55 protein-coding genes (1 of these 55 only partly in view) are annotated in these 57,671 nt (G+C 50.2%); 12 read left to right on the plus strand and 43 right to left on the minus strand.

The features are described 5' to 3' along the window. The 9 genes from KG631_RS02625 to nudE all read right to left on the minus strand — a co-directional run. Positions 1–616: the 5' portion of a hypothetical protein gene (locus tag KG631_RS02625; RefSeq protein ID WP_213995083.1), read on the minus strand. It extends 521 nt beyond the left edge of the window; the window shows 616 of its 1,137 coding nt (coding positions 1–616); it begins with the start codon at positions 614–616; the stop codon falls past the left edge of the window. 124 nt (positions 617–740) lie between these two features. Further along, entirely contained in the window at positions 741–2,486 is a 1,746-nt protein-coding gene (locus tag KG631_RS02630) for a flotillin family protein (RefSeq protein WP_213995084.1), read from the minus strand. A gap of 35 nt (positions 2,487–2,521) precedes the next feature. Beyond that, entirely contained in the window at positions 2,522–3,205 is a 684-nt protein-coding gene (locus KG631_RS02635; protein ID WP_213995085.1) for a YqiJ family protein, read from the minus strand. Then, positions 3,205–3,873 carry a PspA/IM30 family protein gene (locus KG631_RS02640; RefSeq protein ID WP_213995086.1) on the minus strand — a complete coding sequence of 223 codons (669 nt, stop codon included), beginning with the start codon at positions 3,871–3,873 and terminating at the stop codon, positions 3,205–3,207. Before KG631_RS02640 ends, KG631_RS02635 begins: the two co-directional genes overlap by 1 nt. Continuing rightward, on the minus strand, positions 3,873–4,379 hold the full coding sequence (locus KG631_RS02645; protein ID WP_213995087.1) for a hypothetical protein: 507 nt from the start codon (positions 4,377–4,379) through the stop codon (positions 3,873–3,875). The genes KG631_RS02640 and KG631_RS02645 overlap by 1 nt, the downstream gene beginning before the upstream one ends. Before the next feature lie 340 nt (positions 4,380–4,719). After that, on the minus strand, positions 4,720–6,339 hold the full coding sequence (locus KG631_RS02650; RefSeq protein WP_213995088.1) for a methyl-accepting chemotaxis protein: 1,620 nt from the start codon (positions 6,337–6,339) through the stop codon (positions 4,720–4,722). A 214-nt stretch (positions 6,340–6,553) separates the two neighbouring features. Beyond that, positions 6,554–8,152 carry a phosphoenolpyruvate carboxykinase (ATP) gene (gene pckA, locus KG631_RS02655; protein WP_213995089.1) on the minus strand — a complete coding sequence of 533 codons (1,599 nt, stop codon included), beginning with the start codon at positions 8,150–8,152 and terminating at the stop codon, positions 6,554–6,556. 214 nt (positions 8,153–8,366) lie between these two features. Then, positions 8,367–9,197: a 3'(2'),5'-bisphosphate nucleotidase CysQ gene (cysQ, locus tag KG631_RS02660; RefSeq protein ID WP_213995090.1), complete on the minus strand. Its 831-nt coding sequence runs from the start codon at positions 9,195–9,197 to the stop codon at positions 8,367–8,369. Next, positions 9,175–9,762: an ADP compounds hydrolase NudE gene (nudE, locus tag KG631_RS02665; protein ID WP_213995091.1), complete on the minus strand. Its 588-nt coding sequence runs from the start codon at positions 9,760–9,762 to the stop codon at positions 9,175–9,177. Before nudE ends, cysQ begins: the two co-directional genes overlap by 23 nt. 59 nt (positions 9,763–9,821) lie before the next feature. Between nudE and yrfG the strand changes: the two genes are divergently transcribed. Further along, complete coding sequence (gene yrfG / locus KG631_RS02670) at positions 9,822–10,511, plus strand: GMP/IMP nucleotidase (protein WP_213995092.1); 690 nt, start codon at positions 9,822–9,824, stop codon at positions 10,509–10,511. Between the two features lie 22 nt (positions 10,512–10,533). Here yrfG and KG631_RS02675 read toward each other — a convergent pair whose 3' ends face one another. Genes KG631_RS02675 through gspC form a run of 13 tightly spaced genes read right to left on the minus strand, consistent with a single transcriptional unit; the run spans position 10,534 to position 21,846 of the window. Beyond that, positions 10,534–11,277 (minus strand): type II secretion system protein N, encoded by a 744-nt coding sequence (locus KG631_RS02675; RefSeq protein WP_213995093.1) that lies wholly within the window; start codon positions 11,275–11,277, stop codon positions 10,534–10,536. 1 nt (position 11,278) lies between these two features. Next, positions 11,279–11,749 carry a type II secretion system protein M gene (locus KG631_RS02680; RefSeq protein WP_213995094.1) on the minus strand — a complete coding sequence of 157 codons (471 nt, stop codon included), beginning with the start codon at positions 11,747–11,749 and terminating at the stop codon, positions 11,279–11,281. Beyond that, complete coding sequence (gene gspL / locus KG631_RS18695; RefSeq protein WP_301003550.1) at positions 11,746–12,336, minus strand: type II secretion system protein GspL; 591 nt, start codon at positions 12,334–12,336, stop codon at positions 11,746–11,748. The genes KG631_RS02680 and gspL (KG631_RS18695) overlap by 4 nt, the downstream gene beginning before the upstream one ends. Before the next feature lie 13 nt (positions 12,337–12,349). After that, positions 12,350–12,937 (minus strand): type II secretion system protein GspL, encoded by a 588-nt coding sequence (gspL, locus tag KG631_RS18700; protein ID WP_365868082.1) that lies wholly within the window; start codon positions 12,935–12,937, stop codon positions 12,350–12,352. After that, complete coding sequence (gene gspK, locus KG631_RS02690; RefSeq protein ID WP_213995095.1) at positions 12,934–13,920, minus strand: type II secretion system minor pseudopilin GspK; 987 nt, start codon at positions 13,918–13,920, stop codon at positions 12,934–12,936. The genes gspL (KG631_RS18700) and gspK overlap by 4 nt, the downstream gene beginning before the upstream one ends. Further along, entirely contained in the window at positions 13,920–14,639 is a 720-nt protein-coding gene (gene gspJ / locus KG631_RS02695; protein ID WP_213995096.1) for a type II secretion system minor pseudopilin GspJ, read from the minus strand. The genes gspK and gspJ overlap by 1 nt, the downstream gene beginning before the upstream one ends. Beyond that, entirely contained in the window at positions 14,632–15,000 is a 369-nt protein-coding gene (gene gspI / locus KG631_RS02700; RefSeq protein ID WP_213995097.1) for a type II secretion system minor pseudopilin GspI, read from the minus strand. Before gspI ends, gspJ begins: the two co-directional genes overlap by 8 nt. Further along, positions 15,000–15,587, minus strand: coding sequence for a type II secretion system minor pseudopilin GspH (gene gspH, locus KG631_RS02705; RefSeq protein ID WP_213995098.1), 588 nt, complete (start codon positions 15,585–15,587; stop codon positions 15,000–15,002). Before gspH ends, gspI begins: the two co-directional genes overlap by 1 nt. Beyond that, a complete protein-coding gene (gspG, locus tag KG631_RS02710; RefSeq protein ID WP_213995099.1) occupies positions 15,587–16,030 on the minus strand; it encodes a type II secretion system major pseudopilin GspG in 444 nt (147 codons plus the stop codon). The genes gspH and gspG overlap by 1 nt, the downstream gene beginning before the upstream one ends. Position 16,031: 1 nt before the next feature. Continuing rightward, on the minus strand, positions 16,032–17,252 hold the full coding sequence (gene gspF, locus KG631_RS02715) for a type II secretion system inner membrane protein GspF (protein WP_213995100.1): 1,221 nt from the start codon (positions 17,250–17,252) through the stop codon (positions 16,032–16,034). Further along, positions 17,252–18,763, minus strand: a complete 1,512-nt coding sequence (gene gspE, locus KG631_RS02720; protein ID WP_213995101.1) for a type II secretion system ATPase GspE — start codon at positions 18,761–18,763, stop codon at positions 17,252–17,254. The genes gspF and gspE overlap by 1 nt, the downstream gene beginning before the upstream one ends. Then, on the minus strand, positions 18,763–20,880 hold the full coding sequence (gene gspD / locus KG631_RS02725) for a type II secretion system secretin GspD (RefSeq protein ID WP_213995102.1): 2,118 nt from the start codon (positions 20,878–20,880) through the stop codon (positions 18,763–18,765). The genes gspE and gspD overlap by 1 nt, the downstream gene beginning before the upstream one ends. A 30-nt stretch (positions 20,881–20,910) precedes the next feature. Beyond that, complete coding sequence (gene gspC / locus KG631_RS02730) at positions 20,911–21,846, minus strand: type II secretion system protein GspC (RefSeq protein ID WP_301003551.1); 936 nt, start codon at positions 21,844–21,846, stop codon at positions 20,911–20,913. Between the two features lie 168 nt (positions 21,847–22,014). Between gspC and hslR the strand changes: the two genes are divergently transcribed. Further along, positions 22,015–22,425, plus strand: a complete 411-nt coding sequence (hslR, locus tag KG631_RS02735; protein WP_213995103.1) for a ribosome-associated heat shock protein Hsp15 — start codon at positions 22,015–22,017, stop codon at positions 22,423–22,425. Between the two features lie 10 nt (positions 22,426–22,435). Beyond that, positions 22,436–23,281, plus strand: coding sequence for an Hsp33 family molecular chaperone HslO (hslO, locus tag KG631_RS02740; RefSeq protein ID WP_213995104.1), 846 nt, complete (start codon positions 22,436–22,438; stop codon positions 23,279–23,281). A 60-nt stretch (positions 23,282–23,341) separates the two neighbouring features. Here hslO and KG631_RS02745 read toward each other — a convergent pair whose 3' ends face one another. From KG631_RS02745 to greB, 5 genes are all read right to left on the minus strand, one after another. After that, the gene (locus KG631_RS02745; RefSeq protein ID WP_213995105.1) at positions 23,342–27,082 is read right to left on the minus strand and encodes a S8 family serine peptidase; all 3,741 of its coding nucleotides are present in this window, start codon (positions 27,080–27,082) and stop codon (positions 23,342–23,344) included. 356 nt (positions 27,083–27,438) lie between these two features. Further along, on the minus strand, positions 27,439–28,752 hold the full coding sequence (envZ, locus tag KG631_RS02750; RefSeq protein ID WP_213995106.1) for a two-component system sensor histidine kinase EnvZ: 1,314 nt from the start codon (positions 28,750–28,752) through the stop codon (positions 27,439–27,441). Beyond that, entirely contained in the window at positions 28,752–29,477 is a 726-nt protein-coding gene (ompR, locus tag KG631_RS02755; protein ID WP_141397766.1) for a two-component system response regulator OmpR, read from the minus strand. Before ompR ends, envZ begins: the two co-directional genes overlap by 1 nt. A gap of 88 nt (positions 29,478–29,565) precedes the next feature. Next, positions 29,566–29,775 (minus strand): hypothetical protein, encoded by a 210-nt coding sequence (locus KG631_RS02760; protein WP_213995107.1) that lies wholly within the window; start codon positions 29,773–29,775, stop codon positions 29,566–29,568. Between the two features lie 62 nt (positions 29,776–29,837). Further along, positions 29,838–30,344: a transcription elongation factor GreB gene (gene greB / locus KG631_RS02765; RefSeq protein ID WP_365868087.1), complete on the minus strand. Its 507-nt coding sequence runs from the start codon at positions 30,342–30,344 to the stop codon at positions 29,838–29,840. A 73-nt stretch (positions 30,345–30,417) separates the two neighbouring features. Here greB and KG631_RS02770 point away from each other — a divergent pair, with 73 nt between their 5' ends. Continuing rightward, the gene (locus tag KG631_RS02770) at positions 30,418–32,739 is read left to right on the plus strand and encodes a Tex family protein (protein WP_213995108.1); all 2,322 of its coding nucleotides are present in this window, start codon (positions 30,418–30,420) and stop codon (positions 32,737–32,739) included. Positions 32,740–32,765: 26 nt separating this feature from the next. Here KG631_RS02770 and KG631_RS02775 read toward each other — a convergent pair whose 3' ends face one another. The 3 genes from KG631_RS02775 to bioH all read right to left on the minus strand — a co-directional run bounded on the left by KG631_RS02775 (position 32,766) and on the right by bioH (position 34,805). Next, the gene (locus KG631_RS02775) at positions 32,766–33,653 is read right to left on the minus strand and encodes a putative metalloprotease CJM1_0395 family protein (RefSeq protein WP_213995109.1); all 888 of its coding nucleotides are present in this window, start codon (positions 33,651–33,653) and stop codon (positions 32,766–32,768) included. Positions 33,654–33,658: 5 nt separating this feature from the next. Further along, on the minus strand, positions 33,659–33,964 hold the full coding sequence (locus KG631_RS02780) for an excinuclease ATPase subunit (protein ID WP_213995110.1): 306 nt from the start codon (positions 33,962–33,964) through the stop codon (positions 33,659–33,661). Positions 33,965–34,028: 64 nt separating this feature from the next. Next, complete coding sequence (gene bioH, locus KG631_RS02785) at positions 34,029–34,805, minus strand: pimeloyl-ACP methyl ester esterase BioH (RefSeq protein ID WP_213995111.1); 777 nt, start codon at positions 34,803–34,805, stop codon at positions 34,029–34,031. 94 nt (positions 34,806–34,899) lie between these two features. On the opposite strand from bioH, the gene KG631_RS02790 reads away from it, so the two are divergent. Further along, entirely contained in the window at positions 34,900–35,562 is a 663-nt protein-coding gene (locus KG631_RS02790) for a ComF family protein (RefSeq protein ID WP_301003552.1), read from the plus strand. Here KG631_RS02790 and KG631_RS02795 read toward each other — a convergent pair. After that, the gene (locus KG631_RS02795) at positions 35,550–38,090 is read right to left on the minus strand and encodes a M14 family zinc carboxypeptidase (protein WP_301003553.1); all 2,541 of its coding nucleotides are present in this window, start codon (positions 38,088–38,090) and stop codon (positions 35,550–35,552) included. The genes KG631_RS02790 and KG631_RS02795 overlap by 13 nt on opposite strands. Before the next feature lie 129 nt (positions 38,091–38,219). Between KG631_RS02795 and nfuA the strand changes: the two genes are divergently transcribed. The 3 genes from nfuA to KG631_RS02810 are packed head-to-tail and all read left to right on the plus strand — an operon-like array spanning position 38,220 to position 42,170. Continuing rightward, a complete protein-coding gene (nfuA, locus tag KG631_RS02800) occupies positions 38,220–38,798 on the plus strand; it encodes a Fe-S biogenesis protein NfuA (RefSeq protein WP_213995114.1) in 579 nt (192 codons plus the stop codon). A gap of 57 nt (positions 38,799–38,855) precedes the next feature. Beyond that, positions 38,856–39,881: a polysaccharide deacetylase family protein gene (locus tag KG631_RS02805; RefSeq protein ID WP_213995115.1), complete on the plus strand. Its 1,026-nt coding sequence runs from the start codon at positions 38,856–38,858 to the stop codon at positions 39,879–39,881. 57 nt (positions 39,882–39,938) lie between these two features. Continuing rightward, positions 39,939–42,170 carry a DUF3857 domain-containing protein gene (locus tag KG631_RS02810; RefSeq protein WP_213995116.1) on the plus strand — a complete coding sequence of 744 codons (2,232 nt, stop codon included), beginning with the start codon at positions 39,939–39,941 and terminating at the stop codon, positions 42,168–42,170. On the opposite strand, the gene KG631_RS02815 is transcribed toward KG631_RS02810, so the two are convergent. Genes KG631_RS02815 through KG631_RS02835 form a run of 5 tightly spaced genes read right to left on the minus strand, consistent with a single transcriptional unit; the run spans position 42,167 to position 45,935 of the window. After that, on the minus strand, positions 42,167–42,808 hold the full coding sequence (locus KG631_RS02815; protein WP_213995117.1) for an SCO family protein: 642 nt from the start codon (positions 42,806–42,808) through the stop codon (positions 42,167–42,169). The genes KG631_RS02810 and KG631_RS02815 overlap by 4 nt on opposite strands. After that, a complete protein-coding gene (cyoE, locus tag KG631_RS02820) occupies positions 42,798–43,709 on the minus strand; it encodes a heme o synthase (protein ID WP_213995118.1) in 912 nt (303 codons plus the stop codon). Before cyoE ends, KG631_RS02815 begins: the two co-directional genes overlap by 11 nt. Next, entirely contained in the window at positions 43,710–44,705 is a 996-nt protein-coding gene (locus KG631_RS02825; protein ID WP_213995119.1) for a COX15/CtaA family protein, read from the minus strand. It abuts the gene before it with no gap. Further along, positions 44,702–45,217, minus strand: coding sequence for a hypothetical protein (locus tag KG631_RS02830; RefSeq protein WP_213995120.1), 516 nt, complete (start codon positions 45,215–45,217; stop codon positions 44,702–44,704). Before KG631_RS02830 ends, KG631_RS02825 begins: the two co-directional genes overlap by 4 nt. Then, positions 45,210–45,935 (minus strand): SURF1 family protein, encoded by a 726-nt coding sequence (locus KG631_RS02835; protein ID WP_213995121.1) that lies wholly within the window; start codon positions 45,933–45,935, stop codon positions 45,210–45,212. Before KG631_RS02835 ends, KG631_RS02830 begins: the two co-directional genes overlap by 8 nt. A gap of 26 nt (positions 45,936–45,961) precedes the next feature. Between KG631_RS02835 and KG631_RS02840 the strand changes: the two genes are divergently transcribed. Continuing rightward, positions 45,962–46,171 carry a DUF2909 domain-containing protein gene (locus KG631_RS02840; RefSeq protein WP_213995122.1) on the plus strand — a complete coding sequence of 70 codons (210 nt, stop codon included), beginning with the start codon at positions 45,962–45,964 and terminating at the stop codon, positions 46,169–46,171. A 9-nt stretch (positions 46,172–46,180) separates the two neighbouring features. Here KG631_RS02840 and KG631_RS02845 read toward each other — a convergent pair whose 3' ends face one another. The 5 genes from KG631_RS02845 to lexA form a co-directional block, all read right to left on the minus strand. Continuing rightward, positions 46,181–47,062 carry a cytochrome c oxidase subunit 3 gene (locus KG631_RS02845; protein WP_213995123.1) on the minus strand — a complete coding sequence of 294 codons (882 nt, stop codon included), beginning with the start codon at positions 47,060–47,062 and terminating at the stop codon, positions 46,181–46,183. A gap of 1 nt (position 47,063) precedes the next feature. After that, complete coding sequence (locus tag KG631_RS02850) at positions 47,064–47,621, minus strand: cytochrome c oxidase assembly protein (protein WP_213995124.1); 558 nt, start codon at positions 47,619–47,621, stop codon at positions 47,064–47,066. A gap of 10 nt (positions 47,622–47,631) precedes the next feature. Then, a complete protein-coding gene (gene ctaD / locus KG631_RS02855; RefSeq protein WP_213995125.1) occupies positions 47,632–49,239 on the minus strand; it encodes a cytochrome c oxidase subunit I in 1,608 nt (535 codons plus the stop codon). A 2-nt stretch (positions 49,240–49,241) separates the two neighbouring features. Further along, a complete protein-coding gene (gene coxB / locus KG631_RS02860; protein ID WP_365868093.1) occupies positions 49,242–50,384 on the minus strand; it encodes a cytochrome c oxidase subunit II in 1,143 nt (380 codons plus the stop codon). Positions 50,385–50,709: 325 nt separating this feature from the next. Beyond that, positions 50,710–51,330 carry a transcriptional repressor LexA gene (lexA, locus tag KG631_RS02865; protein WP_213995126.1) on the minus strand — a complete coding sequence of 207 codons (621 nt, stop codon included), beginning with the start codon at positions 51,328–51,330 and terminating at the stop codon, positions 50,710–50,712. A gap of 140 nt (positions 51,331–51,470) precedes the next feature. Between lexA and plsB the strand changes: the two genes are divergently transcribed. Then, entirely contained in the window at positions 51,471–53,915 is a 2,445-nt protein-coding gene (gene plsB, locus KG631_RS02870; protein ID WP_213995127.1) for a glycerol-3-phosphate 1-O-acyltransferase PlsB, read from the plus strand. On the opposite strand, the gene tesB is transcribed toward plsB, so the two are convergent. Continuing rightward, a complete protein-coding gene (tesB, locus tag KG631_RS02875) occupies positions 53,912–54,781 on the minus strand; it encodes an acyl-CoA thioesterase II (RefSeq protein WP_213995128.1) in 870 nt (289 codons plus the stop codon). The genes plsB and tesB overlap by 4 nt on opposite strands. A 64-nt stretch (positions 54,782–54,845) precedes the next feature. Between tesB and KG631_RS02880 the strand changes: the two genes are divergently transcribed. Together KG631_RS02880 and KG631_RS02885 are read left to right on the plus strand one after the other, a co-directional pair. Further along, positions 54,846–55,304, plus strand: a complete 459-nt coding sequence (locus KG631_RS02880; RefSeq protein ID WP_213995129.1) for an EVE domain-containing protein — start codon at positions 54,846–54,848, stop codon at positions 55,302–55,304. A gap of 50 nt (positions 55,305–55,354) precedes the next feature. Next, a complete protein-coding gene (locus KG631_RS02885; protein WP_213995130.1) occupies positions 55,355–55,585 on the plus strand; it encodes a hypothetical protein in 231 nt (76 codons plus the stop codon). Between the two features lie 179 nt (positions 55,586–55,764). On the opposite strand, the gene KG631_RS02890 is transcribed toward KG631_RS02885, so the two are convergent. After that, positions 55,765–57,498, minus strand: a complete 1,734-nt coding sequence (locus KG631_RS02890) for a DUF885 domain-containing protein (protein ID WP_213995131.1) — start codon at positions 57,496–57,498, stop codon at positions 55,765–55,767. Positions 57,499–57,671: the final 173 nt, after the last annotated feature.

Here is a 57,671-nt window from a genome sequence, read left to right on the forward strand (position 1 = left end):
CGCCAAAAGCCCCCCGCGGGATGTCGCCACTTGCCGTATCTTTGTGCCAACGGTTGGCATCAGGGTCAAATAGCCAGGTATTGGGGTCTGCGCCACCAGCATGCCGACCCGCCAACGCACCGGAAAACGCCCACAGCACCCCTTCATTACTGATAAACGCCAGACCATCATAAGTATGACGGGAGTTTGGCTGGCTGCCGTCAAACGGCGCCAGTTCAGTCAGTCTTGGTGTGGTATCCGGAGCCGCCGGTTGTGCCGGCTCTGTCAACCGGTGCAGCTCGCCGCTGATAGCATCCAGCTGGTATACCTCGTTGCCATAATAATCATTATGACCACCGCCCCAAATATACAACCGGCCAGTGCTTTCATCTAAATCACCACCGCCCCAGGCAAATACCACGTTATGACAATACTGCTGGAATGGATAATCGTATAAATCATTTGCAGGGCAATGCTCAGTAAGCACGGTGCCATCAATTGGCTGCCAGCCAGGGGCATAGTGTTGCGCGCTTTCTGAATGACTGTTGGTTAAATTGTCAGCCTCAGGCTGGCCAAATAACAACGCCACGGCTAATAACGCCAGACCAGTACTCGCGCTAAAAATCAGGTCAGACATTTTTATTGGCACCTCCTGCGCCTGAAAACCACTACATTGCTGGCCATAACTGTAGCACAAGAGAATAACCTGAAACTGAACGGCAACAAGCTGCAAATGCAGCCTGTTATGCCTTTAGATACCATTACTGTTTTAACGGCGCTTGCAAGGCCTCTGTCATGCCATTGATGTCACCCGCCTTTAAACCAATTTCTGATAACAATGAATCAAGGATCGGCGCTTGTGCCCGGTACCGCAGCGCGCTGTTCACTACCTGATCAGCCAGGGAGCCATTGCCTGCGTCTGCAGCGCCGGCCTCTGCGCTGTTGCCTCCGCCCTGCGCGCCCATGCCATTTACCTGCAAAATCTTAATGTCGCTGATTTGCTCCATTGGCTTGACACTTTGCGCAATAATTTCCGGTAGTTGCTGGATTAGCGCCAGGCGGATCTGCATCGCAATCTGGTCTACCGACAGCATATTAGCAGCAGCGTTAATGGCTTTTTTACCTTCAGCATCCACTTCATAACTACGTGCTTTGGCATCAGCCAGTAACAGCTCTGCATCGGCCTGACCTTTTGCCGTCAACCGCTCTTTGTCTGCCTGGCCTTGTGCCGCCACTCGCATAGCCTCAGCCTGATCTTCCGCAGCCTTTTTCTCAGCTTCAGCAGCGACAACCAACTGAATAGCTTCTTTCTCTGCCAGCTGCCGTGCCATAATCAGATCAACCTGTTTTGCCCGCTCGGCCTGCTCAGTCTGGCGCACGGTGACAACACCTTCCTCCTGTTTCACTGCCAGGGCCCGGGCTTTGTCTGCTTCTGCTTTTGCTTCCGATTCTGCGCGTGACTTCTCAGCCACGGCAATCGACTTATCCTGTGATGCCAGCTCTACCGCTTTTTGCCGTTCTATTTCTGCCTGTTCAACTGCTCGCTGTTTGGCGATATCCATTTCCCGCACGGCCCGGTCTTTCTGGATATTTTCGTTGTCGATATCGCGCTCAGACATAATCCGCTTTAAGTCGATTTCACGTTGCGAGGCTATTTGCGCTTCTTCTGCTTCGCGCTTTTTTTCAGCCTGCTCGCGGGCAATTTCTGCCATTTGCGACGCCCGGCGAATAGACACTTCACGCTCCTGCTCTAAGCGAGCATATTCCTCTTCCCGTGAAATGTTAAGCTTCGCCCGTTCCGCTTCCAGATTTTTCGTTTTAATCGCTAAATCTGTCTCTTGTTCAATATCGTTACGGATTTTGCGGCGAGATTCTATCGCCTGTGTCAATTTGGTTAAGCCTTCAGCGTCAAAGGCATTTTGCGGATTAAAGTGTTCAAATGCCGTCTGATCCAGACCGGTTAGTGATACCGACTCCAGTTCCAAACCATTTTTCAGCAGATCTTCCGACACCACATGCTGTACTTTCTGCACAAAGTCGACCCGTTTTTCATGCAGCTCTTCCATTGCCATTTCTGCAGCAACCGAGCGTAACGCATCGACAAACTTACCTTCAACCAGCTCTTTTAGTTCGGTCGGATTCATGGTTTTTAAGCCCAGCGTTTGCGCAGCATTAGCAATCGCATCTACTGTTGGTTTAACCCTGACATAAAATTCAGCCGTAACGTCCGCCCGCATCCTGTCGCGGGTGATCAGGGCCTGTTCGTTAGCCCGGCGCACTTCCAGGCGTAGGGTATTCATATTCACCGGAATAATTTCATGTAACACCGGCAGCACAATGGCACCGCCGTTCATAATAACTTTTTCGCCACGAAAACCGGTACGGACGAACGAAATTTCCTTCGTTGCCCTTTTGTATAGTCGTGCCAGAATCATCCCCAGCACCAATAATGCTACCAGTGCCACACCAGCGATAATTAAAATATCAATCAAATTCATTGCCAACATTTACTGCTCCTTTTGAAAAATGTCTTGCCGTTTTATTAAGACCGGTTTGGGTCCTGATCTGACAAATGAGGATTGGAATTCCTGATCCCCTTATAAACTGCACCCTGGCGGGATAGCAGTAAAACTTCTGTGCCCTGCTCAAACTCGTCACCTTCAGTATCAGGCTCCAGTTGCAGATAGTGGCTATAACCATGCTGATCTTTTACCCTGGCTTCTGCCGGATACTGGCTGCGGGCGGTACCCAGGGTAATCACGGCAATCCGGCCCAGCAGGCTATCGCCGGTGACAGCAGTGGTTTCATCCCGCGGCATAATAGCCTGCAAAATGCCGCCACCCAGCCTTACGACAGGCAAGCTCAATAGAAACACCACCGGAACAGCCAGCCAGCCCGGCGCCAGACTACCGGTCAGTGTCGCCAGCAGCCCCTGTAGTAATAAACCAGCTAAACCGAAGCTCAGTAAAAAGATTACCAGCAACATCAGAATTGGCACTTCGCCAATCCGCAACCAGCCAAGAAAACGACTAAGCGCCGAATCAGCCTCGAATGCGCCAACTTCGGCATGGGGGCTTAATTCTGACTCTGGTAACAGGCTTTCCAATGCTGATGACATGCCAGCACCGAACAGTGCTGCGACCCCCTCCAGCACCGCAATCATTAACATCAGCACCAGGGCAATACTGAATACCAGATTCTCACTGGCCAGTGCCAGACTTAACATCAGCTTTTACCAGCCTTAAGTGCCGCCAGTCGTTCTGCCACCCGGTTTTTACGCGCCAACTCTTCCAGCTCTGCCAGCTTACCTGCGTTGGCAAGGCCGGTATCCCGTCCGGCTATGCCCGAGGCTTTTTCCAGCACCCGGCCAAAAGCATCGCTTGCCCGCTCTGCTTTATTGGTGGCATTGTCAGCGCTATTGCCACCCGCCACCGTAGTACTGGCTTTTGAGGCCTGAGCTTGTATAAAGGCCGTCAGTTCGGCTTTCATTTCCCGCTTTTTCGCCTGCAATGCCTGAATAAAGCCCTCCAGTTCCTTTTCACGATTAGCACAATCGCTGATAGACGCTTCCAGCACCGGAATTCGGGCTTCAATGTCCATTTGTTGGGCAATGCCGGCTTCCGCTAAATCATCACGGCCATTAGCCACAGCAACATCCAGCTGGCCCGTCAGCAATTCATAGCGACTGTTTTCTTCCATTAACTTTTTACTGGCCAGATGCTTTTGGGCAACTTGCTGCCCCAATTCTGTTCGGGTATCCGCAATTGCCGCATCCAGCTCACGAATGGCTTGCTCCATTACGGCCTCGGGTGCGCTGCTTTCGACAGCATCGACCAATGCATTAACACTGCCGCTGACTAACCGGGCAACCCGGCGGGTAATACTTTCGCTCATCACTGCTCTCCTTGTATTGCCATTCTGTGGTCATTTATTAACGTTGCCAGGGCATATAAACCCTGTTGCAAGTCATTGTCTTCCTCCTTGCCCTGCGTAATGGCAAGTGGTAATAACAATTCATTTATCCGGTAAATTTTCTGCAGCACACTTTGCTCTGTTTGCTGCATTTCCCGCACGTTCAGCTGCGGGCAACGTGCCGCCATAGTTTGTAGCGTGGCCAGTAAATCAGGTAATGCATCCAGCACACGCAATACGGGTTCGGCCTGCTGATTAAGTTGCTGCTGGCGAATTAATACCTGACGTTTCATTTGCCCCAGCCATTCCTGCATTTGCGCCAGGTTATGGCCATAGTCGGGGTAACTGGCATGTTTGCGCCGGGTTTCCGCCAGTAGTGCCCGCAATTTATCTGACGGGGTATGGGCACCATCATATTCCAGCGTGCTGATAAATTCGGCATCTTCAATGCTTATCCGGGCGCTGAAAGGTACCGTTTTGCTGCTCATTGTGCACTCCCTGTCATCGTTTAGCCGTGTTCACATAGCAAAGATTGTATTCAAATGAATTCAAAAGTAAACAATTAAAATGTTTATATTGATAAAAAATTAACTCATTTGCTCTAAAAACAAAAAAGCCAACCCGAAGGTTAGCTTTTGTTAACAACTTTTGTTGGTTACAGTTGCGGTCCTGCAGCCACTAACGCCTTGCCCGTTGCGTTATCGGTAAACTTGGCGAAGTGATCAACAAAGCGTTTCGCCAGATCTCTCGTTTTAAACCTAAACCAGAACATAAGCAGGGCTTGAACGAAAAGGCCGCAACCGCGGCCTGTTTTTTCTGTAGAAAACGCTACACCTTGAATTTACTCACCAATTCGTTCAGCTGCACTGCCAGGCGGGTTAGTTCACTTGCGCTGGCACTGGTCTGACTGGAGCCATCGGCCGTTTGTGAGGCTAAATCACTAATAGTCACAATATTACGGTCAATTTCCCGCGCCACTTTAGATTGTTCTTCCGCCGCACCAGCGATAACATGGTTCTGATCGCTGATTGCCGAAATATTCTCGGCAATCAGCTCCAAGGCATCTGCCGCAGATTTTGCCACGCTCTGTGCGTTATCAGCATTACCGCTGATCAACTGCATGGCGTCCACTGCTTCTTTGGCTGAAGATTGTACTTGCTGGATCATTTGCTCTATTTCACCAGTAGAAGTTTGCGTGCGATATGCCAGACTACGCACTTCGTCTGCTACCACGGCGAAGCCACGTCCTGCTTCACCAGCCCGGGCTGCTTCAATAGCGGCATTTAACGCCAGCAAGTTAGTTTGATCAGCTACACTGCGGATAACTTCCAACACCTGGTTAATTGACGAAACTTTTTCTGCCAGGGTATTAATCACCTGAGTACTCTGACGCACTTCGGCATTCATTTTTTCAATAACTTTGCTGGTTTGTACTACTTTCTGCGTACCATCTCTGGCCAAGCCTGCTGACTGTGAGGATGCCTCCGAGGTTTTTAACGCCGTACCCGCTACTTCATCCACTGCCGAGCTCATTTCAGTAATGGCAGTTGCCGCTTGTTGTACTTCATCATTTTGAAGCATTAACGCTTTAGCGGACTCATCGGTTACCACATTGAGCTCTTCTGCAGCTGACGCCAATTGATTTGATGAACTGGCAATATGGCCAATGGCATCCCGCAGCTTTTGCTGCATTTGCTCCAGGGCCTGTGCTAACTCAGTTAGCTCATCACTGCCTTCAACACTGACTTGCTGCGTAAGGTCACCATCAGCAATATAGCGGGCCGATACTACCGAACGTGCCAGTGGCTGGCTGATGCTGCGGGAGATTATGATTGAAATGATTATGGCAATGGCTACTGCTATTACAATTAATACAATTATCGCCATTTTTGCGGAGCTGAAGGTGGCAATAGATGAAGCCCTGGCATCCTCTGCAGCGCGCTGATTAATATCTTCGAGTTGTATTAACAACTGTGCTATCTCATTTGCTACCGGATTCATCTGATCCAGTAAATCCTGGGCAGCACCCAGCTCCTCTTTTTGTAACAGCTCTAAGGCTTGATCCTGCAACTCAAAGTATTGCTGTCTTGCGGCAAGATACTTATTAAAGATAATCCGTTCCTGTGGGTCAAAAATAGTCGCTTCATAAGGCTCTTCAACACTCTTAATGTCATCCCTTATTTTCTTGATAGTATTAAAAGTTTCAGTTTCCTGTTTAATGTCAATCGAGAGCAATAACCTCAATGTCAGTGCCCTGTTCCGGTTGATATTAGTACCAAGACTGCCAATGCCCGACAAGCCGGAGACAACTGTAGTTTCTACAAAGTTGGCTTGTTCTCTTACCGAAGATATACTTTGTAGGCTAAACAAGCCAGTTAGAGCCAACAGCAGCGCTAAAGCACCAAAGGCTACCAGTAATCGTTTCTGAATGGTTATAGACCGCAACATTGGTTACCCTTGACTGTTTGATTATTATTATTCAACGACCGCCACTTTACTTAAACAACAGGAAATGTCTTACTAAACAACATCTAGCGACAGCACCGCTAACTACCTTAGTAGGGTATCTATATTGTTGCCAGTAATAGTTACTACTATTTTTTGCCAGAGCCGAAATAAAAAAGGCCGCACATGGCGGCCCGTCTTTATAATATCAGTACAATTACACTTGCGGCCCTGCGGCCACTAACGCCTTACCCTCAGCGTTATCGGTAAACTTGGCAAAGTTATCGACAAAGCGTTTCGCCAGATCTTTCGCTTTAACTTCCCATTCTGCCGCATTGCTGTACGTTGCGCGCGGATCCAGAATACCGTCTTCCACATCGTGCAAATGCTTTGGCATAGCCAGATTAAAGTACGGTAATTGCACAAACTCGGCGTTTTCAATGCTGCCATCTAGAATTGCATCAATAATAGCCCGGGTGGCTTTAATAGAAATACGCTTGCCCGTACCATTCCAGCCGGTATTGACCAGATAAGCTTCAGCACCAGCTGCGGCCATCCGCTTACCTAACACTTCAGCATATTGAGTCGGGTGCAGGCTTAAAAAGGCCGCACCAAAACAGCTGGAGAAGGTCGGAGTAGGCTCGGTAATTCCCCGCTCAGTACCGGCCAGCTTGGCAGTAAAGCCTGATAAGAAGTGATACTTAGCCTGTTCTTTCGTTAACTTTGATACCGGCGGCAACACACCAAAGGCATCAGCTGTTAAGAAAATGACTTTCTTGGCATGGCCGGCTTTTGATACCGGGGTCACAATATTGTCGATATGGTAGATCGGGTAAGACACCCGGGTATTCTCAGTTTTTGAACCGTCGTCAAAATCAATCGTGCCGTCATCCGCTACGCTAACATTTTCCAGCAGGGCATCACGGCGAATAGCGTGGTAAATATCCGGTTCGTTTTCCTGCGACAAATTAATGGTCTTGGCGTAACAGCCACCTTCAAAGTTAAATACACCATCATCGTCCCAACCGTGCTCATCGTCGCCAATCAGCTGCCGCTTTGGATCGGTAGACAGGGTAGTTTTACCGGTGCCAGACAAGCCAAAGAAAACTGCAACATCACCGTCTTTACCGACGTTGGCCGAACAATGCATCGAGGCAATGCCTTTTAATGGTAAAAAGTAGTTCATCATTGAGAACATACCTTTTTTCATTTCGCCGCCATACCAGGTGCCGCCAATCAACTGTACCCGCTCAGTCAGGTTAAAGGCCACGAAATTTTCAGAGTTTAACCCCTGTTGTTGCCAGTTCGGGTTAGTGCACTTAGCACCGTTCATCACAATAAAATCTGGCTTATAGCTTTTCAGCTCTTCGTCGGTTGGCCGGATAAACATGTTTTTAACGAAATGGGCCTGCCAGGCTACTTCAGTGATAAAACGAACGGCCAGCCGGGTATCAGCATTGGCACCACAGTAGGTATCGACCACAAATAAACGTTTGCCTGATAACTGACGGGTAACCAGCGACTTCAGCTCAGTCCATACTTCGGTGCTGATCGCTTTATTATCGTTTTTGCCTTGATCTGACCACCAGACGGTATCGCGGGTGGTGTCATCGCGCACGATATATTTATCTTTAGGGGAGCGGCCGGTAAAGATACCGGTATCAACCGAAACCGCGCCCAGCTTGGTCAGTTTGCCTTGTTCATAACCTTGCAGATCGCTGCGGGTTTCTTCCGCAAACAATAAGTCATATGATGGGTTATAAACGATTTCCGTGACATCTGTAATGCCGTATTGGCCCAGATCCAGATCGGACATGATGTAACTCCTAAGGGTACTGTAGGTAAGGGTGCAGTCTCTAGCGGACTTATTAATTATGTTATTTTTTGGGCAACTGCCTGGTTTTTGCGCAAAAAATACCCGTGCATCTTAGCGTTTTCAGCAGAAAAAAGATAGTTGAGATTAGCGTTAAAACCGCAGAAAACCGCGTGTTACATGGCCTATAGCAAAGTTATGCAAAATAAATGGCTGCTTATGAGACTAATGGCCGGGTGGTTGGCTTCGCCTGAATCAGTTCCCGCCAGGGCAACTCTGCCTGGCCAATTACCATAAAATCGGGGTTGGCAAGGGTTTCCCGCTGATTGTAACTCAAGGGCGCAAACTGGCTATCAAGAATTTTGCCACCTGCTTCCTCAACAATGATATGCACCGCGCCAGTATCCCATTCCCCTGTCGGGCCAAGCCGCAAATAGCAATCGGCTTTGCCCTCAGCCACCAGGCAGCTTTTCAGTGAGCAACTGCCCAGCGGAATATACTCGACAGTCTGCCTTTCGCTAAGCAAGGCAACTATGGGTTGTAACGGCTGACGCCGGCTGACGGCAATCCGCAGTACTTCACCTTGCTGGTGCTGGTGTACCTGCATCCGGTTAATTAAATTACGCTGCTGTTTAAACGAGCCGTGACCACGAGTGGCGTAATAGAGAATATCTTCTTTTGGCCAGTAAATAACGCCCAGGGCCGGCCAGCCATGCTCTACCAGAGCAATACTCACGGCAAAATCGCCACTTCGGGCAACAAACTCCTGCGTACCGTCCATTGGGTCAATCAGCCAGTAACGTGGCCAATGCTGGCGCTGCGCTAACGGCATAATGGTCGTTTCTTCAGATATTATCGGGATATCCGGGGTTAAATCCGACAAACGGGCAATAATCATTGCGTTGGCAGCAAGGTCGGCAGAGGTTACCGGGCTGGTATCGGCTTTTTGTTCGGCAACAAAGTCACCGCTTTGATACAGCTGCCATAAATGCTGTCCGGCTTCGCGGGCGGTCTGTTTTACACTCTCAAGCAGTTTGCTTAAAAACATCCGGGTTTGCTTCCAGGAATTGCTGTGCCAGTAACAGGGCTGCTACGCTCCTTGCTTCGGTAAAGTCTGCTTGCTGCAATAACAAGTCACTATCACCGCGCGCCCAACTGATAAGTTCCAGCGGTTCGGGTTCATCTCCCTGCTGCTGCTCGGGATACAAATCGAAGGCCATAACTATATGCATTGTAGCATTAAAATATCCCGGTGCGAGTGCCAGTGACTTTAACGTTACAAAACGAGCGGCACCAAAGCCAATTTCTTCTTTTAACTCCCGGTTTGCTGCGCTAAGAATATCCTCGCCTGGATCAATTAAGCCTTTCGGGAAACCCAGTTGATAATCGTGAGTGCCAGCGCTGTATTCACGGATCAGGTAAAAATGGTCAGGATCAGGGCAGGCAATGATCATTACCGCGCCCCGGCCCGAGCCCCGCATCCGCTCATAGGTTCGCTCTTCGCCATTGCTGAAGCGAAGCTGCAACTGCTCAATTTTGAATAATCTGCTTTGGGCTACGATTTCCTGCGCCAGAATTTCCGGTACCTGTTTGTTCGTATGGCGCTGCGTCATTACTTGCCCTCTGTTACAATCTGCTGTGGTTACTATAAAACGAATGACAGGAAAAACCTATGCTGGACTGGGCACAAATTGACACCGTATTGCTGGATATGGATGGCACCTTGCTTGATTTACACTTTGACAATCATTTCTGGCTGGAACATTTGCCCCTGCGTTGGTCTGAAATCAGCGGTATTTCGCTGGCCGATGCCAAAGCTCAGCTACAAAGTGAATATGCTGAACTAAATGGTAAAATCCAATGGTATTGTCTCGACTACTGGGGCGAGCGGCTCCAATTGCCTATTACCGAACTGAAACGCGAGGTAATGGATAAAATTCAGATGCGACCTGACGTTCCGGCTTTTTTAACTGCGCTGAAACAATCTGGCCGTGACATCGTGCTGGTCACCAATGCTCACCCCGACAGTTTGTCGCTAAAACTGGAGCGGACCGATTTAGCCAAATATATCGACACCCTTATTTCCACTCATGAATTTGGGGTAACCAAAGAAAGTTGGGCATTATGGCAAAAACTGCAGCAACGGCTCGGCTTTAAAAATGATACAACCTTGTTTGTCGACGACAGCTTGCCGATCCTGACTGCCGCTCAAAACTTTGGCATTAAACATTTGCTGGCTGTAGCCAATCCGGACAGTCAGCAACACGCCAGAACCATTAACGAGTTTCCGGCTATTACTGATTATACCCCGTTGCTGCAGGATATTCTGGCTCATTCGAAACTGCGGACAACGGCCAATTAGCTGCCCGCACGGTAAGTCGTGGCTAGAACCTGATGGTGTAACGGCCCTGCTCGTCGGGTCTTCCGACAAATTGCATAGCCTGGTGTACTTCCTGCGGCAGGCTGGCATCGGGTTTTAAACTGCCGTTTACGGTTAAACGGTTATTTTCAACCGCTGCCGTCACAGCCAGGCCCAGGCTGTTATTGCCATCAGTTACCAGTACCGGGCTACCTTGCTCACAGCGCAAGTCGGCAACAATACTGTTAAGTTCAAGCCAGGTACCAGTAGGCGGTTGCAGGCGCGCATCCAGCCAGCTAGCATTACCTGCCAGGTTGCTACACCAGGGTTTCCCCTGCTGGAATTCCTGCACCTCTACCATTAGCTCACCCGTTGCCGCCACTGGCAAGGGTAGCTCTAACAAAGGCAAAAGCTGGCTGACAGGTATACGTAGCAGCGCTTGCTGCATATTAAGGCCACTGAAACCGTAAGCAACACTGGCCGTGGCATACGGCAGCTCTCGCTCACCAATACTGCCTGCCGTGATATTAAGTTGTGGTGCCAGCCGGAAAAGTGACCAGCCATTTAAACGCCAGCGTAGCTGCTGTAGCTGTAAGTTCTGATATTGTGCCACCATAGCACTACCTTGCCAGACCGTACCCTGTACCTGGCCGAGTTTAACATTGGCGGGCAAGCCCAGCCAATGCACCAACCATGCCGCGGGCAGCAAGTACAGCATAAAAAACAAATACGCGATTACGGCGACTACCGTTAATTTCCAATACTTCATACTATTCGATTACCATCCGTCTTACCCGCACAATGCCGCTGGTGTCGGTATCTGCCACATCCAGACTGACCAGTTTCACGCCATTAGTACTTTGCAGCTGGTCCAGCCAGCGCAGTAACTGCTCGAAAGGTACATCTTCCAGCACCAGTTGCAATTGATCATTTTGCGGCTGCATCCGGCTAACCCGGATGTTATAAGTCCGGGAACTGTTGCTGACTATCTGCGCCAGACTACCCCCAACTCTGCCGTCACTGGCACCGGCCTGCTGTAACCGTGGCAGCGCTTGCTGTAATTTTGCCAGCTGCAGCTGAGCCTGAGTTAACGCTTGTCGCTTATTAACGTAGCCTTGTTGCAGTGGCTGCCAGATAAACCAATACAGGGCGCCGACACCCAGCACCACAGCAGCGATACTAACCAGCTGTTGCTCGCGGGTCGCTAAACTAGCCCACCAGTTCTGTATTTGCTGCTTCATGTTCTGCTCCGCATTACTACCGTACCCTGCACTCTGGCGCCATCATTGCTTAATGCGCCTTGTTCAATGACGTAGCCTGCACCTTCCAGTGCCGTTTTTAAGCGTTCAAAATTCTGAAAGCCACCAGCATTGGCAGAGAACCTGAGCTCGGTGCGGGCGGCATCGAATCGTAAACTATCAACGTTAATATCTCCCACCTCTGCCAGCTGGCGTTGCAACGCATTTAACAATGTCAGGAAACCCGCAGACTCGCTGCCCATACCTACTGTTGCCAGCTTTTGCTCAACCTGACGGGATAAATTAACCACAGTTTCACCCGGAAAGGCTTGCCGGTATTCGGCCAGACTTTGTTGCTGCACCTGAGTTAACTGGCGATCCAGTTGCCAAATTGAGAAACCCTGCACCAGCAGGTAAACCACTACACAGACACCAGCCAATGCCGCCGTGCTGCGCCACTTTTGCCAGTGTTTGTTGGTCTGGCGTTTTGGTGCATAGGGCCCTTGCAGCAGGGTAAAGTTAATGTGCTGCAGCTGCCTGGCCAGCAATGCCAGGGGTAGTTCGGGCTCCATACTCTGCTGTAATTGCATGATATCGGCTAGCTCAGGGGCTATAACTGGCAATATTAGGCAGGGCTGCCAATGCCAGATACTGGGGCCACCAGCTACTATCAATAGCACTGGCCTGCCAGGGGCCTTGCTTGATCAGCCACTGTTCATTCAGCTCAATACACGCTGGTAAAGGATTGTCAGGTAATAGCAGGGCATCAGGTAACATCCGCGTCACGTTAAATCCGGCTTCTCGCAGCCAGCTTAGCCAGCAATCTATCCGCTGTCGCTGCACAACGGCCACTTGCTGTTGATACTGGCCCTCTTGTTGTGCCAGCTCTCCCAACGCCAACCACAGTTGATCAATATCTTCCGCCTGCTCATCTTCCAGCATATAAGGCAGCGCCTGCAAAATTTGCCGGGTCGGCCGGGTAGGCAGGCTCACCTGTTTTAACACCACGTCTGACGCTGGTACCAGGGCAATAACAGGCCGGGCACCAACACGCTCTGCCAATTGCCGCAGCTCACCGGCGTTAGCTATTTCACCTGACGCTATGACCTCATCACTATGGCTGGCCCAAACCAGCCAGCTAATAGTCTGGCCTGCCCGGCTTCCCAGCCTGATAATTAACTGTTCACTCACCCCTGGCCTCCAAATCGCCGGGCCAATACCCTGACTGTATTCTCATCATCTACTCTGAATATCGACGTTAGCACGAAACCACTTTCCAGATAAGAAGTGGTTGCGAGTAACTGAAAGTAACTGGATTTTATCGTTAATAGCGCTTTTACGTCATCTGCCATTTCAACACCGGCAAGTTGTGGTAAGGCCAATAATTCATCGACACTGCTAAAGCCGCCTTCCGGCCGCTCTGCCAGCAGATCAATCGCGTCTGCTTCAGTAAGCTCCGGTACCAGCGCGGCCAGTAGTACCGCCGTTTCCTCTGTCAGGGTATTAATATTTAACTGCAGCTGATTATTTTCAGGTATCACGCAAATATACGGTAGCAGCAGTTGCATATCAGCCGGGGTAATATCCAGCATCAGCCTTAACTCACTGTTCGATACCATCAGCGAATTGGCCGTGTAATAAGGAAACTGCAGTGCGGCGTAATCATCTTCTTCAGCACTGCCAGCGGTACTGAGCAAACTGTCTTCATCCAGCCAGTCGTGTACCCGTGCGACCAAATATTCAGCCGGTATCGATAAATCTGTGGCAACCAGTTCCAGCAACCGATTAAAACTGCGCTGCGCTGCGGTTTGCTCAATCCGGCCGGACGGGCCACGCTGGCCGGCTTGCTGTAGTGCATTTAAATTAAAACACGCTTGCAGATCAGTAATTTCGCCGGCGATATTACCATCCGCTACCGGAAAGCTGGCACCGCTTTGCGCCCAGTCCTGCTCAAGGTTAACCGTCTCTTCACCGCTTAAACTGCGGCTTAGCAGCACCCGGGCAAAGTGCTCTGCTCCCATCGCATACCAGAAAGCCTGTTGCTGCTGTTGCAGATTTTGCTGGCGTTGCAACTGTAATTGCAGGCGGCCGGTCATATTGACGGCTATCACCACCACTATTGCCACAATCATTAATACGGTGATCAGCGCCGCGCCGCGCTCAGTTTGTCGCATCAGCGCTGTCCCCGCCGCTGCTCATCCGGTTGTCGCGGGTCAGCCGGGCTGTCCCGGTTATTGTCCTGCCGGTTCTGACCAGGTGAATCAGGGTTAGGGCCAATCGCAGTGCGCTGCACTACCATGCCCGAGGGCAAAGTAAATATCCGCTCTATTTCACCAAGGTAGTCATGAGTCAGCGTTACTTTTACGGCTTTTGGCATAACACTGTCCTGCCACTTCTCCAGCCATTCTTCTCCTTGCAGGTAGCTCACGGTAAATGCTGTCAGATCTTGTTGCAGCCCCTGTACCATTGGCTCACTGCCTGCTACGGCATCAGGGTAAAGGCTGAATAAACGTTGCAATTCGCCCTGCTGCAGCCGGTAAGCAACCAATTGCACTTCAGCCCGGGGCAAAATATGGCCCGGATTACGCCAGCCCTGGCGAGTGAAACTGAGGCCATGATCTTCACTTTCCAGCAAATACTGCTCGCCATACAACCGGTATTTTACCGGCGCCTCACCATCCAGCCGGACATGACGGGTACTGATCTGCATAAAATCCCGTTCCAGCAGCAGCATAGTGCGCTGCAACTGCTGAATTCTTGCTGTTGCCTCCTGCGATAATTCATCGCTATTGGTCACGCTGGTTAATACCGCAACAGAGGCCAACCCCACCATGGCAAAAATTGCCGTAGCCAGCAACATTTCAATAAAGGTAAAACCGTGCTGTTTAACCACTGGGTTTACCTATAAATGTAGTGAGTTGAAACAGCACGTCATCGGGTTGCTCAACCAGACTGATACTGACCTCCAACTGGCGCAAATCAGCGTCGGGCACAGTAGTGGCCTGCTGCCGCCATAGCCATTGCCGGTTAGCCATTTCAACTTCACCCTGCAAAATCTCTTTTGGTGGCCAGTCGGGCTCCAGCATCGCCAGTTGCAGTTGGTTGTTCGCGACATAGCTCGCTATGGTAAGCTCTTCAATCTGACTCAGCGCCCGGATATGGCCCGAGCTGGCCTGCATAATCGCCAGACCCGCAGTGGCAAATATTGCCATTGCTACCAGTAGTTCTAATAAGGTAAAACCGCGGTTGTTCATCAGCGCACCGCGATAACGTCGGAACGGGTAAGCGGTATGGTGAAGTCGGTGCCTACGGTCTGACTGACCTGTTCTAAACGCTCTCCAAGCTGAAACATTAACCGGAATGGGCTGACTTCACCAGAGGATAAAATAAACACCTGTGGCAGTACCGGTGGCTGCTCGCTGTCGCTGTTTTCAAACTCATCATCATCCTGCCAGTTTAGTTGGCTTAACAAGCTAAGCTCAGCCCCTGGCAACCCTTCCAGCTCCAGTTGCAGCCGGATATCCTCTGCTAACTCATAAGTTTCAGCCGCTTTGGGCTCGTCTGCCTGCAGCCATTTTTCACCGTCAAAATATACAAAACTGTAGCTGCCTTCCTGTAATACCAGGCCCCATTCCTGCTGTTTTAACATCGCGGTTTCCGCAATAAACTGAAAAACCTGCTGGAACCGTTCAGTTTCTTTAGTCAGCCTTTGCTCTGGCGAATCGCCACTGAAGTTCAGCACGACAGTGGTAGCCAGTAAGCCGATTAACAGCATTACCAGCATCACTTCCAGTAAGGTGAAACCAGTCTGGCGCAACCGGCTAAGCAGTATGGTCGGCATTAATTTTCGCTGCTTTCTTCCGCGTCCAGGTTCCAGTTACCAATGTCATCATCAGTACCGGCCACCCGATCCGGACCCTTGCTGTACACATCAATCCGGCCCAGCTGACCCGGACTCACCATAATATAGTCTTCGTTCCACGGGTCTTTCGGTAACCGACGAATAAAGCCACCTTCCGGGAATGAGCGCGGTGCCGGTTGCGAAGTTGGTGCTGTTACCAGCGACTCAATACCCTGCTCGGTAGTGGGGTAAAAACCATTGCGTAGCCGGTACATGTCCAGCGCACTTTCCAGCTGCTGAATATCGACCACCACTTTCTGCCGGGCTGCCTGCTCCTGATTTCCCATTAAATTAGGCACCACCATACTGGCAATAATGCCCAGAATCACGATAACGACCATTACCTCAAGCAAGGTAAAACCTTTTTGTGTCTGCCTTAACATCTTATCCACCTACCATATTATTTAACGCTAAAATGGGCTGTAATATTGCCATTACAATAAATAACACCATGCCCGCCATCACTGATACCAGCACAGGTTCAAATACTTTTAACGAGACCGTTACCAGCGATTCAAATTCTTTATCCTGGGCGTTCGCTGCCCGCTCCAGCATACTGTCAAGCTGGCCACTTTTTTCCCCGCTGGCAATCATATGTAGCATCATCGGCGGAAACATTTTGGTTTGTTCCAGTGCATTTCGAAGCGAGGTACCTTCACGTACCCGGCCTGTGGCCTCAGCCACCGCTTCTTTCATATAGCTATTGCTAAGCACATCGGCACTTATCCGCATGGCTTCGAGCAGTGGCACTGAGCTGGCATTCAGGATACTTAAGGTACGGGCAAACCGGGCGGTATTCAGGCCGCGGCTTACCTTGCCGAACATGCCCAGGCGCAAGGTAAAACGGTCCCAGCGGTATTTCAGCTCAGGCTTACGTAATGCCCGCTGCCAGAATACCGCTGCCAGCATGATAGCGACCAGCACCACAATACCGTAGTTACGGATAAAATCACTGGCCGCTATCAGAAACAACGTGGTACCCGGCAATGACTGGCCCATATGTTCAAACTGACCGACTATTTTTGGCACCACGGCCGCCAGCAAAATACTGATCACTAAAACCGCGAAACAGGTTAAAATGATCGGATACAACAACGCCTGTAAAATCTGGCTGCGCATATGCTGACGCTGCTCAGTATAGTCGGCCAACCGGTTCAGCACTTGCTCTAAATGGCCGGACTTCTCACCTGCTGCCACCATCGAGCGAAACAAATGGTCAAACACATGCGGGAATTCCGCCAGGCCTTCGGCCAGGGTATAGCCTTCGACGACTTTAGAGCGTACTGCCATCATCATGTTTTGTAAGCGCGGTTTTTCACACTGTTCGGCTACCGCCAGCAGCGCGCTTTCAATGGGTAGAGCGGCTTCCACCAGTGTCGCCAGCTGCCGGGTTAGTAACGCCAGCTCTGCAGCAGAGATTTTCCGGCTTAGCCATTTTCGACCCGACGCAACCAGTTTTTCCTGTTGCGAGGCTAATTCAACACTGAGCGGCTGCAGTTTTTGCTCCCGCAGCATTTGCCGGGCGTGACGGGCGTTGTCGGCCTCCAACACGCCTTTATTTTTTTTGCCGCGTAAATCGAGTGCCAGATATTCAAATGCGGCCATTACACATCCTCGCGGGTAACCCGCAATACCTCTTCCAGAGTGGTTTCACCGGCCAGCACTTTGCTAAAACCATCGACCCTGATACTGGGACAATGGGCCCGGGCATATTTCTCGATTGACTGCTCACCTTTGCCGTTATGGATCATTTCGCGAATGGTCTCATCCACCTGTAACAATTCATGGATGCCGGTTCGGCCACGGTAACCGGTATAGTTGCAATGTTCACAGCCTTTAGCACGGAAAATCTGCTGGCCGTCTTTTTTGCTGATACCCAGTAAATTGCGCTCTTCTTTGTCGGGGTCATGCAACTCTTTACAGTGACTACACAGCGTACGTACTAAACGCTGAGCCAATACACCCAGCAGGCTTGAGGATAATAAAAAGGCTTCTACCCCCATATCTTCCAGCCGGGTAATGGCGCCGGCTGCTGTATTAGTGTGCAGAGTAGACAATACCAGGTGGCCGGTTAAACTGGCTTGCACCGCTATTTGTGCCGTTTCAAGGTCGCGGATTTCACCCACCATTACCACGTCCGGGTCCTGGCGAAGTATTGCCCGCAGGCCGCGGGCAAACGTCATATTAACCTTAGTATTAACCTGAGTCTGGCCTACACCTTCCAACTCATACTCTATCGGGTCTTCAACAGTCAGAATATTGCGATCTTTAGTATTAATTTCAGTCAGCCCGGCGTACAAGGTAGTACTTTTACCTGAGCCGGTGGGACCGGTAACCAGAATAATGCCGTGTGGTTTTAAAATAAGTTTGGAAAACGCCTGTTGCACCGCCAGGGTCATGCCTAAATCGGCCAGATTCAAATGAGAGTTATTTTTATCCAGTAATCGTAATACCACGCGCTCACCATGGCTTGACGGCATGGTAGACACCCGCACATCGACAGCGCGGCCGGCAATTCTCAGGCTAATCCGGCCATCCTGCGGCACCCGCTTCTCAGCAATATCCATTTTCGACATAACTTTAATCCGCGACACCAGCAAGCTGGATAAGCGCCGGTTAGGCCGCAGTACTTCACGCAGCAGGCCATCGACCCGGAAGCGGATAATCAGCGCCTTTTCAAAGGTTTCAATGTGAATATCCGAGGCACCAAGTTTAATCGCCTCACCGAGCATGGCATTGATCAGTTTAATAATTGGCGCGTCGTCTTCGTTTTCCAGTAAGTCTTCTGTCTCCGGAATATCATCGGCTAATGACGCCAGATTAACTTCATTGCCAATGTCTTCCATCAGTTGCTGTGCCTCGGAAGAATCGCGCTGATAGCTGGCTTCCAGCAAGGCTTCAAATTCCGTCGCTGACAACGACGTTACGGAAAAACTTTCTGCCAGTAAGCGCCGCACTTCCAGCACTGATTCAGGCCGGGTGGTTGGTTGCACATATAACAACCAGCCATCCTGCTGTTGTTGCAGCAGCACGCCATGGCGCTTGGCAAAGCTGAATGGCAACCTGATACGGCTGCTAACCGGTTTAACCTCTTCTTCTGCTACCAGGTCTTCCATCAGTCGCGGCTTCCGGTAGCGGGCTGCTGCTCAGCCGGTTGCTGCTGTTGTTCTTCCATAAAGCGATCGAAGGTCGGTGGCAGAGCCAGTGAATCATCCCATTCCGGCAGTACCACCTGTTTGGTATTCGGCATTAAGCGGATACCCTCTTCCTCACGCAGTAATTGCTCAGCACGAATATGGTTATATTTGGCCTTGGAAATACCAGAGATAGCAGAGCCTTCCCTGACGATGGTAGCTTTAATAAACACCATCAGGTTACGCTTCTGCTTAGTGACACTGGTCGATTTAAATAAATGGCCTAACAAGGGTATATCGCCCAGCAGCGGCACCTTGGATTCACTTTCCTGGACATCTTCATCAATTAAGCCGCCAAGAACGACGGTAGCACCATCGTCGGTCATTACCGTGGTTTTAATTTCGCGTTTATTAATAGTGATATCGACCGGCGTAGCGCCACCTATACTAGACACTTCCTGCTCAATAGTCAGCTGAACGGCATTGCCTTCGTTTATCTGCGGGGTAACTTTCAGCTTAATACCCACTTCCTGCCGCTGCACCTGCTGGAACGGGTTGGTATTGTTTGAACCGGTAGTCGAGCCGGTAATCACCGGCACTTCCTGGCCTACCAGAAAAAACGCTTCCTGATTATCCATGGTAGTAATATGGGGTGTTGCTAATACATTAGAATTGGTGCTGGTGCGTACAGCCTGTAAAATGGCAGCCCAGTCGCCGCGATAAAAACCCAGCATAGCGCCATTCAAACCGCTTAACACCTCGGCTAACATCGAATAGTCGCGGTTTGAATCAGGTGACGTTTGAGTTACCGGCACACCATCAACAATCGTGGTGGTGGTTGAGCCTGGGGTAACCTGTGAGGCCTGAGCAGCCCCGGCCGCTACGCCAATAATCGGAATGGTATTACCATTGCTGAAATTAGTACCACCGCCATTGGCGTTCAGCCACTGCACCCCAAAATCAGTGCCATCGCCTTCAAATACCTCGACAATAATAGCTTCTACCAGCACCTGAGCGCGGCGAATATCCAGCTGCCGGATGACATCTTCTAACGACCGCATCATATCGGGCTGGGCGGTTACCACCAGCGAGTTACTGTCGGCATGCGCTTCGATACTAATTTCCCGGCCAGTACCCTGGCTACGCCGGGCGCCCTGTGAACCAGCCGCACCACCAGCGCCACCTTGCACTTCTGCCACGATAGAGTCACTAACGCCTTTCAGTACCGGCACTAATTCTTCTGCTTTAGCGTACTTTAAATAATAAACCCGGGTATTGCCGCTGGTTTTCAGCTCGGCATCCAGCCGCTTAGCCAGCTCAATCACCCGCTGCCGTGCTTGCAACTCGCCACTGACAATAACGCTGTTGGTTCGCTCATCGGCGACAATTTTCGGGATCAGAAAATCAGGCTGCTCCGCCCGGCCCTGGCTTTTATAGATATTTTCCAGAATGCGGACAATTTCGCCGGCTGAGGCAAATTCCAGCTTTAATATTTCCAGCTCCTGATCGCCGGCTTTATCAACCCGTTGAATAATATCGACAATCCGGTTTACCACTGCCGCCGGGCCAGTCATCATAATCACGTTCGATGGGTCATAGTTAACCACATGGCCACCACCGGCCTGGTTACTGAACTGGCGCAGCAAAGGCGCCAACTCGCGCACAGAGACGTTGCGAACCTGCACTACCCGGGTCACCATTTCATCGCCGTAGCCCGGGGCATCGTCGCCTACCACCGGGATATTCGAGGTTTTGGCATCTTTATTCCGGACCACTTTTAAAATGCCGCTTTCCATTTCCACCACAGCAAAGCTATATACTTCCAGCACATTTAAAAAGAACTGATAGTACTGCTCCTCGTTCAGCATTTCATAACTGCGGACATTTATCCGGCCCCGTACCTGCGGGTCAACAATGATGGTTTTCTTCAGGTTCATACCAACGATATTGATAAACTCGTTAATATCAGTGCCTTTAAAATTAGGTGAATACTGCACTTGTTCAGTATCATCGGCCAACACGGCAAAACTTAATACAGCACCCGCCAGAAAACCGGCTATGGAACGCGCTGAACCCCTGAAAAAACCACCTGATATCATGAGAAATTAACCAATAGTTATCTAATTATGTTATTGCGACAGACTAAACAGAATATCTCTGGTTTCGCCGTCCCGTTCTATTTTAATTGCCGCTTCAGTGGCATCTCGGAGCTCATTAATCACCCGCATTGCCTGCTGCATATCATTAAGCGGTATGCCGTTGATCTCAACAGCTAAATCGTTCTGCTGTAACCCCAGCTGATTGAATAATGCCGGGTCTTTGCCAGGCATTAACCGATAGCCAACCAACTCACCATCCCGGTGCTGCGGCGATACCCGGACATAATCAAAAAATTTCATTGGCTCTGCCAGCAACTCATCGCGGCTTATGCCTAACTCGCTTTCATCCAAGGCAGGTGCTTCGGCCTGCGGCAATGCAACCAGTTCATTTTCATATGCAGGCTCAGGGTTATCTTCCCGACCTAACCCGGCATTAGCCTGGGCCATTTTGGTATATTCAATGCCGTCCAGCATCAGGGTTTCAAAGCGACCCGCTTGCTGAATAAGCACCCTGTCAATTAATACCTGTTTAAGGACCGCATTGGTACCGTCAATAGTATCGTCAATAGCGTAGGTACCTTCACTGCCGCGGCTTTCAATAATAGCGCTGCCACTGTTTGGATCTGCCTGGGCCACCACCCCGGTTAACTTGACATTCAATTGGGTTTTTGGTGCTTCAGTCACTACCGGCGCGGCTTGTTCGGGCTCAGCGGTAACCTTGCCGAAAAGAGGATAACTCAGCAGCTGGTCAATATGGGTGGAAGCCTTGCCCGCCGCAGTATCTGCCGCCGGCTGCAATGGCCCCGGGCTTGCCAGTTCAGGCGTTGGAACTAACTGCCAGCTGAACCGTGCCAGCAGCCAGGCGAGCAGAAGGACCAGAACCAGATTCAGTACCTTGCGGATAGTACTGACCGGCAGACGCTGGCTATAGCGGTTAAAATCTTGCATCGACAAGGACAGGTTCATTTCAGCTTTCTTATAATAAATTCGATTTCATCTTACTCAGTTGTCGGCTTGCCAACAAGAGCCTGCACATATTTTCACAACTTACTAACAGCAAAAATAATAGCGGGACTACGCTTCGCCAGTCGTTTGGCACTATAATGCACATTCAGTTCAGCATACAGGTTAAATATGACAACAACGCAAGCCAAAACCCAACAAAATGACAGCATCAGGCTGGATAAATGGCTTTGGGCGTGTCGATTTTACAAAACCCGCGCCCTGGCTAAAACCATGATTGAAGGCGGCAAAGTACACTACAATGACCAGCGCTGCAAAGCAAGCCGCCAGGTCGAGATCGGCGCCACAGTGAAGCTGGCACAGGGCAGCGATGAAAAAACAGTAGTCGTAGTGGGCTTATCAGAAAGACGCCTGGCCGCGCCACTGGCCCAGGCTTTATATCAGGAAACTGAAGCCAGCACCGAACAACGTCTGGCCCGGGCTGAATTGCGTAAAACCAACAGCCTGTTTGCCCCGCACCCGGACACTAAACCGGATAAAAAAATGCGCCGCCAGTTATTACTTTTAAAATCCAAGCAGTAAGAGAGATGTTATGAACCCGGATAAGTTACACCGCTTTTTGTTTCAACAAAAACATGTCAGAGGCGAACTGGTGCAGGTTGCAGACAGCCTGGACCAGATGCTGCGAAATCATCATTACCCGTTACCGGTGAAAAAATTGTTGGCTGAACTCGTGGTGGCGACCAGTTTAATAACCGCCACGCTGAAGTTTGATGGCGAAATTGCTGTGCAATTACAAGGCGATGGCCCGGTTAAGTTTGCTGCAGTAAATGGCGATAACCAGCAGAATTTCCGAGCGGTGGTACGACTGCAAGCTGAACTCAGTGGTGATAGCTTTCGCGAGTTAATGGGTGAGGGTTATATGATTGTCACTATCACCCCTCGCCAGGGTGAGCGCTATCAGGGTATTATTCCACTAACCGGCGATACCCTGACCAGCACCCTTGAAGGCTATTTCGCCCAGTCTGAACAATTACCGACCCGCTTGTACATTTTTACTGACATTTCGCAGCAGAACAGTGCCGCTGGCCTGATGTTGCAAGTGCTGCCGGTTGAGCCGCAACAAGCTGCCGCCGATTTTGCCGAGCTGGTCGTGTTAGCTGATACCGTAACGGCCAATGAGTTGCTGACGCTGCCCGCCGAACAGATGCTGTACCGGTTGTTTCACCAGGAGCAGGTTGAGTTGTTTCCGGCGCAGGATGTCAGGTTTGTTTGCGGCTGTTCCCGCCAGAAATGTGAAAGCGCTCTGTACAGTATTGGCAAAGAAGCACTTGGCGAGCATATTGCCGAAGGTAAACTGGAGATGACTTGTGAGTACTGCAATCAGCAGTATCAGTTCAGCGCAGAAGAGTTACAGCAAATCAGCAATCAACTGTAATAAAAACGCCCCGCTGCTGCGGGGCGTTTTCATTTAACAACATTATGTTGCTACTACAGCTTAGTTTGCTTTAGAACGACGACGCAGCAAGGCTAAAGGTAGTAACAGTAAGCCAAACACACCAAAACTGCCGCCTGAGCCTTTATTGACAGTTACCTGAGCATTAGCCGTGCCGCGCATCCCTGAGCTGTCGGTGGCTGTCACCGTTACCGTGTGTACCCGGACGTCAGATTTAACCGGCATTCTGGCTAACATAAGCTGACCATTTTCGACTTTAAACAGTGGATTGTTGGTGCTGACTGAAACCAGGCTGGCATCAGCTTCAGTGACCTCAACTGCTACGTTACCCAGCACCGTGCCGGCAGCACTGCCAATCAGCACGTCATTGCTGGTGACATTTACTGTAACAGCGGGTTGTTCATCAGGTACATTGTTAATCTGAACAGTCACTGTTGCCGGTGCAGAAACCGCACCATTAGCATCCATTGCCGCCACTTCAAACGTAACCTCTGTCATCCCGGCTTCGTAGTCGAGCGCCTCAGCATTGGCAACGACTACCTCACCATTGCTGCTAATGCTCAAGGCATTAGAACTGCTGGCTAACGTAACGATTTCAGTAATAACGGTTCTGAAATCACTGGTCGCTACAACCTGGCCAACCACACTGCCGTTACTGGCATTTTCATCAACCATAATCCGTTGCCCGGCAGCGACAACCGGCTCTGCGACTGCAGCGTTAAAATCTGCTATCGCAACCGCTTCGGCCTGAGCAGACAACATCACAAAGCTACGGTTGTCACCGGCGTCACGCACCACGTAGGCTTTTTCGCCGGCAGCCAGAGTGTCCACGGTAGTATCCACGTCTGTTTCATCTGCATTGTCGGCTGTTGCCGGCACGGCTTCAGACGATAAGCTAATTTGCGGGGTTAGCTCAACGCGGACCAGGCTCACCAGCTCATCTGCCGTATTAGCCGGGTTCAACGAATAGCTGTTGGCGTTAGTCCGGAAGCGGGCAACAATGTCGCTACCGATATCGTCGGCAGTCAGACCGATATCTTCCAGACACGACTCCAGCGTTACCTGTTTACCACCGGCATAGTGAATAACATCGCCCAGCTGGCCTGACAACACGCCAAAGCGGGTGTTGAAGGACACCATTGCCCCCGGGAACGCGGCATAAGCTTGCCCCAGTCGGGTTACCAGCAAGGTGTTCATGGTGTAGTCCAGTACACCATCACCATTTATGTCTAAGTCAACTGCATAGTTACCTTGCAATAAATGGTTAATGCCACCAGCCAGATGGAAAGTAGGATAAGCGGCATAACCCGTGCTACACCAGGCCGCTTCATCAACATTCAGCGTAATAGCGGTAATATCGTGTTGCGGCATAACATCGGCGTTAAGCTCAGAGGTGGCCACCAAAGCCGAAGCAACCGGCTCAACCGGAACGACGCCAGTATTGGTAAGAGTATTAATCAGCTCCTCACCAACCATTTCACTGCCAAGCGACAACTGAGCTGAAGGTTTAGGAATAACATGGTATACCATGTGTAAGTCTTGCTCGCCGCTGGTGCTGGTATCGTTAAACACCAGTGCGCCATCAAACTCGGCCTGACTTAACGCCGCAGCAGCCCCAACATCTTGCCAGGTTAATTGATTAACCAGACCAAACGCAGGTAACTTCGATGGGTCAATAGTTAACGTCACATCAAACTGTACAGTTTGGCCAGCTGGCACCATAACTGTAGCCGGATGTTCCCAACTGGTTGCTCCGGTAGCCGTTTTGTCCGCAAAACGATCTTCCACAGACAATTGGTAAGTACGCTCTTGCATACTGAAGTTTTTCAGTGTGACCGTTTTGGTCATGCTGCTTACTTCAGTTAAGGTTTGCAGACCGAATGATAAAGCAGCTTGGCGGGTTTCGAAAGCGGGTTCATGAACCCAGGCAGCTACCGGCAGATTGACGGCTTTTTCAACATCGACCAAACCCGCACCAATCAAGCTGATAGGTGCAGCAGCAGCGTCCGGATTAATAGCCGGGGCTTCCATAAAGACATTCAGGTTAGCGCTGTTCATTAACGTTGCTTTAATTTCAGCTGCATTACGCTCAGGCATTGCTTCGCGAAGTAAAGCAACCGCACCGGCCGTAATAGGACCAGAAAACGACGTTCCCGTTGCCGGCGCTAAACCATCACCTGTGCCAACATCAGCCACCATAATATCAACGCCTGGGGCAGTGATTTCTGGTTTTAACAGGCCACTCATCGACGGACCACGCGAGCTAAAGCCTGCTACCGCACCGGCCCCCGAACGGGCTTCAGAGGTAATGGCATAACTTACTTCCATATCGTCAAGCAGCATTGCCTGAATTGCATCACCAACCTCTTTGCTGATCATCACAGTAGGAATGGTGATGCCGGTACCATCACCACCGGCAACGATTGGTGCTTCACCCGGGTTACTGTTGGCAATAATAACGAAGGCAGCGCCACGCGCCTGCGCATTTAGTACTTTCTCTGAGAAGGCACAGACGCCACGGGATACTAATACAGCTTTACCTGTCAGATCAGCATCTTCTGCCAATGGGTCACAAGCAGTATATTCGCCTGGCACCAATACGAGCGGCGTATCAGCAGAATTAAAGGAAAAATCGAAAGTCGGATTAAATCCGGCCGCTACCATCACAGCAGACTCGCCACCGATTTCAGTCGAGCTGAAAACACCAACTGATGTTGTCGGGTGAGACATGGCGCCAACAGATAACGCATTAGGTGTAGTACTTGGACCACCTACACGGAAAGGCACATTGCCATCGTTACCCGCAGAGATAACCATATTCACGCCCAAATCAGACGCGCGCTGGATCAGAAATTGTGTACCTGAAATAGTTGAGGTTGAGCCAAACTCACCACCAAGTGACATATTGATAACGTCAACACGGTCAGCCAGGTTGCCATCACCATTGGGGTCCATCGACGCTTCTAATGCTGCAATTTGATTAGCGCCAGAACAGCTTCTGGTACAAATTTTATAAGCGTATAGATCAACGCCCGGTGCAATACCCGTTACAGAATGAGCAACTGAAGTACCATGGCCACCGCCATTTACGCCTATTCCATCATTAATTGGATCGATCGGGTTGGCATCGTTGCCAACGAAATCGAAGCCACCCTTGACCTGACCTTGTGGCCACATCGGCGCAGTTTGGTCTGCAAAAGCATCTGCATAGGCTTCTGGTGTTCCCGCACCACCAAAAGCAGCATGAGTAAAGTCAACACCACTATCTAATATCGCGACCTTTACGCCCGCACCTGTCGCTTTTCCAGACTGAACGGTTTGTGCGGCTTTGATATACTCTGCAGAATCGGCAACATGCAGTTCACTGTCATATACCGGCATGATATCGGCAACCAGCGCATTTTGCTTTAACGCCTGCAACGTAGCTGCATCTGCAGTAATGACCATGCCGACAGCCAGTCTGGTGGTTTTTGTCAGGACCTGTGCATCCGGGTTGAGGTTGAACAGAACCTGGCTTACGCGTTGCTGAACAGTTTCAGCTTCCAGTGTCAGTTGCTGTGCCTGAGCCTGGTTAAAGCTCTCACCCTGCAACGCATAGCTTGCCGCAGGTGCCTTTAACAATACATACCAGGCTGAAGGCGCTTGCTCTTGCAAACTTACTGTTACGTCGCCAAATAATTCGTGAACACTCTGATGATTGGCAGGTTTTATTTTTGATATCCCGGCATTGGCCATGCCTGAAATTGCGAGGCTGACCGCTGTGGCCAGAAGGGCTTTATTCATGGTTCCCAAGGTGTACTCCTAATTGTACTGCAAGCGTACTTTTATATTTTTTTGACAATGACTGGCTGCCGCAGAGGGTGCGGCACAAAGCCCAGACAATGTTGATTAGTTGCTTTTGTACGATGCGATTCGCAAAAAGCAGAATGCCGTTTCAGATGTATTCATTTTAGTAAGGCACACTTTGTTTTATCACAGATGTAATCAGATGTAATTTTGCAATTGTAAGAATTTGCGACAAGACAGTGTAAAAAATAGTAGCAACAATGCTAACTTCGTTACCAAATGTTGACAGCAGCGCCAGAACCATTGCCTTCTGGCTGCTGCAACTTACAGGATTGATTATGAATGTATATGATTTACAAGGCTGCTTTTACAGGCAAATAAACCCTGACCACCAGGCCACCATGGGCATGATTAAATAAACTGATGCTGCCCTGATGGGTATCGACAATTTTCTTTATAATGGCTAAGCCTAAACCTGAGCCTCCACTGCCGCGGGCTTCATCACCCTGGGTAAAAGGCGTAAACATTGCGTCCATTTTATGCTCCGGAATACCCGGACCGTGATCCCGCACTTCCAGATATACCTGTTTGCGACTTTTTTCATAACCGGTACGTATTTCAATGTCGCCATCACTGTAGCGAAGCGCATTCTCCAATAGGTTATTCAATACCCGTTTTATCGCTATTTTACGCAACATTATAGCCGGCAGTTTCGGATCGAGCTCGGTAATAAAATGACGTTGCTGAACCTGCTCGGCCAGCACCAGCTCGTCTATAAGTTCGTTCAAACTGACGCTTTGCAGGCTTTCCTGCTTATGATGGCGTAAGAAATCAATAAACTGGTCGATAATCGCATTCATATCATCGATATCGTTGACAATGCCATCGCGGATCCAGCTGTCCTGCTCAGTCATCATTTCTGAGGCCAGGCGGATCCGGGTCAGTGGCGTACGTAAATCATGCGATACCCCGGCCATTAACAATGCCCGGTCCTGTTCCAGCCTTTTTATACCTTCCGCCATGTAATTAAAGGCCCGGATCACGGAGATAATTTCGGTGGAGCCTTTGTCTGCACTTAACGGCGGCGGAACATCGCCACGGCCAACCTGTAACGCCGCCTGCTGCAACGATTTTAAAGGCCGGTTTAAGTGGCGGGCAAAAACCCAGGCACCACCGACACTTAACACACCGATAAGTAGTAAATAAAACGTCAGTGGCGAAAAATCTGTTTCGTCCAGGCCAGATAACGGCACTTTTACCCAATAGTCCGGCGCTTGTGGTGGCTTTACCCAGAACGCAAAAGCGGCGCCCTGCTCAATCCGCACTTCAGCTTCACCATCGAGTTCAGCCGACATTTGCTCTGAAAAATAGCCATAGTAACGGGCATTGGCCAGCCCCTGCTGCACTGCCTCAGCGTCGCTATAAACCTCAATACCGGTTGCTTGACTGAAACGGCGGGTCAGTTCATCAGACAGTACCGGCGTGTTCTGGCCCACATCAATAAAAACCACCTTAATTTGCTTGGCAATTAAGTGGTTTATTTGCTGCGTAGTCGGTTTAATAAAATACAGTGCCACCGACACATAGGACACGAGCTGATTAATCAGCAATAAAAAACCAATTAAAAATACTGTCTGACCGAAGGCGCTACGAGGTAGCAAACGCATCAGGCAATGCTGCCGTCTGGCACAAATACATAGCCCAAGCCCCAGACGGTTTGAATGTAGCGCGGGTTCGTGGCATCGTCTTCCAGCATCCGTCTTAATCGCGACACCTGCACATCTATACTACGCTCCATCGCCGAATAATCACGGCCGCGGGCCTGATTCATCAGTTTATCGCGAGACAGCGGCTCACGCGGATGGCTGACCAGCACTTTCAGCACAGCGTACTCGCCACTGGTCAGCGGCAGCGGCTGGTCGCCTTTGCGCATCTCACGAGTCGCCAGATTAAACGTAAATGGGCCAAAGCTGATAACGGTTTCTTCCTGCGATGGTGCACCGGGTAAGTCTTTACTTTTACGCCGCAACACGGCTCGGATCCGCGCCAGTAGCTCGCGCGGGTTAAAGGGTTTCGGCAGATAATCGTCAGCCCCCATTTCCAGACCGATAATCCGGTCCACTTCATCGCCCTTGGCAGTGAGCATGATAATGGGCACATCATTATTTTGCTGACGTAACTTACGGCAAATAGACAAACCGTCTTCACCCGGCAGCATTAAATCAAGTACCACCAGATGAAAATGCTCACGCTCCATCAACCGCTGCATTTGCTCATAGTTACCGACGCTGCGAACCTGATAACCTTGCTCAACCAGATAACGCTCAAGTAAAGCGCGCAAACGTAAATCATCATCAACTACAATAATTTTCAGAGTTTCCTGGCTGGTCATCACACATGCTTCCGTTGTTTTTTCTCACTATAAACGAAAAAACCGCCATTGTTACTACCATGGCGGTTAAACTGTGTTACAAAATTTTTCAATCTTGCTGATTTGTCGTTGACTGCTGACGTTTCATTGGCGGATTAACCCAGTAAATCTGGGCAGCATGGGTACTGTACTTGCTCGAGGTTTCCACTTTCTGGATATAGTCGTAATCAGGTTCCATCGCATACTGTGCTGGTGTCGTGCTGCAAGCCGTTAGCAGGGCGGCGGGTATTAACAGGTATAGCTGACGTCGGGATTTCATTTTAAGGCCCTCCCATAAAGCTAAAATCCAGTTTCAGTATAGTACATTTTTTAACCAGTACATTATTCTTTGTCTGTTGACGACTGATAGCTGATTGCTGTAATCAAATACCACTGCTCACCGGCAGGCGTAACGACTTTCACCTCATCATCCAGCGATTTACCCAGTATGGCCCTGGCCAGCGGCGAGTCGATACTCAACTTATTAAGGCGCAAATCAAATTCGTCTGGGCCCACCAACCGGTAATTTTTCAAATCGCCTGTTTCATCTTCCAGTTGCACCCAGGCACCAAAGTACACTTTGCCCTGCTGTTTTGGCGAAGGGTACACTATCTGTAGCTGCTCCAGTCGCTTGGTCAGAAACCGTACCCGACGATCAATTTCCCGCAGCCGTTTCTTACCATAAATATACTCTGCATTTTCAGAGCGATCGCCCAGCGCAGCAGCGTCAGCAACCTGCTGAGTGACCCGCGGCCGCTCGTCTTTCCAAAGGTAACGAAGCTCCCGCTCCAAAATATCGTAGCCTTCACGTGTAATCAGATTGGATTTTTTCATGCTGAAAGTAGACAATTCACCCTGCTCTTCATATTTCGTATCATACTTTGCCCGCCACAGGGCCGCAAAGTCGAAGGATTTTATAGTTATGTCAATGATTGTTAAGCAAATAGCCAGCGAAATAGCCGCCAGGCCAGAACAGGTGGCTGCAGCTATCGCCCTTTTAGATGAAGGTGCCACCGTGCCCTTTATTGCCCGCTACCGCAAAGAAGCCACCGGCGCGCTGGACGATACGCAATTACGTTTACTTGATCAACGACTGAATTACCTGCGCGAACTGGAAGAGCGGCGTCAGGTTATTTTAAAAACTATTGCCGAGCAAGGTAAGCTTAGCGCAGAACTGGAACGCGACATTCTGGCTGCTGATAACAAAACCCGGCTGGAAGACTTATACCTGCCTTACAAAGCTAAACGTCGCACTAAAGGCCAAATGGCAATTGAAGCTGGTTTAGCCCCGTTAGCTGATGCCATTGTTGCTCACCCGGAGCAGGATCCTGAGCAACAGGCTGTGGCCTATCTTAATGCCGATGCCGGCTTTGCTGATGTCAAAGCCGTACTGGACGGGGTGAAGTTTATTTTAATGGAGCGGTTCGCCGAAGATGCCACCCTGCTGGCTCGGTTGAGGGCCAAGCTTAGCCGTGATGCGGTATTAAAAAGTACCGTCGTTGCCGGCAAAGAGCAGGAAGGCGCTAAATTCCGTGATTACTTCAGTCATACCGAACAATGGAAAAATATCCCGTCGCATCGCGCCCTGGCGATGTTTCGTGGCCGCAATGAAGGGGTATTGCAGTTGCAGTTGTTACCTGACAGCGACGAAGCTAATGCCCATGCCCTGTGCGAGCAAATGGTGGCCGACCACTTTGACATACGCCAGCAACAACGGCCAGCCGATACGTTTTTACGCACAGTCGTGCAGTGGACCTGGAAAGTAAAACTGCATTTACATCTGGAAAACGACTTACTCAGTGAGCTGCGCGAGCGGGCTGAGCTGGAGGCTATCAAGGTATTTGCCCGCAACATGGCCGATTTATTGATGGCCGCACCGGCAGGTATGCGCCGCACCCTGGCACTGGATCCGGGCCTGCGTACCGGGGTTAAATGCGCGGTGATTGATGAAACCGGTAAGCTGTTGGCCCACAGTACTATCTTCCCCCATGCGCCGCAAAACTTGTGGGATAAATCTGTCCGCACTCTCAGTCAGTTATGCCAGCAACATAAAATCGAGCTGATTGCCATTGGTAATGGCACGGCCTCGCGCGAAACTGACAAACTGGCTGCTGAGGTAATTAAAGCGGTTAGTAACGATAGCCTGAGTAAAGTAATGGTCTCTGAAGCTGGTGCCTCAATTTATTCGGCATCAGAATTAGCGGCACAGGAATTTCCAAATCTCGACGTATCACTACGTGGGGCCGTATCTATTGGCCGGCGTTTGCAGGACCCGTTGGCCGAGCTGGTAAAAATTGAGCCTAAAGCCATTGGGGTTGGTCAGTATCAGCATGATGTCAATCAAAGCCTGCTGACCCGCTCGCTGGATGCCGTGGTCGAAGATTGTGTTACCGCCGTTGGCGTAGATTTAAACACGGCCTCTGCCGCGTTGCTGGCCCGGGTCGCCGGTTTAAATAAAACCCTGGCCCAGAATATTGTGCAATACCGCGATGAAAATGGCCGTTTTAATGAGCGCAAAGAGTTGCTGAAAGTCCCGCGGCTCGGGCCCAAAGCGTACGAGCAAGCCGCCGGCTTTTTACGGATCAATAACGGCAACAACCCGCTGGATGCCTCGGCAGTGCACCCGGAAGCCTACCCGCTGGTAGAGAAAATTCTAAAAACAGCACAACAGCCTGTTACCGCCGTTATTGGTAACAGCAGCTTTTTAAGCAGTATTGATCCGGCTGCCTTTGTGGATGAGCATTTTGGTTTGCCCACTATCAGCGATATTTTGAAAGAGCTGGATAAACCTGGCCGTGATCCGCGGCCTGAATTTAAAACAGCCAGCTTTAAAGATGGTGTGGAAACACTGCACGATCTGAAACCGGGTATGCTGCTGGAAGGTGTCATTACCAATGTGACCAATTTCGGTGCTTTCGTCGATATCGGGGTGCATCAGGATGGCTTGGTCCATATTTCATCGTTAACCGATAAGTTTGTCAGCGATCCGCATCAGGTGGTAAAAGCGGGTGACATTGTCAAAGTTAAAGTACTTGAGGTTGATATTAACCGTAAACGAATCGCTTTGACGATGCGACTGGATGAGCAAGCACAGCCTGAAAATCAGAACAAGCCAGCAACCAGACCGGCTAATCAGAACAATGCCAAAACCAACCGGCCTGCGCCAAAGGCGGTGAAAGCCGAACCTGGCAATGCCGCTATGGGCAATGCCTTTGCTGAAGCCCTGGCAAAGTTTAAAAAGTGATAGGGTGACTTAGCTGGAATACTTGATCAGGCTTGCTGGCGCAGCGGTCGCTGCGCAGGTTCTGTCGCCAGCTGATAAAACCGGCTGATCACCTGGCCACGACGCTGCATTTGAGCCAGGGTATCAAACTCAGGGAATACCAACCCTGCTGCCGGGCTGTTATTGCTGATTGCCTCATTGTCATAGCGAATTTGTGAGTTATCAATGGCGGCGCTTGGCTGGCCCTCTGCTGCCGGCTCGTTACCGCCTGACGCGTTTGCCTGTGCCGGCGCAGTTTTTTCTGCGACCAATTCAGTTTGCGCCTGCAGCAAGCGCTGGCTGGCTTCAGCGGCAATTCGCCGGTCGGCTGACGACGGTTCTGCCGGCGCTAACGCTGCCGCCTTAACCTGCTGCATTTTCTGAATGGTAGCCTGCGGATCCCCGGCTACCGGTGCAATATCTATTTGCACCTCTCCCCCGACAGCATATTGCCTGCCATCCGGGCCCTGCTCGTAACTGTAACTGGGCGCACTGGCATAGCGTCCACCAATACTGGCGTGCGCCTGCTCATGGCTGCGGACCTCCTGGTCTCTGGCCTGCAACTCTTTGACTTCCTGTTGCTCAGCTTGTTGCTGCTGTTGCTCTGCCTCGTCCCGCTGCTGTTGCTGACTGTTATCTCCGGACTGCTCTGGCCGGCCTTCGATTGCCTGTTGCGTTTCGTTCGATTTACCGCTGGCGTCATAGCTGCTTACTGAACCAGCATTATTGCTGCTGCGGCCTTTTTCCTCAGTGGCCACCGCCCGTTCTGCCTTACCTTTATCCATTTCCCGAACCGGTTCTACCAGTTCACGTCGTTGCATATCACGGCGGGCTAACTCAGTCGGTGGGTTTGCCGTATTTATGCTGACGTTTGGATAATAGGAGGTAATTTGCATTTAGCTTACACCCGGACATCAATAATAGTGCCCAGCGCTTCATCAGCCGCCTGAACAGAGCGTACGTTTGCTTCTGCAGTACGGGTCTCGTTGGTTAACTGCACCAGGCTTTGTTCAACTGAGGGTGCTTGTGACTGGGTCGGCCGGTTTTGTTCCGGCGCTTCTGCCTGGCGCACATCCGTTTCAGCAGCAGCAACCTGCTGCTGATTGGCAGTGGTTTGCCGGTTAATATTAACGGTGGCCTCTGTTACACCCGCTGAAGCACGTTGAAATCCCTGCAAACCGGCATTAAATGCTGATTGAATCTCCATCATTGCCTCCTCTCACCTAAATAATGTTTAATTATTGACCAAAATGAGCTAAAAAGAAAGTCGCTTAGTCGCAAGCCGGTGTTGCCGCTGTCAGCCAATCATTAAGCCAGTCAAGAAATGCAGACCGGTGAGAAATAAACGGCGCATGTGATGCTTTAGCCAGCACCGTCAATTCAGCAGCCGGTAGCAATTTTTGCAATTCACAGACAACTGCCGCCGGCACCAACGAATCAAGCCCGCCAAAACAGCCCACTACAGGCTGGGTCAACCCAGCAAAATCTTGGCGCAAGTCCTTACTGGTCAGAAATTCCAGCCCGGCGGCCAACGCCGTAGCGCTGGCTTGTGGAAACGCAGCTATCGCCTGTTTAAGCGCTGCGGCGTCACTCTTGGCCGTTGCTGAGCCCATCGCCTGGATCGCTAAAAAACGGCCGATAGTCTGAGCTAAATCACGCTGCAACGACTGGGCAAACTGCTGCATCACTGCCGCTTTCATGCCCGGCCAGCCAGGATGCTGTAAAAAGCATGGTGTTGCCGCAATCAGCGCCAGCTGACGCACTTTTGCCGGATAACGTTTAGCCAAAGCAATCGCCAACAGCCCGCCCAGTGACCAGCCACAGAGCAGGCTATTAGTTGGAATTTGTCTTGCCAATTCAGCCAGTACAGTGTCGAAATTGTAGGGTTCAGCTAGTTGTTGCGCTAAGCCAAATCCCGGAATATCCAGCGGCAGCACCTGCACTGTTGGCAGAATATCAGCCAGCAAAGTATGCCAGACACCTTGATTTACGCCCCAGCCATGCAGAAGTACCAGCACAGGTTTGTCAGTTTTGCGAAATTCTGCCATGCTGCTTTTATGTTTCCCTGACGTTAATTTTATGCTTAATTCGCTTGCTGCTATATTTCGCCGCTGCTGGCATTATTTACTGCCAGGCCAGTGTATGTGGTGCAGTTTACCGCTTGCAGAGCCCGGCAAACAACTTTGTGATTACTGTCAGGCGGCCCTGCCCAGGCTACCCTACGCGCTTTGCCACAACAATTTATTGTTGCTACCCGCAGTCGCGCGGGGTTTAAAAGGTGCTAAATTTGATCGCTTACTTTGCCTGGCGCACTATCAGCAACCCTACCAGCACTGGATACCACGCTGGAAATACTATACCGATTTAGCCGCAGGCCAGTTATTGCAACAGCAAATGTGTTTACTACTGCTAGGCTGCAAAAGTAATAGTATGCCAATGCCGCAAGCCCTGACTTTTGTGCCCCTGCATTGGCGCAAACAACGACAACGGGGGTTTAATCAGGCCAAGGTGCTGGCAGAAGCATTGGGGCAACAATTGCAAATACCGGTACTCGCGTTATTCAGTAAATCTGCCAGCCACAGCCAACGCGGTCTTAACCGGCGGCAACGGCTACGCAATTTGCGACGTTCATTCAGTCTTAAGCCGCAAACGGCAGCGCTGCCAACGCATATTGCATTGGTCGATGATGTAATAACCACCGGCGCGACAGCTAACGCCCTGACCAGACTATTGCGCCGGGCCGGGGTCAGCACAGTCAGCGTCTGGACCCTGGCTGTTACACCACCTCCGGGTTACTCACTCTGAATCGGTGCATTGAAGCTGTTACCCAGATACATGGCGTTAATCAGAATGCGGCTGGAACCGAAAAAGTAACCGCGGAATACCGGGTTATCCGTCATGCCAATAACCCGGCCCCGGCCCAGGTTATGGGCAATAATCGCCGCGCCCTGGGCTATTTTTGGTACATACTCACTGGCGCTGTAACCGGCTAAATGCGGACTCTGACTGTACAACGCCACATTGACAAAGGGTGAGCTACTGGGCTGAAGCAACATAATGTCATTTTTAAACAACGGTAAACGCGCCCGGGGTACGCCAAATGTTAATGGATGGCTGAGATCAAGCTCAGCACTGAAAATGGCCCCGGCAATCCGGCGTTTCGCAGCCAGCGCTTCGCGGTCAGCGTAACTTAAATCCTGCTGCGGAATAAGTTGTTGCATCTCCTTACCCTGCCAGACCCCTGCCTGCAACAAACCTGCATTGGCCAGCCAGGCAGCGCCATCTTTATGACCCCACAATACACCGCCCTGCTCAGTCCACTGTTTCAGCTGCTTAATCTGGCTGTCCTGCCATTGCCGGTAGTTGCCATCTGCCAGAATAATATGGCTATAGCGGTTTAAGTTAATCCGGCTTAAGCGTTCAGGTTCAACCATGCTGGGCGAAATACCGGCTAAGCGTTCAAGGTTGTACCATACTTCGCCCGCTTCGGTTGAGTTTACTCCGGGTCCGGCAATCAGCAGCACTTCCGGTTTTTTAATCACTGCAAAATTATGGCTGCCTAAATCGCTGCCCTCGGGGGTCAGGCCGCTGCGAATCGCATGGACTTTAACCGGATATTGCTGCTGTATTTGCTGCAAATGGCTGAACCAGTCTTTGTCCTGCTGCAAGCCGGCAGCAATCAGCATAGTGCCGGGTTGAAACTGCACCGTTTCGTCATTGGTCAGGGCGCTGAAATTATGCAGCGCTGAGCGCACTACCACACCTTCGGTCAGTAAAGCCTGCAACAACAAGGGTGCCTGTTGGTCCTGCCAGCTGAATGCATAAGCGTAAGCCCCGGCGGTTAACTGTGTTTTCAGTTGCGGTGTAGCCTGCCATTGCTCACTGGCCAGCGCCCGGCCAGGCTCGCGGCTTACTGCCTTAAACTCGATATTGAAGGCATAGGGCAAGGTCCAGCTGGACACATCATAGAAAGTGTTGTCTTTAAAGTTTTTTTCGGTAGAGAATGCCGCCTTAATCAAGCGGTATTGAGATTGTTGCAACGGCACAAAAAAACTCTGCCCCGCCTGATATTTAACATCACCGTCCTGCCAGTCACGTCGCAACGGGTAAACGGCAATATGATGGCGCTGCAACAAATCCAGTAAGGCTTGCAGCCGGCTCTGATCACCGTCATCCGTCAGCATGTAACCCCTGGTTTTATCAGCTTTGGCCTGAGTCAAGCCACTTTGATAAAACTCCTGCTGGTAAGCTAACAGCTCCTGACGCTTTGCCACCGCACCACGAATGGTCGACAGCGACGCAGTAAACTGATTTTTGATGGTATCGCTAAAGCTCAGCAGACCATTTATCGATTCCTGCAAGTGACCACGGCTGCTTGCCTGTTCAAACAAGATACCGACACTACCGTTTACATCCGGGTAGGTGGAGCCTTTGCCGATATAAAAGTCATCAAAGCTTTCTTCGCTATAGTACAGTTGCGCTTGCTCATCAAATGCCGCGGCATGAAACTCTGCGATAGCCGCAGTCAATTCAAAATTGCGTTCCGGGGTTAGCGGGTAATTTCGGCTCGGGATCCCTGGCTGGAAAAAATAACTGCTGTTAGTGCCCATCTCATGAAAATCACCGACCACATTGGGTAACCATTGCTGAAACTGGGCAATCCGCGCCTGACTTTCCGGATGCTGTAGCAATAACCAGTCACGGTTTAAATCAAACCAATAGTGGTTAGGCCGGCCATTTGGCCAGGGTTCAATGTGCTCACGGTGCTGCGGATCAGCAACCGGCTTACTGCCCTTGTGCATATTTGCCCAAGACGCGAACCGATCATGACCATCCGGATTCAGGCTGGGTTGAATTAGAATAACCGCCCGGCTGAGCCAGGCAGCCACCTCTTCAGTTTCCACCGCGGTTAAATAATGCGCCAGAACCAGAGCTGCGTTGGCAGCACTGGGTTCGTTGCCATGCACACCATAACCCAGCCAGATAACAATTGGCGCATCGCTGGCGATGCTTTGGTCCTGTTTAGCCTGCTGCAAATGTTGTTGCCGGATGTCGTCTAACCGGCGTAAATTTTCAGGCGATGAAATAACCAGTTGCAGCAATGGTCGTTGTTCGTGGCTGTAGCCGATCACCTCTAGCATGGCTTTATCGGACTGGCTGGCCAGTTGCTCGAAATAACGCTGGATCTGATCATGCCGGGCATGCCAGTCACCCACCGGGTGGCCAAGGGTTTGTTGCGGAGCGGGTAGCCTGGAGTCTACCGGCTCATTAAAATACTGCGCCTGCGCCGATACGGCCCAGAGTGCGAAAAAAACCACTACACTCAGTTTCATGCCTGTTTCCTTTAATTTTTTTGCGCGCCCAGTTAGCCAGAAACTGCAGCAAAACTCAAGCAGGGCTGGCATCAGCGCCAGACTCGGAGTATGATAGCCATTAACCTAGTAATTTAGTCAGGTACTAAGATGATTTCTATTTCAGAACAGGCGCAAGCCCATTTTGCAAAGCTGCTGGAAAAACAAGCTGCCGGTACCAGCATCCGGGTATTTGTTGTTAACCCTGGCACGGCTCAAGCCGAGTGTGGCGTATCTTACTGTCCGGCCGATGCCATTGAAGAGACCGACATCCAAATTGAATTTAACGGCTTTAACGCTGTGGTTGATGCAGAGAGCAAACCCTTTCTGGTAGACGCCGAAATTGATTTTGTAACCGATCAGATGGGCTCTCAGCTTACGTTAAAAGCGCCGAACGCCAAAGTGCGCAAGGTGAATGACAACGCGCCATTAATGGAGCGGGTCCAGTATGTCATTGATGCCGAGATTAACCCGCAACTGGCGAACCATGGTGGCCGGGTATCGGTGATGGAGTTAACTGACGATGGCGTCGCAGTACTGCAATTTGGCGGGGGCTGTAATGGTTGCTCTCAGGTCGATTTGACCCTGAAAGAAGGTATAGAGAAAGAATTGCTGGCCCGGTTCACCGGTGAACTAAATGGCGTTCGCGATATTACCGAACACCAGCGTGGCGAACACTCATACTATTAAGCCAACAGCCAATTATGATATAACAGCCCTGGTGCAGGTCAGTTTCCGGGGTTTTTTATGCGTTTTTTTGTTATCTTTTTTGCCAGCTTAAGTATTCTGCTAGGCTTACTGTCGCCAGCTCAGGCGGCCGTAATGCTGATTTACCACCATGTCGCTGATGATACCCCCCGCGTCAGCAGTGTCACTGCTGACGAGTTACGCCAGCATTTGCAATACCTGCAAGACCACAACTTTCAGGTTATTGGCCTGGATAAACTGGTTAACCAACTGAAAAATGGTGAGCCCATTGCCGACAATGCGGTAGTCATTACCTTTGACGACAGTTTTGAAAATAACTACACCACCGCGCATCCGATCCTGATGGAGTTTGGCTACCCCTATACCATTTTTATCAGCCCTGGCAGTATCGACAATCGGGTGGGTCCGGTGCTTAGCTGGGAGCAGGTCAGAAAAATGGCCGCTGACGGCGTGTTGGTCGCTAACCACGCGATGAATCACGAGCATATGACCAGGCGGCAGCCTGGTGAAAGCGAAGCCGACTGGCTGGCCCGGATGGAGCAGAATATTCTGCAGGCTGAACGGCGGATAAAACAGGAAACCGGCCAGAGTCATCAATGGCTGGCCTACCCCTACGGTGAGTTTAACAACACGCTTGAAGCATTGGTTAAAAAGCTTGGGTTCATCGGAATTGGTCAGCAATCCGGCGCGATTGGCCCTGCTACCCTGCTTACCCGGATCCCGCGTTACCCGGCGGCGGGTCAGTATGCTGATCTCTCTAAACTGGCTCAGAAATTGCGCACCCTCGCCTTTGATATTTCTGATTATTTGGCGGCTGATCAGCAAATAAGCGCCAACCCACCTACGCTGCGCCTGAAACTCAACATCGCAGACTTCCTGCCACAACAACTACGTTGTTATGCCGGCACTGAAACCCTGGAACCCAAATGGCTGGATGACAGTACTTTTGAAGTCACGGCTAGCAAGCCGGTTAATCGCGGCCGCAGCCGCTATAACTGTACTGCGCCGTCACTCAGTAAAAAAGGCTATTTTTACTGGTATTCGCAGCCGTGGTTAAATAACTAGTGTTCTAATCAGCTTACTGATATAAAAACAGTTTATCAGCATTGAAATGGACTTTTTGTGAAGCAGTTAACAAGATATATCGCTGCGCTGAGCCTGTTTATCACCTTGCAAAGCACTGCCGAGGTGGCACTAAGCCCGGTGCCAGACTGGGTAGTACCACTGCAGCCTGCACTGCGCAGCGACGTGCCGGAGCAAGATATAAGCAATGGGATTTATTATTTACTGGCAGATACCCAGTTGCAGGTTCCGGTAGCTGGCCAGCGCCAGATTTTTGAGCACTACGCCAGCCTGATAACAAGCAGTAAAGGCCTTGAACAAGCAGGTCAAATCAGTATTTACTTCGACCCTGGCTATCAGCAAGTCGCCCTTCATCAGCTGAATATCATACGTGATGGCAATACTATAAACCGTTACCCGCAAGCCCGTTTAAGTTTAGTGCAAACCGAGCATGAGTTAGAAAAGTTACTGTATCACGGCGAAACTGCGCTGAACATTGTGTTACCAGACCTGCGGGTCGGCGATATTGTCCAGTACAGCTACAGCCTGACCGGCAGTAATCCGGTATTTGCCGATCGCTTTAATACCAGCCAGCGTCTGAACTGGACCGTCCCCCTGCAACAACAACACTGGCGGCTGCTGTGGCAAAAGCCGGAGCCGCTGGTGTATCAATTCAGTAAAAATACAATGCCGTTGCAAATAAGTAAAACGGCAGAGAGTGTCAGCTATACCTTAGTTCAGCAAAATGTTGCGCCGGTTAAACACGAAGATGACACGCCAGACTGGTATTCGCCTTACAATGTTTTGTCATTCAGTAACAGCCCGCATTGGCAGGATATCGCCCGTTGGGGTACTGAATTATTTGAGCCCGCAATGGCTACCAGCCCGGCCGTTGCGGCGCAAGTGGCCAGATTACAACGCGACTATGCCACGGCTGAGCAGCAAATTGCCGCCGCCCTGCAATTTGTGCAGACCGAAATTCGATATCTGGGAATAGAGCTGGGGGAAAGCTCTCATAAGCCAGCCAGTGCAGGCCAGGTGTTGCAGCAACGGTACGGTGACTGCAAAGATAAAAGTGTGTTATTAGTCAGTATTTTACGCCAGCTTGGGCTGGATGCGGTTCCGGTCCTGGTCAATACTGAACTTAGTACCACTATCGCTGAGCGGCTGCCATCAGCCGGCGTGTTCGATCATGCTATTGTTAAACTGGCGTTTAATGATAAAAATTACTGGTTGGACCCAACCCGGAGTTTTCAGGCCGGGTCACTGGGAAGTGTATATCAGCCAAACTATGGTTACGCCCTTGAGCTGACTCCGACTGTCACTGAGTTGACCAGTATGAGCGCTGCTACTGAGCATACTGAGGTATTAATTAACGAGCAATTTCGTTTAGCTGAAGCACTCACCAGGCCGGCTGAATACCAGGTTAGAACCGTCTACAGTGGGTTGGATGCTGAGCGTTCACGCGCCGAGTTTGCCAACAATAGCGTCAGCCAGAAAGCTGACGGCTATGTCCAGTTTTACAGCCGCTACTACCCAACGATTAGTCTGGCCGGGCCAATTAGTAAAACTGATGATGCAGCAACTGGCCGTATCACCGTTGCGGAGTTTTATCAGATTGCCGATTTCTGGCAACAAGATGAAGATGAATCAGATAAGTTAAATGCCAACTTTTATAGTAATGGTATCAGCAGCTATCTGCAAACACCTGAAATTGCTGCCAACCGTACTCAACCTTTTGCCCTGAGTCATCCAGTCAATATCAGCCAGACCATTGCCATTGAGCTGAATAACATCGACTGGCAATTTGCAGATGAACAAGTCGAGGAAAGTAATCCGTTTTTCCACTATCAAAGCCAACTGCAATTTGACAGTGACAGCAACAAACTGACCTTAACATACCAGTACAAAAGCCTTACCGACCACATAATGCCAGAGCAACGGGCAGAGTATATAGCAGCGGTTAACCGGGCCCGTAACGATTTAAACCTGAATATTTATCAACGTGACGCTGTCAGCGAGGTTGCATTAACAGCATTCAATGACGGGGAAAAACTGACCTACTTGCTGCTGGCTGTGTATTTTATGCTGTGTATACTCTGCATCGCCCTCTGGTTGTTACCCACGCAAGCAGACAGGCAAAACCACAGCTTTCCGGAGCCCATGGTCCGGTTTGTTTTAACCTGGCTGGTTACCTTCAGTCTGTATGGCTTGTACTGGTGTGTTAAACATGGCCAGATGCTTAATGCACCTGTTGCCGCTGATAACTCATCTTCCCCTGCCGCTAACTAATTGCGCTGCAGCTGGTTCAATACCAGCGGAAAGTCACTGAGTAATCGCTCCCGGTTAACCAGCGGCACTTCGCCGGGCAGCATATCTGGTTTAAACATAGCCGCGACCTGGCCTTGGGGGTTAATTAAAACCACCGACGCACTATGGTCTACCAGATAATCCTGCTCCGTGGTGCTACTCATGGCATACATTAAGCCCAGCTCCCGGACAAAAGGAAACAACTGGTCGTGGCCGGCGGTTAAGCCGGTCAATGCCGGCTGATTAAAATAATCGACGTATTGCTTCAGTTGTTCAGGCGTATCTCGCTGGGGGTCAACTGAGATAAACCAGATTTGCAGTGGTTGCTCGACGGTAGCTGCAAGTTCTTGCTGTACACCAGCCAGTTTGGCCAGGGTTAGCGGACAAATATCCGGGCAAAACGTGTAGCCAACAAAAGCCAGCGTCCACTTGTCCATTAAATCTGCCCGGCCCCGCGGCTTACTATCCTGATCAAGCAGGGTAAACTCCGTCAGGTTACGTGGTTGCGGATAAACCAGAGCTTGCTCTGGCAAAGGCTTATGCTGCCAGAGTAAATATAGCATCACTCCGGCCACAACGGCGGCGGCAGAAAGCATTAAAACGATTAAATTACGAAACATAAAAAGGTGATACCTTAAAGTAATGGTCTACCAGCAATACCAGAAACAACACCATCAAATGGACAATAGAGAATTTAAAGGTAGCCATTGCTGTCTTGCTGTCTGCATTAAATTTCAATTTCCAGGCGTACTGTAAAAACCGTAAATTCAGGACGGTACTGCCCAGCAGATACACGGCGCCCGTCATACCGACGATATAGGGCAGTAAACAAACCAGACACAGCAGCACTGTGTACAATAAAATCGCGCTTTTGGTGTATTCAATGCCATGGGTTACCGGCAGCATCGGCATGTTCACTTTGGCATAGTCATCCCGGCGGTGGATAGCCAGCGCCCAGAAATGGGGCGGGGTCCAGGCAAAAATGATCATCACCAGCAGCAGGGCATAACCATGAATATCACCGGTAACGGCCGTCCAGCCCAGTAACGGTGGCATTGCTCCTGCCAGGCCGCCAATGACGATATTCTGCGGGGTGGCCCGTTTCAAAAACATGGTATAAACCACGGCATAACCAAATAAACTGAGCAGGGTCAGCCAGGCTGTCAGCGAATTAACGCCAAGATATAACAAGACAAAACCCATGGCGGCCAGGGCACAGGCAAAGGCGACCGCTTGCTGCGAGCTTACCCGGCCTTTCGCTACCGGCCGGCTGTGAGTCCGCGCCATCTGCGCATCAATTCGCTGATCGACCACATGGTTAAGCGCTGCAGCTGCGCCCGACAACAAGCCAATACCGATGGTCGCGAATACCACAACGGCCACATCCGGCAAGCCGGGTGATGCCAGCATCATGCCCACCCAGGCTGTTAACACCAGCAACGCCACTACTTTTGGTTTAGTTAACTCCAGATAGTCGCGCCAGCGGGAAATTCCGTGTCGCGAAGCCAATATTGTTGCCATTTACGCCTCCCTGCCAACAGGCCGGTAGAGTTGATACACCACCACCACCATAATCATCAGTAAGTTTGCCCCGATAAAATTGTGTGCTACCGCATTAGCCAGGGGCAAATGTAATACTACATTTAACAGGCCCAGAATAAATTGCAATAACAATATCACGCCAATTGCCAAGGCAAATTTCTGCATTATTTTAGTTTGCGCCCGGCGATACAGGCTGATGGCAAACCAACTAACCACAGCTAGCGTAATATACGCCCCTAAGCGGTGAAACACATGAACTGTCTGGCGGGCTTCGGCTGACATTACCCCATATTCATAGTCACTGTATCCCAGATGTAAATCAAACGCCTCATCCAGCGCCAGCCGACCGACCCAACCTGCTTCACAAACCGGCAGCTCAATGCAGGCCAGTGCGGCGTAATTCGCCGCGGTCCAGCCGCCAAGACCAATTTGCACCATAACCACTACCGCAGCGCCAATTGCTAATGGCTTTAACTGTGTCAACGCAGGCTCCGCTACCCGCAAAACAGGGGTCAGCTGCATCCAGTACAACGCCAGTAAACAATAGAGGGTAAAGCCACCCAGCAAATGCGCCAGCACCACTATAGGTAGTAAGCTCATGGTGACTGTCCAGGCACCTAGTGCGGCCTGGCAAATCACCAGCAATAACAGCACCGTCGGCAAGGTGCGGGGCTGCTGTCCTTTGCTGATCATGCTGGAAATAAATATCGCAGCAATTAGCAGACCTAAGGTACCGGCCAGATAACGATGGATCATTTCATTCCAGGCTTTTTGTGGCTCTAGTGGCCGTTCAGGAAACGCCTGCGCGGCAATTGCAATGCTTTCTGGCTTTTCTGGCACCTTTAGAAAACCATAGCAGCCCGGCCAGTCCGGACAACCCAGCCCGGCATCAGTTAAGCGGGTAAAAGCACCATAAATAATTACCACCATCGTCAACAGCAAAGTAAGAGAAACCAACTTTTTATGTCTGGTCATACGCTGGTCCTGTCATAATTTAACAACTTTAATAAGTCATAACGGATATTACGGGCAATATCTGCCATCTCAGTTTGTTGCTCTGGCATCGGGTAACTCAGCAATACCAGCCCTTTCTGGTCAACCAACAATATTTGCTGCTGCAGCAGTGCAACGTCATCAATTGCAGCCGGTTGCTGAACAAACATTGGATAGTCATCAGCGTCTGTTAATGGCCCAACCACCACCGGTTGCACCTGCTCCTGCTTGCGGCCAAGACCAATATATAGCTGTTTTACGGTATGCAAGGCATTCTGACAACGCTGCTGACAAGGCGCATCAGTCAGTATGACTATCCGCCAGTGTTTTTTCTGGCCGCTGATATCGTCCAGTAAAAAGATTTCCTGCTGCAGCCAGACTCCTTTGCTAGATGAGCCTGGGTTGAACCAACCCATTTCCAGTACCAGTTTTGCAGCTGCCAGTGGCAATACACAACATATTACAAACAGCAGCATAAATTTATTTTTATTCATTTTCTCTCCCGCTGCGCCGGGCAGCAGCAACGGCCACTGCCACCACGGCGATTGCCAGCATAAACCATTGAAAAGCGTAGCCATGGTGTTTTTCAGGGGGCATCACCACCGCCTGATAATGCGGTAAAAAAGGACTTTCCCCTTGTTGATACAACAAAAACGGATAGGCACTGACGGGAAGCTGAGCTGTCATCTGCTCCAGCTCTGGCTGTTGAATGCGCTGCGGCCATCCTGCGCCTTCCGTATTCTGGCCCAGCCTGAACCCTCCCACCTTAGTGCGAATGAGTCCCTGTAGTTGTACTTGCTCTGGAATAATCAACTCCGGCAGCTCATCCCGGCTACTGCCAGCAGCCACCCAACCAAGATTAACCAACAGTGGCCGACTTTTCTCCCCACTCTGCACCGGGACAATAACGTCATAGCCCACTTTACCATCAACAATCTGATTATCCAGTAGCCAGGCATAAGGCTTGATCCAGTATCCCGCTCCGGCAAATAACACGCCATCCGCCTGCTCTGCAGGCAGTACGGCAAGCTGTTGCCAGGTTAATTCGCCCTGTTGCTGGAGTTGTTCAAGTTGACTGATTTGAATAGCTTTTTCTTCTGCACGTTGCAACTGCCAATAGCCAAGCTTGCTTAAAATAATAAAAGCGGTCACAGTAATCAGCAACCACGCTTTGTGAATGCCAAAATAGCGGCCAAATATTTTAAGCCGCATAAATTGCTGACCGGAGATTAAAAAAGATGTTGCTAAAGCTCGTTATCATTGCGCTACTACTATTTATTGTTTTCAATCTGTTCCGGGCCGGAATTATCATGCTTAGAAACGATCCGGAACAAAAACAAATGTCCCGCTTTCTTGGACGCCGGGTTTTCTATTCTGTCCTGGTACTGCTGCTTCTTTTGCTGGCAATGGCTCTGGGGTGGATCACACCCAACCCCAGACCTTACTAAGTTGTATGGTTACAGGATATAAACAATAACAAACAGACAAATCCAGACCACATCAACAAAGTGCCAGTACCAGGCTGCAGCCTGAAAGGCAAAATGTTTCTCAGGGGTGAAATGCCCCTTCAGCACCCGGAAAAATACAAACAACAGGATGATAGCACCCAGGGTAACGTGCAAGCCGTGAAAGCCGGTCAGCAGGAAAAACGTATTGCCGTAAAAACCCGAGTCCAGCCGCAAGCCCAGATCGCGGTACGCATGTATATATTCATACACCTGCAAGCCTAAAAATGTTGCGCCCAGGAGTAATGTCAGTAATAACATCAGCTTTAACTGACCGCGCTTTTGCTGTTCCAACCCGGTATGAGCAAAATGCAGAGTAATAGACGATATCACCAGAATAGCGGTATTAATCAGCGGCAAACCTGTCCACGGCATCGCCTGAGTTTCAATGCCGCCAGGTGTTTTTACCAATGGCCACACGGGTTCAAAGTTGGGCCATAACAGCTCGAAGGTCATGGCATTATTACTGGAGCCGCCAAGCCACTGCATGGCAATCATCCGACCGTAAAACAGGGCGCCAAAGAACGCCATAAAGAACATCACTTCAGAGACAATAAACCAACTCATGCCCTGGCGGAACGAGCGGTCCATCTGATTACTGTACAAGCCACTCATTGACTCATCAATTACATTCCTGAACCAGCCAACCAGCATAAATACCAGTATGGCAAAGCCTGCCAACAACAAGTAGCCACCAAAACCGCTTTGCTGTTTACTGATATCAATTACAAAATGGCCGGCACCAAAAGCAATAAAAAACAATGCTATGGCACCCACTATCGGCCATGGGCTCTGGGCGGGAACATAATATTTTTCGTAGGTTTTTGTTGTCATCTTATTCCCCAATATTATCTTGTAGAGGTTGCTGCGCTGCCCAGGCCTGAGTAACATCGTATAAGGTGTAATTCAGGGTTATAGTATTAAATTGCGCCGGCAACGCCGGATCGACATAAAACTGTAACGGCATCAGCATATCTTTGCCGCCAGCCAGTTGTTGCTGGCTAAAGCAAAAACACTCAATTTTATTAAAATATAATGCGGCCTGACCTGGTGACACGGACGGCACTGCCTGACCAACGATCATTCGGCCGGTCGGGTTCTCTGCCAGATAATTCATAATGTGAATTTCACCGGGATGTACCTTCATACTATGCACTTCGGGTTTAAACACCCACGGCATGTCTTTATTAGGCCGCGCCAGAAACTCAATGGTGATTTCACGGCTGGTATCAACAATGGCATTGTCGCCAGTCACTGCTACCGCCGCGGTTTTACCATTTATACCGGTTAAATCGCAAAATACGTCGTAAAGTGGCACCAGGGCAAAACCAAAACCAAACATTGCCAGCGTAACCAACAGCAGTTTGCCAATTAACGGTTTGTTCTGCGCCATAACCGACTCCTTACTTGATTACCGGTGGCGTTTCAAAGGTATGGTACGGCGCCGGAGACGGCACTTCCCACTCCAGACCTTCTGCGCCTTCCCATACCTGATCAGTTGCCTTAACGCCGCCACGGGCACACTTAATTAATACCCAGACAAATATCAACTGAGACAAACCGAACAGGAAACCACCGATACTAATAAAGGCGTTAAAATCAGCAAATTGCAACGCATAATCGGGGATCCGACGTGGCATGCCCGCTAAACCAACAAAATGCATTGGAAAGAACAACATATTTACCGAAATCAACGAGCACCAGAAATGCCATTGGCCCAGGGTTTCGTCATACATATTACCGGTCCATTTCGGCAGCCAGTAATACACCGCTGCCACGATAGAAAATATGGCGCCGGTAACTAACACATAGTGAAAATGCGCTACCACAAAGTAGGTATCGTGATACTGAAAATCGGCAGGGGTTATCGCCAGCATCAGGCCCGAGAAGCCACCGATAGTAAATAGCACGATAAAGGCCAGCGCAAACATCATCGGCACTTCAAATGTCATGGCACCGCGCCACATCGTCGCTACCCAATTAAATACTTTAACCCCGGTTGGCACCGCGATCAGCATAGTCGCATACATAAAGAATAACGTGGCAAACACCGGCATCCCCGTGGTAAACATGTGATGCGCCCAAACCAGAAACGACAATATCGCGATACTGGCGGTGGCATATACCATGGAGGCATACCCAAACAGTTTCTTACGGGCAAAGGTGGGAATAATGGCTGAGACGATACCGAAGGCCGGTAGGATCATGATGTACACTTCCGGATGACCAAAAAACCAGAATATATGCTGGAACAGTACCGGGTCACCGCCGCCAGCGGCATCAAAAAAGCTGGTACCAAAGTACTTATCGGTTAATACCATGGTCACCACACCCGCCAGTACCGGCATTACCATAATCAGCAAAAAAGCGGTAATAAACCAGGTCCAGACAAACAAAGGCATTTTCATCCAGGTCATGCCAGGAGCCCGCATGTTCCAGATGGTCACAATCACGTTGATCGCACCCATAATGGAGGATATACCCATAATGTGTACAGAGAATACAAATAACGCCGTGCTGTCGCTACTATAAGTGGTGGATAGTGGCGCGTAGAAGGTCCAGCCAAAGCTGGGGCCGCCGCCAGGCATAAACAGTGACAACAACAGAATTAAAAATGCGAAAGGCAGGATCCAGAAACTCCAGTTATTCATCCGTGGTAGCGCCATATCAGGCGCACCAATCATCATCGGAATCATCCAGTTGGCCAGGCCGGTGAATGCAGGCATCACTGCCCCGAACACCATAATCAGACCATGTACTGTAGTCATCTGGTTAAAAAAGTGTGGCTCGACAAATTGCATGCCCGGCTGAAAAAGTTCCAACCGGATAACCATCGCCATAGTGCCACCGATAAAGAACATGACTAACGCAAACACCAGATACATGGTGCCGATGTCTTTATGGTTAGTGGTATACAGCCAGCGCGTTATGCCACTGGGTTTGTGGTCATGATGGTCATGATCGTGGTCGTGCTGCTCGTGATCATTTGGTTCAGTAATTACTACAGACATTATTATTCTCCCTCACCCTGCTGCACTTTATAAACGTCGGCAGCCTGGATGGCATCACCGGTATCGTTACCCCAGGCATTGCGGGTGTAAGTCAGGACAGATGCTAATTCTTTTAAACTTAACTGGCGGCCAAACGCCTGCATCGCAGTACCGCTTTTACCATTTAGTACAATATCGATATGGGCTGTTTTATCGTTGAGGATAAGATCGCTGCCAGCCAGGGCAGGGAAAATTCCCGGTAAACCAGCACCATTTGGCTGATGGCACGCCGCGCAGTAAGCAATGTATGTCCGTTCGCCGTTCGCCATTAACTCATCCATGTCCATGTTCATTGCCAGCAATTCCTGCTCAGCGGCTTTGGCTTCGGCTATCCGGGTTTCTTCAGCCAGTTTCCACGCAGCATAGTCTTCAGGGCTTTTTGCCACTACCACTACCGGCATATAGGCGTGGTCTTTACCACACAGTTCTGCACACTGACCCCGATAAACTCCAGGCTCATCAACCCGGGTCCAGGCTTCATTGATAAACCCGGGGTTAGCATCTTTTTTAATCGCAAAGGCGGGGACCCACCAGGAATGGATAACATCATCTGACGTCATCAGAAACCGAATTTTCTGGCCAGTAGGGATAACCAGCGGCCGGTCCACTTCCAGCAGGTAGTTTTCACCCTTTGTAAAACGGTTTGTTATTTGCTCACGAGGGGTGGCAAGTACCGAATAATATTCCAGATCACTGCCGAGATATTTGTAATGCCATTTCCATTGCGAGCCGGTGATCTGAACCGTGACGTCGGCTGCGGAGGTATCGTCCATGGCGATGAGCGTTTTGGAAGCAGGTATAGCCATACCAATTAAAATTACGACCGGAATTGCGGTCCAAAGAATTTCTATTTTGGTACTTTCGTGAAATTGAGCCGGTTGCACGCCCCGCGATTTTCGGTGTAACAGGATAGAAACAAACATTATCCCGAACACCACTGCACCAATAACACAGCAAATCCAGAAAATCAGCATGTGCAGGCTGTAAACCTCCTGACTGATCTCCGTTACGCCTTTGGTCATATTTAAAGGCATGGCTGCTGCATTAGCCGATGCGGCTAAAAGCAAGGTCGGCAGCGACCAACGTATACTACGCGTCTTCGCCACTGTACTTCTCCTCTGTCATTTGCAAAGCAAACCGCAGAAACCTGTACACAGTAATACACGGCGAATACCGATAGAAAATACGGTGAATACCGCTAGCCCCCGAACCTATGTATGACGTTTCTTTAGTTTATTATTGTTATAGTTTTTTTAATTTGAACTGCCCATGCAGTAACCCAAATTGGCAACTGATATTTTTTCAGCAACCTTTGTCTAAGAATCATCCAAATCAACGCCAGTGTAAACCCCTAAATAACAAAAGCGCCGGCAAAACCAACAGGTCGTACCAGCGCCTTGTTAACAATTAACTTATTGAGCTAAAGGTTTTTTATAACCAACTGCCGTTACGAATTACCCCAACTGCCAAGCCTTCGATGGCAAACTGCTGCTGACGTAAGTCTACTTTAATGACATTAAAATCTTTGTTCTCCGGGTGCAATGACACCTCGTGGCCGTCGCGTTGGAAACGCTTGACCGTAACATCTTCATCAACTCTGGCAACCACCACCTGACCCGGTTGTGCCTGCGACGTTTTATGCACAGCCAGCAAGTCACCATCCAGAATACCAATATCCTGCATGCTCATTCCCTGAACTTTCAATAAAAAGTCGGCATGGGGTTTAAATAAATTGGCATCGATCTGGTAATGGCTCTGCACATGTTCTGCTGCCAGAATGGGCTGTCCAGCGGCCACTTTCCCAATTAATGGCAACCCCAGTTGTTCAGGTTCATTTTCGTCCTCCAGTAACCGGATGCCACGCGAGGTACCCGGCATCATGGTCAGCACCCCTTTTTTGGCCAGCGCCTTTAGATGCTCTTCTGCGGCGTTAGCTGACTTAAAGCCCAACTGACTGGCTATTTCAGCACGGGTAGGAGGCATGCCGGTCTCAGCCTGATAATCTTTAATAAGTTGCAAAATTTCTGCCTGACGAGGCGTAAGTGGTCTCATAATGCTGGCTACCTATACAGTTAGTACTGTGAGTATATACAGGCTTTTTGCAATTGCCAAGTTTTTGTCTGCACGACAAATTTGCCAGCTTCCGCTTCCATGATATTCTTGTATGTCTGTGATTCACCGCCGGTATTGTTATGTTTTCTTTGCTATCGTTGTTTACCGCCTTATTAAAATGGCCGTTGCGGCTGCTGGTAAAATTTAAAGTGGTGCCTGATAACACCGTCACTGAGTTGGCGCTGGATCTAAACCGGCCTGTTTTTTACGTTTGTCATACCGAATCGGCCAGTGATCTGGCGACGCTGCGCCGGGTTTGTCAGAAACTGGCACTGCCCGATCCACTGGCCCCCGTTGTCCTTGAGGGGCAGCAACTGGCACGTACCTTGTTTCTGGTAAAACCGCATAGTGTTATCGGTGGCAGACCCAAAACCAACGCCCTGGCGCAGGGCCAGCAACTGCTGCGGTTGCATCTGGCTAACCCTGAACTGAATGCCCAGCTGGTTCCTGTTGCTATTTTATGGGGACGGGCACCCGGTAAGGAGAACAGTATTAAATGGCTACTCGGCGAGGCTAACGCGCCGCACTGGCTGGCAAAAATGTTAATTGTGCTGGTGTCGGGCCGTCACACCCTGGTGCGGTTAAGCCGTGCGGTTTCTCTTAACCAGATGGCAGCGCAATTCGGTGACAAAACGGATACCGCGCGCAAACTACTTCGAATGTCACGCTTTCACTTTTACCGGCAAAAATTAGCAGCAACCGGCCCAAAACTGGTCAATCGCAGTCAACTGTTTAATGCGTTACTGGCATCGCCGGCATTAAAGCAGGCGATAGAAGATGAAGCCCGCAGTAAAAAAGTCTCGATTAAAGTGGCGCGGAATGAAGCCCATAAGTTGTTGCAGGAAATTGCTGCCGACTATCGGGAATCGACGCTACGGGTTGGTGACCGGGTGCTGAGCTGGCTTTGGAAAAAACTGTACAGTGGCATCAAAATTAATAATGCCGACATGTTGCGTGACCTGGCGCAAAAAGGCCATGAGATTGTTTATGTGCCCTGCCATCGCAGCCATATGGATTACCTGCTACTGAGTTACGTTATTTACCACCAGGGGTTGGTGCCACCCCATATTGCAGCGGGCATAAATTTAAACTTCTGGCCAGCCGGAACTATTTTCCGGCGCGGTGGTGCTTTTTTTATCCGGCGTAGCTTTAGTGGAAACAAACTGTATTCAGCAGTTTTTCGCGAATATCTGAGTCAGTTGTTCAGCAAAGGTTATGCCGTTAAATACTATTCAGAAGGTGGCCGTAGCCGCACCGGCCGTCTGCTGCAGCCGAAAACTGGCATGTTGGCCATGACGGTACAGTCAATGTTACGGGGTATTGAGCGGCCGGTCACTCTGGTACCGGTTTATCTCGGCTATGAACATGTGATGGAAGTCAGTACCTATGTTAATGAGCTACAGGGGTCAGGCAAGAAAAAAGAGTCGATTGGCGGGGTGCTTAAAGCCATCCGCAATTTGCGCGACTATGGCTACGGCTATGTTAATTTTGGCGAGCCTATTCAGCTTAATCAGTACCTAAACCAGCAAGTAAGTGACTGGAAAAGCAGTATTCATCCGCTGGAAGTGCAAAAGCCAAACTGGTTGAACCCGGTGGTGGCAAAACTGGCTAATCAGGTAATGCAACATATCAACCAGGCGGCAGCGCTGAATGCGACGAACTTAATTGCGTTAAGTATTCTGGCAACGGACAAACATATCCTGACCCGTGATGAGCTAACCCAACAACTTGATTTATACCTTAATTTGCAACGACAAGTGCCTTATCACCCGCATGTCAGCCTGCCAGAGGGCGATGCCGACAGCCTTATTAATCATGCTCTGGCCCTGCAGAAAGTGCAAAGCAGTACCGATGGCTTTGGCGAGCTGATAAGTTTAAGTGAACAACACAGCGTATTAGCCACCTATTACCGCAACAATGTACTGCATTTGTTTATGCTGCCGTCGCTGCTGGCATCTGCCGTGCTGCATCAGCGCAGCATTAGTAGTCAGCAACTACTTGGTTACATTGAACAGTTATATCCGTTACTGCGGGCAGAGTTATTTCTTTATGTCAGCTCACTACATACCTACTGTCAGGCATTGCTGCAGTTTATGACCGAACAAGGCTTAATTGAGTGCGATGGTGATAAGTATTACGCGCCGGCGCAGCAAAGCCGCCAATACTTTAAATTAAGCCTGCTGGCCCATAATGCCGAAGATACCCTGCAACGTTACGCTATTGTCTTAAACCTCGTCCAGGCCCAGGGGCCGTTAAGCCGCACTGAACTGGAAAAGCGTGGCCATCAGCTGGCTCAGCGGCTGCTTAATCTGCATGGCATAATCGCCCCCGAATACTATGATAAAGGGCTGTTTACGACCCTGATCAATGCATTAAAAGAGGCGGGTATCAGCCAGACCGATGCGACTAATCAGGTGTGCAGCAGTCAACGGCTGCAGCAGCTGACCAAGACCGTTAACACCTTGCTGCGCAACGATATTCTGCAGAGCCTGCAAAGTATTATGCCGCAGCAGGCTAACGCCTAGCGGCCGCTGGCGTACTGTCGAATCACGCCCTCCTGCATGGTGGAGGCAACCAGTTCACCGCTGCGGTTGAAAAACTGGCCCCGTACCAGCCCCCGGCCGCCACTGGCCCGCGGGCTGTCCACCGCATACAGCAACCAATCGTCGAAACGAAAGTCCTGATGGAACCACATAGCATGGTCAATTGTCGCGACCTGCATATTCGCCGCCATAAATGATGCACCATGTGGCTGCAGTGCCGTAGGCAGAAAGTTAAAATCTGACGCATAGGCCAACAGGTATTTATGCACCCGGATATCGTCTGGCATATTGCCATTGGCTTTAAACCAGACATAACGTTTCGGTGCACTGATTTGTGGTTGAAACGGGTTCTGAAAATCGACCGGGCGCATCTCTATTGGTTTTTCACAAATAAATTTACTGCGCAGTGCTTCCGGAATTAACGAAGCATGTTGCTGATAAAAGGCTAAATCAGACACCAGCTCGTCCGGGCCGGGGACCTCTGGCATAGGATCATAATGGTTAAAGCCCTGCTCCTCGGTCTGAAACGATGCTGTCATATAGAAAATAGGCTTGCCATATTGAATGGCACTCACCCGGCGGGTACTGAAACTTTTGCCATCGCGGATGTTTTCTACTTCGTACACTATGGGTTTACTGGCATCCCCCGGCCTTAAAAAATAAGAGTGAAAAGAGTGGACCTTGCGCTCTTCGGTCAGGGTTTCTTTTGCCGCTGACAGGGCCTGGCCCATTACCTGTCCGCCAAACACCGCCTTAAAACCTAAATCCTGACTTTGTCCGCGATATAGCCCTAACTCAATCGTCTCCAGTTTTAATAACGATAACAAATTTTCTAATACCTGACTCATTCAGCGGTCCTTTTGCTACACTTTGCGCTGTCTATTCTGCCGCAAAGCAAGGTACCTGGCAAAGATGAACTACTGGTTATTTAAAACTGAACCTGATGAATGCAGTATTGATGATTTCGCCCGGGCGCCCGACACGCCAATAGTCTGGGAAGGCGTTCGAAATTATCAGGCCAGAAACTTCCTGCGGGATCAGGTTGCCATTGGCGACCAGGTGTTTATCTACCACTCCAGTTGTAAGGATATTGGTATCGCTGGTATCGCCAAAGTGGTCAGGCCAGCTTACCCGGACCCGAGCCAGTTTGACCGCGACAGTATTTATTTTGATCAGAAATCGACAACTGAGCAACCGCGCTGGATAGCGGTTGATTTATTGTTTGTCAGTAAGCTGGAGCAACTCATCCGACTGGACAAATTGAAAAGCTTAGCTACTCTGATAGAGTTGCCGTTAGTACGTAAAGGCAACAGACTTTCTGTTATGCCTGTTACCCGCGCACAGTGGCAAACCATTATCGCGCTTACCTGACCGGCCTGACTGAATCCCAAAACGTAAGATCCATGTAGTTGGAGCCAGGTATGATTCAAGAGCGGCGCCAGACGGATAAGGATATGCATTATTTCTGGGACGAACTTAATTTGGCACAGAAGTTTTCTGTGGCAGAGTTACAGCGATTCGGCTACGAGTTGCGGTTTGTCCGGCAACAAGACAACCATAAAATGGCGGTATTGTTTGCTGGTGACAAAATGGCAGCGATCGATCATGACGGTCAGATTGATACTGAACCAAAAGTTGTGCTTCGGCATTAACGTTGCTTCAAACCGGATCAGCGCCTGAACGCTGCCTTGCTGTCGGCCACTGAAGCGCACTAACTTGTAAATTGCAATAAAGAGTAACTGCAGCAGCAGGTAAAGTGTAGTATTAATCAAAAACGTGACAGTGCTTATCAATAATCAGCCGGCATAAGCCGGCTTTTTTATGATATTCATTATTTCGCCAGCTCAGCAGCAATATAGGCTGCTACCTGGCTGTCCAGTACGGCCAGTGGCACACTGCCATTACTCAACACCACATCATGAAACTGGCGGATATCAAATTTATCAGCCAGCTGCTGCTCAGCCTCTGCCCGCAGCCGTCTGATCGTTAATTCACCTAATTTGTAAGACAATGCCTGCGCTGGCCAGCTAATGTAGCGGTCAATTTCGGTGGTCACGTTATGAATAGATAAAGCCGTGTTCGCGGCCAGAAAGTCGATAGCCTGCTGCCTGCTCCAGCCCATGCTGTGCATCCCGGTATCGACGACCAGGCGTGCTGCCCGCCACATTTCATAAGTCAGGCGGCCAAAGTCAGCATAGGGGTCGTCATAAAAGCCCATTTCCAGCCCCAGATATTCGGCATACAAGCCCCAGCCCTCACCAAAGGCCGAGGTATAAAAACTACGCCGGTAATCAGGCAGGCTGGCTTGCTCGCGGGCCAGCGATATTTGTAAGTGATGGCCGGGGACGGCTTCATGCAGCGTCAGTGCGGGCATTTCATACAATGGCCGGCGATTCAGCGCATAAGTATTGACCCAGTAAAAGCCGGCCTGATCATCCCGCGATGCCCCGGCATAACGACCTGTGGTGTACTTCGGGGCTATTTCCGCCGGCACCGGTACCACGCCATAAGGGGTACGTGGCAGGGTTTTAAACAGCCGTGGTAACTCGGCATCAGCCTTTTTCGATAGCCAGGCGGCATAGCGCATTAATTCCTGCTCAGACTGCGGATAAAACTGCGGATCGGTGCGTAAAAACTGAATAAAATCGGCAAAACTACCGCTAAACTCCAGGTTATCAATTATTGCCTGCATGTCGGCGCGAATCCGCTTTACCTCGGCTAACCCCGTGTCATGTACCTGTTGCGGCGTTAACTGCAGCGTCGTGTAGTGCTCAAGTCTGTTCTGATAAAACGCAGCGCCATCCGGCAATGCGCTGGCAGCGATAGTTGTGCGGGCACCGGGAATATATTGCTGCACCATAAAATCGTAAAAAGCCTGATAAGCAGGGTTAACCTCGCTTAAGATTATCTGTTGCGCCCGCGACTGCAACTGTTGCCACTTTGCATCACTAATAGTGTCAGGCTGGCTTAGAAATGGCCGGTAAAACACGCTGGCAGTCATATCGTCAGTAATATATGAACTGATGCTTTGTTCAAAGCCAGCCAACACTGCTTTGGGCTGAGTAATTCCGCTAAGCAGGCCCTGGCGCATCCAGTCAGTCTGCTGCTGCATATATAGCGGCACGGTGGCCAGTTTCTGCAGATAGTTTTCATAGTCGGTAGTTTGACGCAAGCCACTTCGCTGCAACATCATTGCCACTGAGGTATGGAAACCGGATTCTGAGGTCAACGGCATCAGGTGAGCATTAAACCGGAACTCATCAATCTGATTTGCCAGCCGGTACTGTAAAATGGCGAGATTGATCTGGTTTTGCTCTGATAACTGAGCCACGTCTACCTGCGACAGTTGCTGTTGCCATTGCAAACGTTGTTGTTGCCGCGCACTCAGTGCGGCCGGTGACATATCGGGTAGCCGGTCTGGCTCGCTCTCAGTTAAGCGGGTTTCATCCTGCCAGATTTGTGCAGCCAACTGGCTAAAATCCTGGTCAGGATCAGTTGACAACGGCGCTGCTGCGCAACCCGCCAGCATGGCCAGTAACACTGTGATTATAAGCATATTTCGCATCGTGTTATTCCTTCCACTAGTCTTACAATGATTGTAACCCGATTTAGCCTGGAAAAAAGTCGCTTAAACTGACAAAACCGGCCGCTGAGCCGAGATTTTTCGATCGGTTTGCCGCTATTTTCAGCGACTGAGCGATTTTGTTTACATAGCAGGTTGCCAGCCAGCCGGATTCA

The sequence above is a fragment of the Arsukibacterium sp. genome, from assembly GCF_018402695.1.
Classification (GTDB): Bacteria; Pseudomonadota; Gammaproteobacteria; order Enterobacterales; family Alteromonadaceae; genus Alishewanella.

What these genes read in the sequence shown, in the direction of transcription:
- cyoE (WP_213995118.1), bottom strand. Translation starts at nt 43,709, where the DNA reads ATGGCAACAATATTGGCTTCGCGACACGGAATTTCCCGCTGGCGCGAC.
- gspH (WP_213995098.1), bottom strand. Translation starts at nt 15,587, where the DNA reads ATGCCGACCATACTGCTTAGCCGGTTGCGCCAGACTGGTTTCACCTTA.
- KG631_RS02790 (WP_301003552.1), top strand. Translation starts at nt 34,900, where the DNA reads ATGTGGTGCAGTTTACCGCTTGCAGAGCCCGGCAAACAACTTTGTGAT.
- KG631_RS02745 (WP_213995105.1), bottom strand. Translation starts at nt 27,082, where the DNA reads ATGAATAAAGCCCTTCTGGCCACAGCGGTCAGCCTCGCAATTTCAGGC.
- KG631_RS02775 (WP_213995109.1), bottom strand. Translation starts at nt 33,653, where the DNA reads ATGCAAATTACCTCCTATTATCCAAACGTCAGCATAAATACGGCAAAC.
- KG631_RS02885 (WP_213995130.1), top strand. Translation starts at nt 55,355, where the DNA reads ATGATTCAAGAGCGGCGCCAGACGGATAAGGATATGCATTATTTCTGG.
- ctaD (WP_213995125.1), bottom strand. Translation starts at nt 49,239, where the DNA reads ATGTCTGTAGTAATTACTGAACCAAATGATCACGAGCAGCACGACCAC.
- KG631_RS02835 (WP_213995121.1), bottom strand. Translation starts at nt 45,935, where the DNA reads ATGCGGCTTAAAATATTTGGCCGCTATTTTGGCATTCACAAAGCGTGG.
- gspL (WP_301003550.1), bottom strand. Translation starts at nt 12,336, where the DNA reads ATGCAATTACAGCAGAGTATGGAGCCCGAACTACCCCTGGCATTGCTG.
- yrfG (WP_213995092.1), top strand. Translation starts at nt 9,822, where the DNA reads ATGCTGGACTGGGCACAAATTGACACCGTATTGCTGGATATGGATGGC.
- KG631_RS02840 (WP_213995122.1), top strand. Translation starts at nt 45,962, where the DNA reads ATGTTGCTAAAGCTCGTTATCATTGCGCTACTACTATTTATTGTTTTC.
- gspD (WP_213995102.1), bottom strand. Translation starts at nt 20,880, where the DNA reads ATGATATCAGGTGGTTTTTTCAGGGGTTCAGCGCGTTCCATAGCCGGT.
- KG631_RS02850 (WP_213995124.1), bottom strand. Translation starts at nt 47,621, where the DNA reads ATGGCGCAGAACAAACCGTTAATTGGCAAACTGCTGTTGGTTACGCTG.
- lexA (WP_213995126.1), bottom strand. Translation starts at nt 51,330, where the DNA reads ATGAGACCACTTACGCCTCGTCAGGCAGAAATTTTGCAACTTATTAAA.
- plsB (WP_213995127.1), top strand. Translation starts at nt 51,471, where the DNA reads ATGTTTTCTTTGCTATCGTTGTTTACCGCCTTATTAAAATGGCCGTTG.
- gspC (WP_301003551.1), bottom strand. Translation starts at nt 21,846, where the DNA reads ATGAACCTGTCCTTGTCGATGCAAGATTTTAACCGCTATAGCCAGCGT.
- KG631_RS02650 (WP_213995088.1), bottom strand. Translation starts at nt 6,339, where the DNA reads ATGTTGCGGTCTATAACCATTCAGAAACGATTACTGGTAGCCTTTGGT.
- KG631_RS02890 (WP_213995131.1), bottom strand. Translation starts at nt 57,498, where the DNA reads ATGCGAAATATGCTTATAATCACAGTGTTACTGGCCATGCTGGCGGGT.
- KG631_RS02770 (WP_213995108.1), top strand. Translation starts at nt 30,418, where the DNA reads ATGTCAATGATTGTTAAGCAAATAGCCAGCGAAATAGCCGCCAGGCCA.
- hslO (WP_213995104.1), top strand. Translation starts at nt 22,436, where the DNA reads ATGAACCCGGATAAGTTACACCGCTTTTTGTTTCAACAAAAACATGTC.
- gspF (WP_213995100.1), bottom strand. Translation starts at nt 17,252, where the DNA reads ATGGCCGCATTTGAATATCTGGCACTCGATTTACGCGGCAAAAAAAAT.
- bioH (WP_213995111.1), bottom strand. Translation starts at nt 34,805, where the DNA reads ATGGCAGAATTTCGCAAAACTGACAAACCTGTGCTGGTACTTCTGCAT.
- hslR (WP_213995103.1), top strand. Translation starts at nt 22,015, where the DNA reads ATGACAACAACGCAAGCCAAAACCCAACAAAATGACAGCATCAGGCTG.
- KG631_RS02640 (WP_213995086.1), bottom strand. Translation starts at nt 3,873, where the DNA reads ATGAGCGAAAGTATTACCCGCCGGGTTGCCCGGTTAGTCAGCGGCAGT.
- nudE (WP_213995091.1), bottom strand. Translation starts at nt 9,762, where the DNA reads ATGACGCAGCGCCATACGAACAAACAGGTACCGGAAATTCTGGCGCAG.
- gspG (WP_213995099.1), bottom strand. Translation starts at nt 16,030, where the DNA reads ATGTTAAGGCAGACACAAAAAGGTTTTACCTTGCTTGAGGTAATGGTC.
- ompR (WP_141397766.1), bottom strand. Translation starts at nt 29,477, where the DNA reads ATGACCAGCCAGGAAACTCTGAAAATTATTGTAGTTGATGATGATTTA.
- envZ (WP_213995106.1), bottom strand. Translation starts at nt 28,752, where the DNA reads ATGCGTTTGCTACCTCGTAGCGCCTTCGGTCAGACAGTATTTTTAATT.
- KG631_RS02845 (WP_213995123.1), bottom strand. Translation starts at nt 47,062, where the DNA reads ATGACAACAAAAACCTACGAAAAATATTATGTTCCCGCCCAGAGCCCA.
- cysQ (WP_213995090.1), bottom strand. Translation starts at nt 9,197, where the DNA reads ATGTTTTTAAGCAAACTGCTTGAGAGTGTAAAACAGACCGCCCGCGAA.
- tesB (WP_213995128.1), bottom strand. Translation starts at nt 54,781, where the DNA reads ATGAGTCAGGTATTAGAAAATTTGTTATCGTTATTAAAACTGGAGACG.
- KG631_RS02780 (WP_213995110.1), bottom strand. Translation starts at nt 33,964, where the DNA reads ATGGAGATTCAATCAGCATTTAATGCCGGTTTGCAGGGATTTCAACGT.
- KG631_RS02795 (WP_301003553.1), bottom strand. Translation starts at nt 38,090, where the DNA reads ATGAAACTGAGTGTAGTGGTTTTTTTCGCACTCTGGGCCGTATCGGCG.
- pckA (WP_213995089.1), bottom strand. Translation starts at nt 8,152, where the DNA reads ATGTCCGATCTGGATCTGGGCCAATACGGCATTACAGATGTCACGGAA.
- KG631_RS02880 (WP_213995129.1), top strand. Translation starts at nt 54,846, where the DNA reads ATGAACTACTGGTTATTTAAAACTGAACCTGATGAATGCAGTATTGAT.
- KG631_RS02675 (WP_213995093.1), bottom strand. Translation starts at nt 11,277, where the DNA reads ATGAAGTATTGGAAATTAACGGTAGTCGCCGTAATCGCGTATTTGTTT.
- KG631_RS02680 (WP_213995094.1), bottom strand. Translation starts at nt 11,749, where the DNA reads ATGAAGCAGCAAATACAGAACTGGTGGGCTAGTTTAGCGACCCGCGAG.
- KG631_RS02635 (WP_213995085.1), bottom strand. Translation starts at nt 3,205, where the DNA reads ATGTTAAGTCTGGCACTGGCCAGTGAGAATCTGGTATTCAGTATTGCC.
- KG631_RS02805 (WP_213995115.1), top strand. Translation starts at nt 38,856, where the DNA reads ATGCGTTTTTTTGTTATCTTTTTTGCCAGCTTAAGTATTCTGCTAGGC.
- KG631_RS02830 (WP_213995120.1), bottom strand. Translation starts at nt 45,217, where the DNA reads ATGAATAAAAATAAATTTATGCTGCTGTTTGTAATATGTTGTGTATTG.
- KG631_RS02825 (WP_213995119.1), bottom strand. Translation starts at nt 44,705, where the DNA reads ATGACCAGACATAAAAAGTTGGTTTCTCTTACTTTGCTGTTGACGATG.
- KG631_RS02815 (WP_213995117.1), bottom strand. Translation starts at nt 42,808, where the DNA reads ATGTTTCGTAATTTAATCGTTTTAATGCTTTCTGCCGCCGCCGTTGTG.
- gspK (WP_213995095.1), bottom strand. Translation starts at nt 13,920, where the DNA reads ATGCGACAAACTGAGCGCGGCGCGGCGCTGATCACCGTATTAATGATT.
- nfuA (WP_213995114.1), top strand. Translation starts at nt 38,220, where the DNA reads ATGATTTCTATTTCAGAACAGGCGCAAGCCCATTTTGCAAAGCTGCTG.
- KG631_RS02645 (WP_213995087.1), bottom strand. Translation starts at nt 4,379, where the DNA reads ATGAGCAGCAAAACGGTACCTTTCAGCGCCCGGATAAGCATTGAAGAT.
- KG631_RS02760 (WP_213995107.1), bottom strand. Translation starts at nt 29,775, where the DNA reads ATGAAATCCCGACGTCAGCTATACCTGTTAATACCCGCCGCCCTGCTA.
- gspI (WP_213995097.1), bottom strand. Translation starts at nt 15,000, where the DNA reads ATGAACAACCGCGGTTTTACCTTATTAGAACTACTGGTAGCAATGGCA.
- KG631_RS02630 (WP_213995084.1), bottom strand. Translation starts at nt 2,486, where the DNA reads ATGTTGGCAATGAATTTGATTGATATTTTAATTATCGCTGGTGTGGCA.
- gspE (WP_213995101.1), bottom strand. Translation starts at nt 18,763, where the DNA reads ATGGAAGACCTGGTAGCAGAAGAAGAGGTTAAACCGGTTAGCAGCCGT.